The 57313-nt window shown below is 62.4% G+C and carries 48 protein-coding genes, 1 tRNA gene and 1 pseudogene (2 of these 50 running past the window's edge); 26 read left to right on the top strand and 24 right to left on the bottom strand.

Going from position 1 to position 57313, the window contains the following annotated elements; all coding sequences use genetic code 11:
- Together V1286_RS18410 and V1286_RS18405 are read left to right on the top strand one after the other, a co-directional pair.
- Window positions 1-940 carry the 3' end of a PAS domain S-box protein gene (locus tag V1286_RS18410; RefSeq protein WP_334481513.1) on the top strand. It extends 1340 nt beyond the left edge of the window, so only the last 940 of its 2280 coding nucleotides appear in the window; the start codon falls outside the window, past its left edge; the stop codon is at window positions 938-940.
- 136 nt (window positions 941-1076) lie between these two features.
- Window positions 1077-1715, top strand: a complete 639-nt coding sequence (locus V1286_RS18405) for a hypothetical protein (RefSeq protein WP_334481511.1) — start codon at window positions 1077-1079, stop codon at window positions 1713-1715.
- An 89-nt stretch (window positions 1716-1804) separates the two neighbouring features.
- On the opposite strand, the gene V1286_RS18400 is transcribed toward V1286_RS18405, so the two are convergent.
- From V1286_RS18400 to V1286_RS18385, 4 genes are all read right to left on the bottom strand, one after another.
- Window positions 1805-2422, bottom strand: a complete 618-nt coding sequence (locus V1286_RS18400; RefSeq protein ID WP_334481509.1) for a L,D-transpeptidase — start codon at window positions 2420-2422, stop codon at window positions 1805-1807.
- Window positions 2423-2566: 144 nt separating this feature from the next.
- Entirely contained in the window at window positions 2567-3592 is a 1026-nt protein-coding gene (locus V1286_RS18395; protein WP_334481508.1) for a hypothetical protein, read from the bottom strand.
- A gap of 4 nt (window positions 3593-3596) precedes the next feature.
- Window positions 3597-4817 (bottom strand): vanadium-dependent haloperoxidase, encoded by a 1221-nt coding sequence (locus V1286_RS18390; protein ID WP_334481506.1) that lies wholly within the window; start codon window positions 4815-4817, stop codon window positions 3597-3599.
- A 1110-nt stretch (window positions 4818-5927) separates the two neighbouring features.
- On the bottom strand, window positions 5928-7238 hold the full coding sequence (locus V1286_RS18385) for an adenylate/guanylate cyclase domain-containing protein (protein ID WP_334481504.1): 1311 nt from the start codon (window positions 7236-7238) through the stop codon (window positions 5928-5930).
- A gap of 422 nt (window positions 7239-7660) precedes the next feature.
- On the opposite strand from V1286_RS18385, the gene V1286_RS18380 reads away from it, so the two are divergent.
- Entirely contained in the window at window positions 7661-8632 is a 972-nt protein-coding gene (locus V1286_RS18380) for a Bug family tripartite tricarboxylate transporter substrate binding protein (protein WP_334481503.1), read from the top strand.
- 287 nt (window positions 8633-8919) lie between these two features.
- Here V1286_RS18380 and V1286_RS18375 read toward each other — a convergent pair whose 3' ends face one another.
- Complete coding sequence (locus V1286_RS18375) at window positions 8920-10566, bottom strand: serine hydrolase domain-containing protein (protein ID WP_334481502.1); 1647 nt, start codon at window positions 10564-10566, stop codon at window positions 8920-8922.
- A gap of 366 nt (window positions 10567-10932) precedes the next feature.
- Window positions 10933-13593, bottom strand: a complete 2661-nt coding sequence (locus tag V1286_RS18370) for an AMP-binding protein (RefSeq protein ID WP_334481500.1) — start codon at window positions 13591-13593, stop codon at window positions 10933-10935.
- 499 nt (window positions 13594-14092) lie between these two features.
- Between V1286_RS18370 and V1286_RS18365 the strand changes: the two genes are divergently transcribed.
- The 4 genes from V1286_RS18365 to V1286_RS18350 all read left to right on the top strand — a co-directional run bounded on the left by V1286_RS18365 (window position 14093) and on the right by V1286_RS18350 (window position 17326).
- Window positions 14093-14542 carry a GNAT family N-acetyltransferase gene (locus V1286_RS18365; protein WP_334489721.1) on the top strand — a complete coding sequence of 150 codons (450 nt, stop codon included), beginning with the start codon at window positions 14093-14095 and terminating at the stop codon, window positions 14540-14542.
- A 214-nt stretch (window positions 14543-14756) separates the two neighbouring features.
- On the top strand, window positions 14757-15035 hold the full coding sequence (locus tag V1286_RS18360; protein WP_244608244.1) for a rhodanese-like domain-containing protein: 279 nt from the start codon (window positions 14757-14759) through the stop codon (window positions 15033-15035).
- 8 nt (window positions 15036-15043) lie between these two features.
- Window positions 15044-16216, top strand: coding sequence for an aminotransferase (locus tag V1286_RS18355; RefSeq protein ID WP_334481499.1), 1173 nt, complete (start codon window positions 15044-15046; stop codon window positions 16214-16216).
- A 45-nt stretch (window positions 16217-16261) separates the two neighbouring features.
- Window positions 16262-17326: a polyamine ABC transporter substrate-binding protein gene (locus V1286_RS18350; protein WP_334489719.1), complete on the top strand. Its 1065-nt coding sequence runs from the start codon at window positions 16262-16264 to the stop codon at window positions 17324-17326.
- A 258-nt stretch (window positions 17327-17584) separates the two neighbouring features.
- On the opposite strand, the gene V1286_RS18345 is transcribed toward V1286_RS18350, so the two are convergent.
- The 6 genes from V1286_RS18345 to V1286_RS18320 all read right to left on the bottom strand — a co-directional run bounded on the left by V1286_RS18345 (window position 17585) and on the right by V1286_RS18320 (window position 22898).
- The gene (locus V1286_RS18345) at window positions 17585-18520 is read right to left on the bottom strand and encodes a lipid A biosynthesis lauroyl acyltransferase (protein ID WP_334481497.1); all 936 of its coding nucleotides are present in this window, start codon (window positions 18518-18520) and stop codon (window positions 17585-17587) included.
- A 21-nt stretch (window positions 18521-18541) separates the two neighbouring features.
- Window positions 18542-19819, bottom strand: a complete 1278-nt coding sequence (locus V1286_RS18340) for a beta-ketoacyl-ACP synthase (RefSeq protein WP_108513698.1) — start codon at window positions 19817-19819, stop codon at window positions 18542-18544.
- Window positions 19820-19911: 92 nt separating this feature from the next.
- Window positions 19912-21114, bottom strand: a complete 1203-nt coding sequence (locus tag V1286_RS18335; RefSeq protein WP_334481494.1) for a beta-ketoacyl-ACP synthase — start codon at window positions 21112-21114, stop codon at window positions 19912-19914.
- A complete protein-coding gene (locus tag V1286_RS18330; RefSeq protein ID WP_108513696.1) occupies window positions 21107-21580 on the bottom strand; it encodes a 3-hydroxyacyl-ACP dehydratase FabZ family protein in 474 nt (157 codons plus the stop codon). The genes V1286_RS18335 and V1286_RS18330 overlap by 8 nt, the downstream gene beginning before the upstream one ends.
- Before the next feature lie 113 nt (window positions 21581-21693).
- Window positions 21694-21987 carry an acyl carrier protein gene (locus tag V1286_RS18325; protein ID WP_028346689.1) on the bottom strand — a complete coding sequence of 98 codons (294 nt, stop codon included), beginning with the start codon at window positions 21985-21987 and terminating at the stop codon, window positions 21694-21696.
- 293 nt (window positions 21988-22280) lie between these two features.
- A complete protein-coding gene (locus V1286_RS18320; RefSeq protein ID WP_334481493.1) occupies window positions 22281-22898 on the bottom strand; it encodes a GyrI-like domain-containing protein in 618 nt (205 codons plus the stop codon).
- Between the two features lie 252 nt (window positions 22899-23150).
- On the opposite strand from V1286_RS18320, the gene V1286_RS18315 reads away from it, so the two are divergent.
- Window positions 23151-23756: a hypothetical protein gene (locus tag V1286_RS18315; protein WP_334481492.1), complete on the top strand. Its 606-nt coding sequence runs from the start codon at window positions 23151-23153 to the stop codon at window positions 23754-23756.
- Window positions 23757-24490: 734 nt separating this feature from the next.
- On the opposite strand, the gene V1286_RS18310 is transcribed toward V1286_RS18315, so the two are convergent.
- Window positions 24491-24859 carry a hypothetical protein gene (locus tag V1286_RS18310; RefSeq protein WP_334481490.1) on the bottom strand — a complete coding sequence of 123 codons (369 nt, stop codon included), beginning with the start codon at window positions 24857-24859 and terminating at the stop codon, window positions 24491-24493.
- A 301-nt stretch (window positions 24860-25160) separates the two neighbouring features.
- On the opposite strand from V1286_RS18310, the gene V1286_RS18305 reads away from it, so the two are divergent.
- Window positions 25161-25781: a ParB-like protein gene (locus V1286_RS18305; RefSeq protein WP_334481488.1), complete on the top strand. Its 621-nt coding sequence runs from the start codon at window positions 25161-25163 to the stop codon at window positions 25779-25781.
- Between the two features lie 8 nt (window positions 25782-25789).
- Here the strand turns inward: V1286_RS18305 and V1286_RS18300 are convergent, their stop codons facing one another.
- The 3 genes from V1286_RS18300 to V1286_RS18290 form a co-directional block, all read right to left on the bottom strand.
- A complete protein-coding gene (locus V1286_RS18300; protein ID WP_334481486.1) occupies window positions 25790-26281 on the bottom strand; it encodes an MgtC/SapB family protein in 492 nt (163 codons plus the stop codon).
- A 48-nt stretch (window positions 26282-26329) separates the two neighbouring features.
- Window positions 26330-26908 (bottom strand): peroxidase-related enzyme, encoded by a 579-nt coding sequence (locus V1286_RS18295; protein WP_334481485.1) that lies wholly within the window; start codon window positions 26906-26908, stop codon window positions 26330-26332.
- A 195-nt stretch (window positions 26909-27103) separates the two neighbouring features.
- Window positions 27104-28861, bottom strand: a complete 1758-nt coding sequence (locus V1286_RS18290) for an ATP-binding protein (protein WP_334481483.1) — start codon at window positions 28859-28861, stop codon at window positions 27104-27106.
- 561 nt (window positions 28862-29422) lie between these two features.
- Between V1286_RS18290 and V1286_RS18285 the strand changes: the two are divergent.
- A pseudogene (locus V1286_RS18285) lies at window positions 29423-31243 on the top strand (putative bifunctional diguanylate cyclase/phosphodiesterase); the annotation flags it as partial.
- Window positions 31244-31339: 96 nt separating this feature from the next.
- Complete coding sequence (locus V1286_RS18280; protein WP_334481482.1) at window positions 31340-32599, top strand: MFS transporter; 1260 nt, start codon at window positions 31340-31342, stop codon at window positions 32597-32599.
- A 24-nt stretch (window positions 32600-32623) separates the two neighbouring features.
- On the opposite strand, the gene V1286_RS18275 is transcribed toward V1286_RS18280, so the two are convergent.
- Both V1286_RS18275 and V1286_RS18270 read right to left on the bottom strand, forming a co-directional pair.
- Complete coding sequence (locus tag V1286_RS18275; RefSeq protein WP_334481481.1) at window positions 32624-33601, bottom strand: tripartite tricarboxylate transporter substrate binding protein; 978 nt, start codon at window positions 33599-33601, stop codon at window positions 32624-32626.
- Window positions 33602-33697: 96 nt separating this feature from the next.
- Entirely contained in the window at window positions 33698-34498 is an 801-nt protein-coding gene (locus tag V1286_RS18270) for an ABC transporter substrate-binding protein (protein WP_334481480.1), read from the bottom strand.
- A gap of 123 nt (window positions 34499-34621) precedes the next feature.
- On the opposite strand from V1286_RS18270, the gene V1286_RS18265 reads away from it, so the two are divergent.
- From V1286_RS18265 to V1286_RS18235, 7 genes are all read left to right on the top strand, one after another.
- Window positions 34622-35347 carry a TetR/AcrR family transcriptional regulator gene (locus tag V1286_RS18265; RefSeq protein ID WP_334481478.1) on the top strand — a complete coding sequence of 242 codons (726 nt, stop codon included), beginning with the start codon at window positions 34622-34624 and terminating at the stop codon, window positions 35345-35347.
- A 13-nt stretch (window positions 35348-35360) separates the two neighbouring features.
- Window positions 35361-36263, top strand: a complete 903-nt coding sequence (locus tag V1286_RS18260) for an amidohydrolase family protein (protein WP_334481477.1) — start codon at window positions 35361-35363, stop codon at window positions 36261-36263.
- A gap of 14 nt (window positions 36264-36277) precedes the next feature.
- Window positions 36278-37282, top strand: a complete 1005-nt coding sequence (locus V1286_RS18255; protein WP_334481476.1) for a Bug family tripartite tricarboxylate transporter substrate binding protein — start codon at window positions 36278-36280, stop codon at window positions 37280-37282.
- Window positions 37283-37337: 55 nt separating this feature from the next.
- Window positions 37338-38063, top strand: a complete 726-nt coding sequence (locus V1286_RS18250) for a PIG-L deacetylase family protein (protein WP_161853967.1) — start codon at window positions 37338-37340, stop codon at window positions 38061-38063.
- Complete coding sequence (locus V1286_RS18245; RefSeq protein WP_334481474.1) at window positions 38060-38752, top strand: 4-carboxy-4-hydroxy-2-oxoadipate aldolase/oxaloacetate decarboxylase; 693 nt, start codon at window positions 38060-38062, stop codon at window positions 38750-38752. The genes V1286_RS18250 and V1286_RS18245 overlap by 4 nt, the downstream gene beginning before the upstream one ends.
- Window positions 38753-38759: 7 nt before the next feature.
- Window positions 38760-39602, top strand: coding sequence for a substrate-binding domain-containing protein (locus V1286_RS18240; protein WP_334489717.1), 843 nt, complete (start codon window positions 38760-38762; stop codon window positions 39600-39602).
- Window positions 39603-39733: 131 nt separating this feature from the next.
- Window positions 39734-40693, top strand: a complete 960-nt coding sequence (locus V1286_RS18235; RefSeq protein ID WP_334481472.1) for a catechol 2,3-dioxygenase — start codon at window positions 39734-39736, stop codon at window positions 40691-40693.
- 42 nt (window positions 40694-40735) lie between these two features.
- On the opposite strand, the gene V1286_RS18230 is transcribed toward V1286_RS18235, so the two are convergent.
- Window positions 40736-42052, bottom strand: coding sequence for an acyltransferase family protein (locus tag V1286_RS18230; RefSeq protein WP_334481470.1), 1317 nt, complete (start codon window positions 42050-42052; stop codon window positions 40736-40738).
- 204 nt (window positions 42053-42256) lie between these two features.
- On the opposite strand from V1286_RS18230, the gene V1286_RS18225 reads away from it, so the two are divergent.
- On the top strand, window positions 42257-43465 hold the full coding sequence (locus V1286_RS18225; protein ID WP_334481468.1) for a cytochrome P450: 1209 nt from the start codon (window positions 42257-42259) through the stop codon (window positions 43463-43465).
- A 32-nt stretch (window positions 43466-43497) separates the two neighbouring features.
- On the opposite strand, the gene V1286_RS18220 is transcribed toward V1286_RS18225, so the two are convergent.
- Both V1286_RS18220 and V1286_RS18215 read right to left on the bottom strand, forming a co-directional pair.
- Window positions 43498-43571: transfer RNA gene (locus V1286_RS18220), tRNA-Gln, on the bottom strand.
- 192 nt (window positions 43572-43763) lie between these two features.
- Window positions 43764-44468 (bottom strand): TetR/AcrR family transcriptional regulator, encoded by a 705-nt coding sequence (locus V1286_RS18215; protein WP_334481466.1) that lies wholly within the window; start codon window positions 44466-44468, stop codon window positions 43764-43766.
- A gap of 143 nt (window positions 44469-44611) precedes the next feature.
- Between V1286_RS18215 and V1286_RS18210 the strand changes: the two genes are divergently transcribed.
- Window positions 44612-46900, top strand: a complete 2289-nt coding sequence (locus tag V1286_RS18210) for an arylsulfatase (RefSeq protein WP_334481465.1) — start codon at window positions 44612-44614, stop codon at window positions 46898-46900.
- Window positions 46901-47072: 172 nt separating this feature from the next.
- Here V1286_RS18210 and V1286_RS18205 read toward each other — a convergent pair whose 3' ends face one another.
- From V1286_RS18205 to V1286_RS18195, 3 genes are all read right to left on the bottom strand, one after another.
- The gene (locus V1286_RS18205) at window positions 47073-47630 is read right to left on the bottom strand and encodes an invasion associated locus B family protein (protein WP_334481464.1); all 558 of its coding nucleotides are present in this window, start codon (window positions 47628-47630) and stop codon (window positions 47073-47075) included.
- 69 nt (window positions 47631-47699) lie between these two features.
- Complete coding sequence (locus V1286_RS18200; protein WP_334481462.1) at window positions 47700-50846, bottom strand: multidrug efflux RND transporter permease subunit; 3147 nt, start codon at window positions 50844-50846, stop codon at window positions 47700-47702.
- Window positions 50843-52015 carry an efflux RND transporter periplasmic adaptor subunit gene (locus V1286_RS18195; protein ID WP_334481460.1) on the bottom strand — a complete coding sequence of 391 codons (1173 nt, stop codon included), beginning with the start codon at window positions 52013-52015 and terminating at the stop codon, window positions 50843-50845. The genes V1286_RS18200 and V1286_RS18195 overlap by 4 nt, the downstream gene beginning before the upstream one ends.
- 237 nt (window positions 52016-52252) lie before the next feature.
- Between V1286_RS18195 and V1286_RS18190 the strand changes: the two genes are divergently transcribed.
- The 6 genes from V1286_RS18190 to V1286_RS18165 all read left to right on the top strand — a co-directional run.
- Window positions 52253-52492: a hypothetical protein gene (locus V1286_RS18190; RefSeq protein ID WP_334481459.1), complete on the top strand. Its 240-nt coding sequence runs from the start codon at window positions 52253-52255 to the stop codon at window positions 52490-52492.
- Between the two features lie 246 nt (window positions 52493-52738).
- A complete protein-coding gene (locus V1286_RS18185; protein WP_334481457.1) occupies window positions 52739-55162 on the top strand; it encodes a TonB-dependent receptor in 2424 nt (807 codons plus the stop codon).
- A 2-nt stretch (window positions 55163-55164) separates the two neighbouring features.
- Complete coding sequence (locus tag V1286_RS18180) at window positions 55165-55854, top strand: Fe2+-dependent dioxygenase (protein ID WP_334481455.1); 690 nt, start codon at window positions 55165-55167, stop codon at window positions 55852-55854.
- A gap of 5 nt (window positions 55855-55859) precedes the next feature.
- Window positions 55860-56807 carry a tonB-system energizer ExbB gene (gene exbB / locus V1286_RS18175; protein ID WP_334481454.1) on the top strand — a complete coding sequence of 316 codons (948 nt, stop codon included), beginning with the start codon at window positions 55860-55862 and terminating at the stop codon, window positions 56805-56807.
- A 3-nt stretch (window positions 56808-56810) separates the two neighbouring features.
- The gene (gene exbD / locus V1286_RS18170) at window positions 56811-57278 is read left to right on the top strand and encodes a TonB system transport protein ExbD (protein WP_334481452.1); all 468 of its coding nucleotides are present in this window, start codon (window positions 56811-56813) and stop codon (window positions 57276-57278) included.
- Window positions 57275-57313: the beginning of an energy transducer TonB gene (locus V1286_RS18165; RefSeq protein WP_334481451.1), read on the top strand. It continues 753 nt past the right edge of the window; 39 of the gene's 792 nt are visible here — the first part of the coding sequence; it begins with the start codon at window positions 57275-57277; its stop codon lies beyond the right edge, outside the window. The genes exbD and V1286_RS18165 overlap by 4 nt, the downstream gene beginning before the upstream one ends.

Below are 57313 nucleotides of genomic sequence, written 5' to 3'. Positions count from 1 at the left end.
CGGGCTGCCGGTGTTTGACGGAAGGGGACGCTTCATCGGCTATCGCGGCGTCGGGCGGCACATCACCGAACGCCGGCGGGCCGAGGAAGCCTTGCGCGCCATGCAGGCGGAACTCGCGCACGTCAATCGCGTCACCACGATGGGACAGCTGGCGGCCTCGATCGCCCATGAGGTCAACCAGCCGATCGCCGCGACGGTTACCAACGCGCAGGCCGCCCTGCGCTGGCTGCGCGCCCAACCGCCCGATCTCGGCGAGGTTCGCGACTCCCTTGCCCGTATCGCCGAGGACGGCAAGCGCGCCGGCAACGTCATCGGCGGTATCAGGGCCCTCATCAACAAGGTGCCGTCGCGGAAAGATCGGTTCGACCTCAACGAAGCCATCCTCGAAATGGTCGCGCTGACCCGAAACGAAGTGCTCAATCAGGGCATCTTGCTGCAGACCGGGCTCGCGCCGGGATTGCCCAGGGTGGATGGCGATCGCACTCAACTGCAGCAGGTGATCCTGAACCTGATCCTCAATGCCATTGAAGCCATGGGCGGCATCGATAAGGGGATGCGCGAGCTACGGATCACCACCGAGAGGGAAGCCGCCGGCGGCGTGCTCGTCACGGTTCGCGATTCCGGCCCAGGCCTGGACCCGGCGGATGTGGAGCGCGTTTTCACGGCCTTTTACACGACGAAGCCCACGGGAATGGGCATGGGCCTCGCGATCTGCCGGTCGATGGTCGAGGCTCACGGGGGACGGATGTGGGCGAGCGCGAATGAACCTCGGGGCGCCGTCTTTCAGTTTACCCTGCCGCTGGAACGAGACGAGAGCGTTCCAGCCCGCGCTTCAGGCGATGGTGATAACGAGGTCCGTGGTGACCGCCCTCAAGCAGCAGAAGCAGAACCGTCGGCAACCGACGGCAGATCGGTTCACGCGCGAGACGGCTGCGAATAACCGACTATTAACCATATAAGCGCATGATTTACGCGCTGAATTTGGGGGGCAATCGCACGCGAGTCGTCGCTGCATCGTCCACGCGATGGCTATGCGAGGGAAATCTTGCGACGGGTCTGACACGTAGGGAACGCAGGTGGCCGAAACACCGGATAAGGAAACGCAACAAGACAATCAGCCTGCGACGGCACGGCAGGGGGCTTCGGGCCGGGTACCGGCGATACTGGTGTCTATATCCGCCTTGGCCATCATCGGTGCGGCCACCGCCAATTCTTTGCCGAGTTTCAATGCCTCCTCGTTGCCGAATTTCAATTACTTCTCTTTGCCGAATTTCGATCGCTTCTCTCTGCCAAATATCTCTCTGGCAGATTTCGATGGCTTCTCCTTGCCGAATTTCAATCGCTTCGCCGCACCTGCACATGAGACGGCTTTGGCCCCGTTACCAGATCCCGTCGTCCGCGCGGCACTGAACGATATTCAGTTGTCGCAGCAGCAAAACGCAGCAGTGTTGGTGTCGCTCACGCAGACCGCTGCAACTCAACAGGGGGACTTGAAAAAAATATCCCGTCAACTCTCCTCGCTGGCGGCGCAGACGGACGCTCTGCAGAGTGCTGTGACGCCGTTGACGACTTCCAGCATCTCGCATTCAAAACCTCGCGCTCGGGTCGTCCGCACGTCGCGAAAAACAGTCTCCCCACGGCCTAAACCTGTCGGCCCTGTTTCGGTCGGAGGCGCCCCGCTGAGTCCCGCGCCGGCACCGGGTTCGGGTGCATGACAGCTTTGCGGTCCCGGCCTCAAATCTGTGCCGCCGATCGGGCTAACGCAGAAGCGTATCCTGGGCGTTTCAGGATTTAAGAGTGCACGCTACGCACTTCGGCCCGGCGGGAGGACGACGACGATCGCGCCCAGCTTCACCCGGTCCACGAGATCGATGATGTCTTCGTTGGTCAAGCGGATGCAGCCGGACGAAATGGCCTGACCGATATATTCCGGCTGGTTGGTGCCGTGGATGCGGTACAGGGTGTCCTTGTTGCCCTCGTAAAGATATATCGCCCGCGCGCCCAGCGGATTGGCCGGACCTCCGGGAATGCGCTTCGGGTAGGGGCCGAGCCGAGCCTGGATCTCCGCCGTCGGGATCCAGTCCGGCCATTCGGCCGTACGGCCAACCGTGGCGACGCCGGACCAGGCCAGCGCTTCCTCTCCCACCGTCACGCCGTAGCGGATCGCCTTGCCCCCCGGCAGGACGTAATAGAGATAACGCGCGTTGGTATCGACCAGGATCGTGCCCGGCTGCTCTTTGCGCGTGTAGTCGACAATATGTCGGCGATACGTCTCCGGAATGCTCGCCTGCGCATAAGGCGGGTGGGCGAGCAACTGCCGGTCCCTTGGGGTCAAACTGGCGTTCGATGACGGCGCAAGCGTCGCTTGCATGCAGCCGCCGAGCAGCCCCACCAGTAACAACGCGAGCCCACGCCCCATCATCGCGTGTCCTCCAAAGAGTTACATGTTTGCAATTTGTTTGCTCGAAAAGTGCAGAAATCAAGGCGTCGTGCGATTATTGCGTGTCTCGAGACAAGAATATTCGGGGCAGGCGGCGGTTCGGCGACCGGATCAATCGAGTGCCATTCAATCCCGGTGTGCCGCTTCCCAGTCTTTTGCAGCCTTCACCAACTCTTCGAATGCTCCGCCGCTTTCGAGCAGCGCACGTTTGAGCGCGGGCTCGAGCGGCTGTTCGGCGCCGGTATCGTCGAGCGGCATCCTGTCCTCACGCACCGCCGTCATTAGCCGGCTGATCTCGCCTGCCGCGTGGGCCGGTGTGTGCATCAGCACCAGCCGGCGCATCGGCATGGGGTTGTTCGGCATGTGACAGTTATCGCATTGCGCATCGCGCATCCGCAGCGCCAGCGTCCTGTAGGTGAAGTCGAGCTTTGGCAGATAGGGATTGTCCTGCCGGAACAAGCCGTCGAAGAGCGTCACGCGTGGCTGGATGCGTCCCTCCTTGTCCATCCACATCCATTTGCCATCGAACTTGGGCCATATCGGTTGCGCGGAAACAATCCGGCTGTCGCTGCCTCGCTCGGTAAATTGCCCGATGACGATCTTCGCGGTCTTTCGATTGACCCAGAGCAGGACCGCATTCGCAGCCTGATAAACACCCCACTTCGCCTCTTCGTGCCAGAACGGATACGGAAACTGCCCGGGCGGCAACAGGTTGCGAAATCCTGCCCGTAGACGGATCAGGTACAATCGCTCGCGCTCGACGTACTCGGTGCTGTACTCGCCGCTGTACATGAACAGCGGGAGGTAAAGACCGGTAATCACATCGGGCGCAAACTGCGTGAGGTTGGTGTCACTGAGCGCTGCCGCGGCATCCTGGTTCCGGCGACCCCACAGCAGCCTCGGCGCGAGGCTGCGCCGCAGCGCGGAGTCGCCGAACAGGCTGCGCCGGCATCGGTCGAAGGCTGCCTGGTCCGACGGTGAAGCAGGCGGACAGATTTGCTGCAACTCGAATGCGACCTCGGAAGCCATCTGCGCGATCTTGTCAGTAAGGTCGGGCAGATCGTCGTCGATGTCAGCGGCGTCTGCGGCAAGGAAGGTGGCAAGCAGCAGCGCGCCGCCGGTCACCAAGCGCCTTGCGATGGCGCCGAACATGGGCCTACGGCGCCGGCTTCATGTACTTTGCCACGAGATGGTCGGCGATCCTCCGCCCCATCGCGTCTCCGACCTCCAGCGAATTGCGGAAATGAATGCCGCCCCAGATGCGCACTTCTTCGTGCTCCTTGGCCATCTGCGCAAAGCTGGTGAACTGGCGTGAAAGCCGCGCGTCGGAAGTATCGGTCGCCGTGAAGTTTTCCGTCCCGTTGCCGAAAACAGCTTCAAGAACGCCTCGCGCCGCACCCGCGTTGATCCCCGCCTGCGACGGGTATTCCGGGTGCATCGGCGTGGTGTTCAGAGGCTGCCAGCCGGCGTCGCGTTCAGTCGCATCGTTGCCGTCCTGGTCGCCGTTGCGGATCGCGGTGATCGGCCGCCAAAAATTGTACTGGAACTTGGCGTCCCAATCGACGATGAAGCAATTGGCGAGAGCCATGGACATCAGTGCGAACACGCGCGCGCTGTCTGCGACAGGGAGGTTGTGACGCGCGGAAGCCTGCCTGGCGGCCTGGAACCATGCCGGCCCAAGGTTGGCCTGCGTCCAGAAGCGCACGGCGTCAGACTGCGCGTCGGTCCGCTTCGTGCTTTTCACGCCACCCATTTCCTTGGTTTCGTTGTAATCGCGCGCGTAAAGCGCACTGTTGAGGGCCGGGGGCGGAGCCGGGCGGAACTGACTGGCGCTGTCCAGACCCCACGGCTTGGCCGTCGCATATTGAGGGAAGAGCGGCGGCGTGGTCGGCACCCATACGCCGGGCGTGGTGAGCGGGCGGTATGTGTCGGGCATGTTTGTCGCATCGCTCTGCCGTTCCGTAAAAACGGCGTCCGCAACGCTTTTGCCTAAATCAATACCTGCAGCCCGTGCGGGGTTGTCCGGAATGGTTTTCATCGTCTCCGCGAAGGCTGCATCAATCCGCTCCTTCTGACCGGGATACTGGCGCATGAGAATTTCGCGGGCAGCCGCCGCTGCCGCGGCCTCGGCTGAGGCGTTTGGGTTAGCTGGAAGCTCCGGTATGTAACGTGAATATCGGTTCTGCACCGAATTGACCGCGTCGGACATGGACACGTTCACCAGAGCCATGCTGCGCGTCCACGGATTACCGGCGACGTTGACCGCCTTCATCACGTCCATGGCGGTGTTGTTCCAGTCGCCGATGACGTCCGCGCGAACCGGTGTATGGGCTGAAATCAGGGCCAGGCCGACGATTGCAACTTTCAGCACGTTCATCGTTGCCTCCTTCGAAAAGTTGGATTTTGCCAATGTGATGTGACTGACAATGTGGTGTGAATGTACCTCCGTAATTATCTTGTCGTGCGCGCAGCCGCACCCACGCCTAGCCCGCGAAAGCGTCGCCCAACGATCAAGGGTCCATTACAATTTTCGCCAGCTAACCGATTGCGGCGGAGCGAAGGTCGAGCCTATCGCTCAGGCGTGTCCGTTTTCGAATCTGACATCGCGGACCAGCGCTCGTCAAAACTCGCAGGCGGGAACTGGTTCGCGTCAACCGTAGTCGCGCCGGTAGAGACCACAATGCCGTCTGTCGAAGTCGAGTGCGACCTCATGTTGGCGGCGGTTGCGGCAACAGCGAGCAGAGCGACAGCCACGAACCCGGTAATCGTTCGATGCCTCGTCATGCGGACCTCCTACTCTGGTCCAAACGCCCCTTAGTGTTGGGTCACGGGAACTTCGCGAAGGTTCAACAGCAAAGCGAGAAGTATGGATTGCGCAAATCCACACACGGACAACGAAGCTGTCCCAAATTCTGAAACCCGCGCACGAGACCGAATTGGATCTGGAAGTGCAAATTACGGCAAGGGCATAAGTTCAGTTGGTAGCGGTCTCTTACCCTGGGGGCAGCCCCGTTCGGCCCTTGAGGACTGAATCGAAGCTGGAGACTCGTTGGACTGGTTCGGATCAGATGCCGATGCCTCGGTCGCGCTTATAAATTCGGTCACGGCAGCGTTCGATGACCATTCCACGTAACTAACAACGGCGAACAAGGTGAGAAGCCCGACCGCCACCGTGTTGCCCATTCCCTGCCAATGGATTTGGCTATTGAACAATGGCATCGCTCGTCTCCGGGGCTAGTGACGGCCTTAAATCAACTCGCGATATTCAAATGTGAACTGCCTCACGTCTCACGGTCACTTGATGTCGAGACGGAACGACAACGTCTTTCTGCTTCGGGCCGTCGCAAACTGAGCAATCATTTGGACGGACAAGCTTAATGACAATGCGGATCGCTTGTGCGCCAGCCGGCTGATCGGACAGAGCAGGTTGGAAGGCTTTTTCCAAAGCAGCTGATAAACTCGTTTGCAGAACATCCGCTTTGCGCCACTAACGTTCGGCCGCGAACAATCTGACGCTCTCTGTGAGGCCCTTCAGGGAATGACTACCTTCGTCATGAAACCTGATGTTTGATCCTGCGACAAGATCACGGACTGTATTCGACACCAGAACCTGCCCGGGCTTTGCCATCGTCGCGACACGTGATGCAATGTGGACGGCGATCCCGCTCAGATCATCATCGGCCATTTCGACCTCGCCGGTATGAAGGCCGGCCCTCACCTGCAGCCCAAGAGCTTCAACGCCTTCGTTGATCGCCAGAGCGCACCGGATTGACCGAGCCGGCCCGTCAAAGGTTGCCAAGAAGCCGTCTCCCATTGTCCTCACCTCATGCCCTCTATGTCGCGAAATCTCCCGCCGCACGAGCGCGTTGTGCCGATCAAGCACATCGTGCCATGCACGATCTCCGATCGTCTCGGCACGCTTAGTCGAGTTCACAATGTCAGTGAACAGAACGGTGGCGAGCACGCGGTCAGATTCGATTGCGGACCGCGAGCCTGTCAGGAACTCTTCAACCTCATCCAATATCCGTTCTGTTTCGCCAGTCCACAACATGTGATCACTGCCGGGCAGTTCGAGATATTTCGCGTTTGGGATTTGCCGGGCCATGAACCGGCCGGCTTCAACGTTGACGCGAACGTCCGCTTGTCGATGAATAATGAACGTCGGCACCCGTATCGACGGAAGGATTGGACGAACATCGATTTCGCTGTTCATTCGCATAAGCGCGACAACTGCAGAGGGACTTGCCCCGAGACGTTCAAAACGGGCCCATGATAGCTTGAATGTCTCATCTGATGCCACACTGGGGGCGAACAAACGGAGGCTCTCGCCGGTCCCCCAATTTTTTTCCATGCGATCCAGGGCGGCTTCGAGCCTGTCCGGGGGCACAACCCACGAGCTGAAGTGGCCATAGGTGCCGTACAGGACCAACGCTCGGGTACGCTCTGGGTAGGTGGCCGCGAACAAGACTGACATCGCGCCGCCTTCGGAGATGCCGAACAGGGCGGCCTGTTGCGAGCCCACGGCATCCATGACCGCGCGAACATCGTCCATGCGCTCTTCCAGGGTTGGCGCACCAACCGTTCTGTCGGAAAGCCCGGTGCCGCGCTTGTCGAACATGATCAGGCGGGCGAAGGCCGCCAAGCGGGTCCAAACCCGCGCACGATAGGGCTCCTCCCAAGCGACGTCGAGGTTCGAAATGAAACCAGGAACGAACACGAGGTCGAACGGCCCTTCGCCGACGACCTGATAGGCGATGCGAACATCACCGCTCTTTGCGTACTGGGTTTTCGGAACCATTGCACATCACTTCACGTAAAGTGGCGTGATCGGCTTCGTCGACTTCCCGGTGAGCAGGTTCGATCTGAATCTTATCAGTTTGCCGCGGTACGCGGAAGCCAAAAACCGCGTAGCCCAGCCTCGGCATGCGGTAATCGGCTCTTTCTCAACCAGCTATCACACAAGCCAAAGCAGCCGACTTTTGCAACAAAATCTGCCAGACTCGTGCGGTGCATGGCTCTTAATTCTTGCCTTCCGCCGGTCGTGCAACTGATGTAGCCTGATCATGAGCTGCCGAGCGGGACGTGCCGAAGTCCCTTTTATCTAGCCGCAGCGCTCGTGCCGTCGGCAGGCGTGCATCGAAATTAAACCGACGTCTGCGTGTGCGGCCTCCCGTGCGGCTCCGCAGGGACTCCGCATGCCAGCAGTTTGGGGAGGCCGCAATGAAACTTCCGCGCCGTCAATTCCTGCATCTGGCAGCGGCCGCTGCCACGCTTCCGGCATTATCCCAATTCGCCAGCGCGCAGAATTACCCGACCCGGCCGGTGCACTTGCTCGAAGGCTTTGGCGCCGGCGGTGCACCTGACATCGTCGCGCGATTGATCGGTCAATCGCTGTCGGAGCGACTTGGACAGTCATTTGTTATCGAGAATCGCAGCGGCGCTACCGGCAACATCGCCACTGAGGCAGTCGTGCGGGCATCCCCGGACGGCTACACGCTGCTGTTGGTTGCCACGCCAAATGCGATAAATGCGACCCTGCTCAAGCTCGACTTCGACTTCATCCGTGATATCGCGCCGATCGCAGGTATTGTTCGTGTACCCTTGGTCATGGAGGTACACCCATCGGTTCCCGCCAAGACAGTCGCGGAGTTCATCGCCTACGCGAAAGCCAATCCCGGCAAGGTCAATATGGCGTCAGCCGGGATCGGATCTACGACCCATTTGGCCGGCGAAATGTTCAAAACGATGGCCGGCGTCGATCTCTTTCACGTGCCTTACCGGGGCGCGCAGGTATTTCCTGCCCTTCTCACCGGCGAAGCGCATGTCTACTTTGGCCCGCTACTCTCATCGATCGAATATGTCAGGGCCGGCAGTTTCCGCGCCTTGGCGGTAACAACGATGGCGCGCTCGCCAATATTGGCGGACGTTCCGGCTCTGGGCGAAACACTGCCCGGTTACGAGGTAAGTGCATGGTTCGGCATCGGCGGTCCAAGGCGCACGCCGGAAGAAGTCATCGAAAAGCTGAACAAGGAAGTCAACGTCAGCATCGCCGATCCGAAACTCCAAGCGAAGCTTGCCAATCTGGGCGGCACGGCTCTTGGCGGGTCGCCCGCCGACTTCGCCAAACTGATCGCCGACGAGGTCAGGAAGTGGAGCAGGGTGATTTTGGCGGCCAATATGAAACGGGAATGAGCAGCAGGGGAGCTGCCGCACTGCGGGATTTCGGCCGGCCTATGTCCGTTCTAGTCCCTTGGAGGTTTGCGGACGCCGGTCCCCCGTGTTCGCCGCGCCACCATCATGGCGCCGACATCCGAAAACCTTCACAAGAGGCGAAACCCCTGTCCATCTTGTCGATGTCTCTTATTCCATCGAAAGCGGACTGGTCGGCATGTTTCATTTCTCTACAGGTGGACCGATAGCCTCGTTGGCACGATTCTTATTTTTACTTTCCTCGCTCGGCCCCGTTGTGCCCTCTGTTGTCAAATTCGCGGGGCCCGGGCTTTTTGTGCTTTTGGTACCGCCTCGATCAACAGCGCGAGCGCCTTGCTGAAGCCTGAAGCGGCGTAGGATTCGCCCCGATAGTGTCCGAGACGCACGACGACGAGATCGTGCGAGGGAATGATCAGCGTGGTCTGCCAGCCAGCGCCCGCCATGTAATAGGCATCGCGCGGGACTGGATATTGCCCGTCGCCGTTGAGCCAGAAAAAAGCTCCATAGATCGGCCGATTGTCCGCGGCCCAGGCGGGCGCAAGCGTGCTGACGAATGTGGTGTAGCCCTCCGGGAGAATTCGCTCACCGTTCCAAACGCCCCCCTGAAGAAAGAGATTGCCAAGCCGGGCCCAATCGCGCCCGGAGCCCACCTCATAACCTTGCCCAAGAAAATTTCCAAACGGATCGGTTTCTATCACCATGGTACGGATGCCGAGCTTGTCGAACAGCACCCGCTGAGGAAATGAGAGATATTCGTCGCCGCTTTTTTCGACACCGAGCCGGATCAGATAGTTGATCAGGACCGGATCGGTGTTGCGATAGCGTCCGATCGTGTTGGGAGGCCATTGCAATGGCCGTGTTGCCGCGTAGTGAAAGGAATCGATGCCGCCGGTATAAAGATAGACGTGATCCGGGTAAGGCCCCGTTGGGTCATAATCCGGGTCTTGGGGCGCCCTGATCCGAAGCCCGCTCGACATGTGAAGGAGATCCGCAATGCGTATTTTGGCGCGCGGGTCGCCGGGCGTTTGCCATTCAGGGATCGGTGCCGGCTGGTCCAGATCATAGACACCGGCTTTGACCAGAACGCCAAGGAGCGCTGCCGTAATGCTCTTGCCCATAGACCAGCTTTCGAGCGGCGTCTGCGCCGTAACACCTTCCGCGTAGCGCTCGGCGATGAGGCGGCCTTTCCACGTCACGACGAACGCCGCGGTCAATGCTTCGGCCGGCTGGAACGCGGCGTTCACGGCAGCTCTGAGTTTCCCGGTGTCGATCTCTGCCGGCAACGGATCCTGCGGCAGCATGTCGCCCATGGGCCACAATTGGGTTGCGGGATCGGGCAATCGGCTCTTGACGGCGACCGGCTTGAAATTCATGGCGCTCTCGCCGATCGGGAACGTGACGCAACCCTGGCTCCCGAGTTGTTTGGCGGTCCGTGTCACGCCGTTAGGGAGCGTGACGTGGACTTCCTTGTTGGCGCGATCGATGACCGGCTTGCCGAGCTTCTCGCGCTGTCGGTAGGGCGCCGTGAAAAACCCGACATTTTCGGCCGCGAAATCGGGCGCAAGGCCGGTCATGAATACAGCTGAGCACATGACCTTCGCAAATCCGGCGGCATGATGCGTCAAGGGGTCGCCTGGCGGCGGCACATAGGGCGTATCGAGTTCGAATGATTTCGCGCGGGCGATGAGCGCGTCTGGAGCCTGCGCAGTCGCCGCCGTATCGGTGAGAACCACAAGAATCGTCGCCAGAAGACGCTTATTCATGATCGCTCCCGCGAAACGAACAGTAATCGTTTGGTTCAGTTGCTGCGCGTGCAACACATCAATATACCCTGACGCGTATCTGAGTATGGACCGGCCCTCGCGGCGCAGGATATCAGATCGGCGGCACAATCGCTCCCGAAGCGATCCGCCCATATTTCGGCAGTGTCCCGCACAGCGGGTCCAGCGTCACCTTGCCGGATTTTCCCTGGCCACCGCCGGCCTGGAATTGCCTCATCTGTGGTGCGAGACATCCGAGCGGGGCCTATCGACTTTGCCGCACGTTTGTTGCCAGAGGTGCCAATGGGCACATGGCACGGCTTAGTCTGATATGAAAGAGGCCGCCAACGGAGGTACTCCAAACTAGTTCGGAACGATCAACCGGGTTGCGATAATTTAACTGACCGTTGGCCGCTTGTTTCCGCGTTGCTAGCGGTTGGAATGGCGGCCTCAGCTCAGCCCCTAGCCCCCCGCTGGGGCCGCTTCTCTCCGGCCCCGCGAAATGAAAAAGGCCATCAACTGTCATCTCGCGGATTGAGTGTATCGACCCCGCGAGGCACGAGCGCCCTGATTATCGTCACACGCCAATCCAGCCGGGCGTTCGCGACGTGTGCGGCTCAAGGGCGGAGGCGCGCGATCGGCCAGAGCATCAATTCTTTGCCGCAGATGATCAACCAGGAGTTCGGCGCCGATAGTCAGGCAGCCACGATGTCCCCAAGGCACCTGGATCACTTCGAGTTGAGAGCTGAGATGCCGCCACGCGCGGCCGTCGTGTTCGGCCGCGTAAAATGTCACAGGGACCTCGAGTGGTGCCGGAAGATATTGCGCCATAGCGATTGAGTAAGCGTCCCACAACGGTCGCGGAATCTCGCTCTCGGCGATCGCAATCGGCCCGCTCGTCGACGCCTTGGAGTATCGCTCCAGCTGCGCCATTTGTTCATACGTCCAGCGCAGAAGGTAAGGCGAAACTATTGGCTTCATCAGCCCAATGATCGCCCGGTGCGCCGGACGGGCCGTGACGGTCGGCGGGTCTACCATCGCGACCATATCAACCTCGTGACCGGCTGCCATCAGCAGGCGGGCTGCTTCGAACGCCACCATGGCGCCGTTGCATTTGCCGCCCAAGAGGAAAGGCCCGCTGGTCTGCCTCTCCAAAATAAGCGGCAGGCGGTCAGCGGCCATCTGCTCGATCGACGGCGGAATCGGCTCCCCGTGCAGACCATGGGGATCGATGGAGACGATCGGGTAATCGGGCCCGAAAAGCTCTACCACCCGCCGCATACCGGTGTGGCCGCTGACGAGGTCTCCATTGAAGAAATACAGGGGAGGTCGATCGCCATTGGCACTGAACTGGAAGAACGGCGTCGCTGGCGTGCCCGTCTGCATGGCGATTTTTGGAGCAAGTTGCCGGATTGTTTCTGCCCCGAACAGGATCGTTTCCGGTACGGGATGGCCGATGAGCCGCTCGATCTCGATGAGCATTTCCATCGCTAGAAGGGAATCACCACCGCGGGCAAAAAAATCATCGTCGATCGTCACAGCCTCGGACTTGAGCAGCCTACGCCATAGGGTCAGCAATTCAGCTTTCAGATCCAATGGCCCTTTGTTCACAGCAGGCAGCGGCATCGCCCCCTGATGACCCAACAGCCCGTCGAGCTCCTCGCGCAGCCGTCGCCGTTGCACCTTTCCCGTTGCCCCCTTTGGCAGCTGGTCGAGGAACAGAATGTGCCGCGGAATCTTGAAGGAGGCCAACTCGCGTTGCAGGAACTGGCGAAGCTCCGCGGGTGTCGTCTGCGCGCCAGGATGGCGAATGATGGCGGCTGCGACGTCCTCGCCAAGGCGTGGATGTGCGATAGCGAAAGCAGCGGCTTCGGCTATGGCTGGATGGCGTAGTAGCGCGGATTCGATCTCAGCAGGCGCGATCTTCTCACCGCCGCGGTTGATCAGTTCACTCAGGCGGCCGTGCACGGACAGGAAGCCGTCTCCGTCGAGGCTGCCGATATCGCCCGTGCGAAACCAACCCTCTTTGAAAGCAGCTTGATTGAGTTCCGGCGCATCGAGATAGCCAGACGTCACGGTGGGACCACGAACCCAGATCTCACCCCGCTCGCTGGCTTGCAAGGGATGTCCATCCTCACCAACAATGGCCACGGTATCAGGCCAAGGTTGCCCGCAAGTCCCTGGCCTGTTCGGCCCGGGCGGCGGCAGGTTGGTGGCGATCTGCGCGGCTTCGCTGGAGCCGTAATGCTCCAGCACCGGCACACCCAAAATGCGCTGCAGGTCGTCCTGCACCTCTTTCAGCAGCGGCGCGCCACCCGATACAACGAACCGCAGAGTGTGCGCCGCTGGCGCATCCTCAAGGCTTTCTGCCTTGTCCAGCACTGCAGCGTGGAGCGTGGGACCTGCCGAGTACCAAGTCGGCCGCAGGACATCGAGCCACTCGTCCAGCGCCACGACGGCACAGTTCGCCGGGACGGCAATGCTGCCGCCCGTCAGCAGCGGTGTGAAGACCGTTACTTTGAGCCCATGGGAATAGTAAGGGGACGAAACGCTCAGGCAACGGTCCCAGTGTGTGAGGCCGAACCAGGCCTGAAGCCGTGCGGCCGCCGCCAGCATATTGCTATGACTGAACGGGATGAGCTTCGGCTGCGCGGTCGTGCCCGACGTCTGCAGGATGAAAGCGGGCGAGCCCGGATCAGGCTCAGCGTCGATGGCAGGGACGTTGGAGACCTGCACTGCGATATTGAGTCCAAGCTGACCGTGTCCGACCGGAGCGGCTTCGATGATGGCGAGCCTTCTCCGCTCGGCGGCCTGGCGAGCTTCAGAGGCACTGCCTTGCGGCACGAGAAGAGCGTTCAGGCGCAGCATGTCGAGACGCTGATCGATCTCCGCCTGGGACAGCCGCGGATCAAGAGGAACTGCGATGCTACAGCAGGCTACCGCAACGATGGTGAGAACCGCGTCCGCGCCGTTCGGCATGAGTATCCCGATCCGGGCGTTGCAATCGAACCCAGCCAAACGCAACTGTCGGCGGATGCCGTCCAACTGCCGCTGAAGACCGCGGTACGTCAGAGGCGCAAACGTGGCGGAGACGATCGCAGGCTGGTGTGGGAACGAACTTGCAGTCTGACCGATGACTTGGCCCAGTGTTAGTTTGGCTTCAGCCTCTGTGCCATCGCGCATTAGAATGTCCCCCTTTGACTGCTCCATCGGCGCGCAATCAATCTAGCGGGAAAGAGCGGCAAGTGGCGGGGGCAGGACGCCACTAATCCTTAATTTCCATGTCCATAACTGTTTGGCGAAGGCCAAGGAACAATCGGCATGGCTGAGGGTTGCTTCCAGTGCTTCCAGCCGAAAGGCGCCCCCCCGACTGCTGGAAGAAAACCCGTATCGTTCGGGTTGGCGGCCCCCGGTTTGGGGCCGTTTAAACGAATGGCTAGGGTTCCCGTACATCGAACGAACCGGCCTCTGCGTTGGGCCCAATGGTGACAGCCGCCGGGGCCGCCGTCACTGATAAGCCGCAGCAAAGATTACACCCGCTTTCCCATTGACCGGGCAATTTCCTCTTCGCTGGAAGGTCGCATCTGGATCATCTTCAGACATTGGCCTAGGCCGTTATAGTGCGCATCTCTCAATGGCGGACATTGGCTCGGCAGGTCCGTTTGAGGTGAGGCAGGTGACGATGGATGCCATTTACCGTCGCGCGATGCGCAAGGACGTGAGCCGTCTGCACGACGTGCGGCGGCGATCTATCCTTGAACTCGCGCTTCCAACGATGCCGGTCGCCGAAGCGCAGGCGTGGGCGGCGCAGCTCACGCTGTCCGGCATGGAGCGAAAGCTGCGGGAGCTGGAAGTGTGGGTTGCCGAGCTGGACGGCGTCGTCATCGGATGGGGAGCCATTCGCGGCGACATGCTGGAGGGCTTGTATGCGGCACCTGAATTTGCCGGGAAGGGCGTGGGCGCAGGATTGCTCGCCATGCTCGAGGGGCTGATGCGCGAGCGCCAGTTCCCTTCGGTGCGCCTGGAGGCAAGCTCAAACGCCCGCGGCTTCTACCTTCGTCGCGGCTACCGGGCGACCGGTCCTCAAACGGCGAAAGGCGCCTGGCCCATGGTGAAAGAACATCTCGCCTGAAAACGGCGGCGGGAGCAGAATAACTGCGTTGGCGGCGGCCTGGTTTTTGGCGGTCGTTTAAACCGTTCGCGGCGCTTGATTTTCGCCCCGCGAGGGGCGACTTTGGCGCCCGCTTGGCCGGGCTGATCGGAGCCCTCGCGGCGGGTTGTCAGGAGGATATTGCGTGGCGGACCATCAGGTGCACGATTTGACCGCGGAAGAGGTTTCCGAGGGGATGGCGGAAGGGCGCTATCTTCTGGTCGACGTCCGCGAACCCAACGAGGTCGCGGTGGAAGCCTATCCGGACGGTGTGGTCGTTCCTCTCCAGACCTTCGATCCGGCGGCCATTCCGGACCCGCAGGGAAAGCAGGTGGTTTTCGCCTGCCGTTCGGGCAAGCGCTCGGTGACGGCCTCGCTGGCGGCCCAGGCGGCGGGCCTTCCCTATGACAAGCATCTGGCCGGTGGCATCATCGGCTGGAAGGCCGCAGGCTTGCCGACCAGAACCGGCGGCTGATCTCCACCATGACATCCATGAACAAGGTCTTTGCCGACCTTCCGGTCACCGTGTTCGAGGCGATGTCGCAGGCCGCCCGCGACAACAACGCCATCAATCTCGGCCAGGGCTTTCCCGACGATCCCGGGCCGGAGGACATCCGCCGTGCCGCGGCCGACGCGACGGTGAACGGCTACAACCAATACCCGTCGATGATGGGCATTCCCGAACTGCGGCAGGCGATCGCGGCCCATTATGGACGCTGGCACAAGCTCTCACTCGATCCCATGACCGAGGTGATGGTGACCTCCGGCGGCACCGAGGCGCTGACGGCGTCCATCCTCGCCGTCGTCGAACCCGGCGACGAGGTCGTGGTGTTCCAGCCGGTCTATGACAGCTATTTGCCGATCATCCGCCAGGCCGGCGGTATTCCGCGCCTGTTGCGGCTCGAACCGCCGGGCTGGCGGCTGACGGAAGAGATGCTGGCCAGCGTCTTCAATTCCAAGACCAAGGCGGTGCTGTTCAACAACCCGCTCAACCCGGCTGCGGTGGTCTATCCCCGCGAAGACCTCGAATTGCTGGCGCGGTACTGCCAGCAGTTCGACACCATCGCGATCTGTGACGAGGTCTGGGAACACGTCGTCTTCGACGGCCGCGAGCATATCCCGCTGATCACGATCCCGGGCATGCGCGACCGCACCATCAAGGTCGGCAGCGCCGGCAAGATTTTTTCGCTGACGGGATGGAAGGTTGGCTTCGTCTGCGCCGCGCCGCCGCTGCTGCGCGTGGCTGCAAAAGTGCACCAGTTTCTGACCTTCACCACTGCGCCGAACCTGCAGGCCGCGGTCGCCTACGGCCTCGGCAAGCCAGATGAATATTTTTACGACATGCGCAAGGAGCTGGCGCGGAGCAGGGACCGCTTGACGAAGGGACTGGAGAGCATCGGCTTTCCCGTGCTGAAATCGCAGGGCACGTATTTTCTCACCGTCGACCTGTCGCCGCTCGGGCTCAACGAAACCGACGTCGAGTTCTGCAAGCGTATCGTGAGCGATTATAAAGTCGCCGCGATTCCGGTGTCGGCGTTCTACGAGCAGGACGCGGTGACCTCGGTGGTGCGGTTCTGTTTTTCCAAGAAAGACGAAACGCTGGATACCGCGCTGGAGCGCCTGTCGGATGCGGTGCGCGGCCGTCGCAAGAGGTAGCAGATGCGCGACCTTCTCCGAAGTTTGCTTCGCCTGATCGGCGTGATGACAGTCGCGCTGTCGCTCTCGCCCACCTGGGCGCAGGAGCGCACGGTCAACTTCTACAACTGGTCGAACTATATGGCCCCGGGGGTGCTGGAGGACTTTACCAAGGAGACCGGCATCAAGGTGGTCTACGACACGTTCGACGCCAACGAGACGCTGGAGACGCGGCTCCTGGCAGGGAAGTCGGGCTACGACGTCGTGGTTCCCACCGGCTATTTCCTGCAGCGCCAGATCACGGCAAAGGTTTTTCTCAAGCTCGACAAGTCCAGGCTGCCGAACCTCGCCAACGCCTGGCCTGTTGTGACCGGCCAGCTCGCGACCTACGATCCCGGCAACAATTACGCCGCCAACTACATGTGGGGCACCACGGGCATCGGCTACAACGTCAAGACGATGCAGAAAATCCTCGGGCCGGACGCCAGGATCGATAGCTGGGACATTGTCTTCAAGCCGGAGAACCTCGCCAAGTTCAAAGACTGCGGCATCCACATGCTGGATTCCGCTGACGACATTCTGCCCGCGGCGCTCGGCTATCTCGGGATCGACCCGAACTCGACCAGGCAGGCCGATCTGGAGAAGGCCGCCGAGCTCGTCAGCAAGATCCGGCCTAACGTGCGCAAGTTTCATTCCTCGGAATATCTGGGCGCGCTGGCATCAGGCGAAATCTGCTTCGTGGTGGGGTGGTCCGGCGACATCATGCAGGCGCGCAGCCGCGCGGCGGAAGCCAAGAACGGCATCGAGATCGGCTACACGATTCCAAAAGAGGGCGCGCAGATGTTCTTCGACAATCTCGCGATCCCGGCGGATGCGAAGAACGTCGCGGAGGCCTACGAGCTGATCAACTATCTCTACCGTCCGGACGTCGCGGCGAAGAATTCGGACTTTTTGTCGTATGCCAACGGCAATCTGGCGAGCCAGAAGCTGGTCGATCCAAAGATCCTCAACGACAAAAATATCTATCCGGACGAGGCGACGCAGAAAAAGCTGTTCGTCATCCAGGCCCGCGACCCCGCCACCCAGCGCGTGATCAACCGGCTGTGGACGAGGGTGAAGACGGGGAGGTGATGGGTCTACCGTCATTCCCGGTCTGGTGCTTACGCACCATCCCGGAATGACAGTGTTGATGCTTTTAGTATGTAGCCTTGCCGAAACCCGACGCAGAACCTATAGCTCCCTCCGGGAGCATCACATGACCAACATCCTCACGTTCTTTTCAACGCGCACGCTGCTGCAGATTATCTTTGTCCTGGCATCGACGGTCGCGATGAAGGCATGGAGCCTCGGCCTGCTGTTCGGCGGATAGGCGAGCTACAAAGAGAGCCGCTACCGCCACCTTCTGTGCAGCCAGAGCCACTGGTCCGGATATTCCCGCACCCAGCCTTCGATCACTGACGTCACCGCCTGCATCGTGCCCTGGATGTCGATCTGGCCCGAGGCGTCGCGCACCGGCTTGACCTCTTCGGACAGTTCGGCGCGGAAGCGGTGGTTGGGCAGGCGGATGATGCGCACGCCGTGCACGGGGCAATCGACCTGCCGCAACAGCCGCGCCAGTGTCGGGTTGGCCTTGGTCTTGCGGCCGAAGAACGTCACCTCGACGCCATTGCCCATGTATTGATCGACCAGCATCGCAACGTGCTGGCCTCGCTGCAGGGCCTCGGCGAGCTTGAGCGGCGCCTCGCGGCCGGCCGGCACCAGCGTGCCCATCTTGACGGCGCGGATCCGTTCGATGGCGCGGTCGGCGGACTCGATGTTGGGGCGGCGGAACAGGATCGCGCAGTCCAGCCCATGCGCGACCGCGCCGAGCGCCGGGATCTCCCAATTGCCGAGATGGCTCGCGAAGATGATCGCCGGCTTGCCGTCGTCGCGCAGGTGGTCGAAAATCTGCTTGGTCCGCGCGCCGAACTCGACGCGGCTCGGCTTGTCCGGATGCTCGACGTCGTAGTCCCAGATGTGATCGAGATGGGCGAACTCGGCGCCGATGCGGCCCAGATTGTCCCACACGCCGGCCAGAATGGTTTCGATCTCTTCGGGCGATTTCTCAGGGAAGGCGGCGTTAAGATTCTCACGCCCAATGCGGTCCTCACGCAGCCGTCGTCCGATGAAGCGGGTGGCGCGGCCGAAGAAATTCGCGGTCTTGTCCGGATCGAAAAAGCGCGTGGTGCGCAGCAGCACGATCGTCAGCGCGCCGACGGCTAATTCCGCCACAGGCTTTACGGCGTCGCGCAGGCGCGCCTTGGTGCGTAGGAACAGGCGGTTCATGTTTGCGAGGCAGCTAGCCTACTAGACCGGTTCGCGGGTCAGGATCAGCGAGGCGTTTTGCCCGCCGAAACCGAACGAGTTCGACATCACGGCGGTGACCTTGGCGTCGCGCGCGGTATTGCCGACCACATCGAACAGGATCGCCGGATCCGGAATCTCGTAATTGATGGTCGGCGGAATCCGCTGGTGCTCCAGCGTGAGCAGCGAGAACACCGCCTCGACTGCGCCGGCCGCCGAAATCGTATGCCCGACCATCGACTTGTTCGACGACACCGGGATCTTCGGCAGATGCTCGCCGAACACGACCGCGGTCGTGTTGTATTCCATCTTGTCGTTTTCCGGCGTCGCGGTGCCGTGCGCGTTGATGTGGTCGATCTGCTCCGGTTCGAGACCGGCATCCGCCAGCGTCTTGCGCATGCAGCCGATGATCGGCTTGCCGTCCGGGCTGGAGCGGGTGCGGTGGAACGAGTCGGTCAGCTCGCCGCAGCCGGCCACCACGCCGAGAATCTTCGCGCCGCGGGCGATAGCGGACTCGTAGCTTTCCAGCACCATCGCGCCGGCGCCTTCCGCCATGACAAAACCGTCGCGGTTCTTCGAGAACGGCTTTGAGGCGGCCTGCGGCGGATTGTTCTGCGTCGATAGCGCCGACAGCAGCGAGAACCGCACCATCGCTTCCGGGTTGACCGAGCCGTCGGTCGCCACGCACAGCGCCGCGTCAGCGTCGCCGCGGCGGATCGCCTCGACGCCGAGCTGGATTGCGGTCGCGCCGGAGGCGCAGGCCGTCGACAGCGAGATCGGCGAGCCCTTGGTGCCGAACGCTTCGGCCAGATGGCTCGCCACCGAGCCGAACATGAAACGGTGATGGTAGGCTGTGAACCGGCCGCCGCCGCTGAGGCGCAGCATGTCGTCATAGCCGAATTCGGTCTTGCCGATCGCGCGTCCGAGTTCGAGCCGCTGCGGCCATTCGACCTCGACCGGCGCTACCGCGAGAAACAGCGGTCCGGGAAAATCGGCCTTGGCGCCGATCGCGGCCTGTTCGAGCGCTTCCTCGGTGGCCATTTCGGCCAGCCGCTCGGTCAATCCCGTCGAGGTGACGGGATCGACGGTGACGAAATCGACCGTGCCCGCCATGGTCGATTTCAACCCGTCGATCGGGAACCGCGTCACGGTGCGGATGCCGGATTCGCCCGCGGTTAGCTTGCGCCAATTGTCCGTCTTGCCGGCGCCGAGCGACGTCACCACACCCATGCCGGTGACGACGACGATCGGCCTGCCGAATTTATCTGATGGTGCTGACATGGTTCCCCCGATGTTGCGCCGTAACTGAAAGCGCTCTCGCGCTAGTTTCTGCTCTCGGCTGTGCTCCCGCCGAAAGCGTTCCCGATCGCGCTCTACTTGACGGCCTCGACCAGGGCCATGCCTTCGCCCTGCCAGTGACCGGCCCCCACCACCACAATCTGGTCCGGGGCATCAGCCTTTTCAACCTCAAGCCCGGTCGGATCGTGAGGCGGAAACAGCGCGCCGCGGGAGAGCGAAAGCGCGGCGAGCGCCAGGCCCAGCGGAAACTGGGTCTCCAGCGTGTGGCCGAACATCGTTCCGGTGGCGCGCACCGCGAATCCCGGATGCTGGCGCAGAAACGCCTTTTCTTCCGAGGTCACCGGCTCGGCGCCAGTCGCGCCAGTGATCAGATTTCCGCTGTCGCCGGCGATGCCGAGCTTCGGCCACAGCGCTTCCAGCGATTTGGTCACCGCGCCGGGCTGCTTGCGCTGCGCGAGGTCGGCGACCACCTTGGTCAGTTTTGCATAGGGCTTGGCGCCGCGCGCTTCGGCGTGCTCGCGGGATTCCAGCACCAGGAAACAGCCGGCGGAACCGAGCGCAAAACCGCTTCCGCCTTCGCGCTGCCAGACGGGGGCGTACTTCTCTTTCAGATTGAAGTCGCCGAATTCATAGAGGACCAGCAGATCGGACCGCTCGCCGTTATGCGCGGCGCCGACCAGGGCAATCTCGCTCTGTCCGGATTCGATGCGGGCAAGCGCGATCCGCGCCGCGTCGATGGAGGCGGCTTCCTCGCCCATGAAGGTGCGCGACGTTCCGCACACGCCGTGCACGATGGCGATGTTGCCGGCGAGCAGGTTGGAGAGCTGGGCGAGAAACAGTGTCGGCCGCAAATCGTTCATCAGCCGTTCGTTGAGAAAGCCGGGGCTGGAATTGCCCTTGGCGTCGGCGGTCATGATCGCGAGGTCGACCGCAAGGTCGCGCTCGCCGCCGCCGGCGGCGACGATCATGTCCGTCCGCCCCAGGATTTCCTTGTCGCCTTTGATGCCGGCCGAATCCAGCGCCAGCCCTGCGGCATAGGTGCCGATGCGCTGCCACGCTTCCATCTGGCGCTGATCGCCCTTTTTCGGGATCTGGGCGTCAAACGTCACCGGCGCCAGCGGATGCACGATGTAGGGCGCAAACCGCTTGTCGTCGACGTTGATCTTCCTGGCGTTCAGCGCATCCCAATGCGCGTCCAGTCCCTCGCCGAGCGAGGAGACGATGCCGATGCCGGTGATCCAGACTTCCTTGGCGCCTGCGGATTTTGGTTCAGTCATGCGTTATCGCCTGCAGTGGGAAGCCGATCTCGTTGGCCTTTGCGTCCATGTGCACGCGCAGGGCCGGGTCGGGGAAGGGGGTAAGACCGAAGGTTAGTTCAGCGCTGCACTTGAGTTCTTTGCCGACGCGTCCCTTGACTTTCGTGACGGCGAAACCGGAACCTTCGTGCTCGAGCTTCGCCTCGATCGTCAGCAACTGACCGGGACTGACGAAACCCCGCATCTTGGCTTCCTTCACGATGGCCAGGAACGGCATGCGCTCGAACTTCAGGACGCCGAGTATCAGCCAGCCGGAGCTCTGCGCCATCGCTTCGGTCAGCAGCACGCCGGGCATGATCGGGAAACCCGGAAAATGCCCTTCGAAGATGGTGTGAACAGCCGGAACCTGGGCCTCGACCGTGATTTTCTTCTCGTCGAGATTGAGGTCGACGATGCGGTCGATGAGCTGAAAGTAATCAAGGTTCATGGCGGGCGACTAAAGCGTTTTCCAGCGAAGTGGAAGGCCGGTTCGCGTCAAGAAAACGCGTCAAAACCAAGAATCTAGAGCCCCGTTCCGATTCAATCGGAACGGAAATGGCTCTAGGCGCCCGGGGCTGCATTCTTGGCGGCGACCAGTTCGTCGATGCGATCGGCGAGATTTTGCAGCACGAAATACTGCTCGGTCGTGGCCTTGCCGTCATTGACCTCCTGGGTCCATTTTTCGAGCGGCATCTTGATCCCGAACGCCTTGTCGATGGCAAAGGCGATGTCGAGGAAGTCCAGGCTGTCGATTCCCAGATCGTCGATGGCGTGGCTCTCCGGCTTGATCGTGTCGCGCGGAATGTCGCAGGTCTCCGCGATAATGTTGGCGATCTGATCGAATGTGGAAGACATCATTAAGCCTTTGATATATTGGAGATAATCCGGAACGGCTTGGAGGAGGCGGGGCGCGGCGCCGCGGAGGGCCCAATTTCCTCGGCCGGAGTCGAGTGCCCGTATATCGGAGCGGGGGCCCGAGTTCAATGGAAAGGGGCCGATCGGGCGGGGACGGATTTGGGGGCAAAAATGGCGGTTTTTGGTCCCGGGATCAGTGCTGGCGCGGCGTCGTTGTGGTCGGGCCGCAATTGATTGACATCGCTGCGCGCAACCCATCGCTGCGAGCTACGCTATCGCAAAGGGCGCGGCCCTCAGCCGGCGCTTCTGACTGGTTGCCGCAGAATCGTCTTGAGCTTGTCCGGTGGCGTCCTGCGTGCATCGCTCAGATAGATCTCGTGATGTGGGCCTGCAAACGTCACCCCCTTCGCAGGCATAATCTCGTTGTGAAGCCTGGCGAGCGTCGGGCCTTCGTCGTCATAGCTGCCGATATGCAGCGTCTGCAGGCATCGCCCTTCGTCCAATGGCTCAAGGCGCAGCGAGACCGGGGGCTCCCCGAGCTTGTCTCGCGACCTTGCCAGGGCAGCCTCGTACAGGGACCGCTCAACGAAGTCGGGCACCATGATCATCATCGTCCATCGCCACAGATGCTTCCGGCGCCCGACGAAATCGTCGGGATTGTCAGCCCACCAAAGGCCTTCGAGGGGCGGAACGACGTAGTCTTTTCCCGATTTGGCCTTGCTGGCAAATTTCATCGCGTAGCTCACGGAGTACAGCCACTCGATGGCACGCGTGTAGGCTGGATCACGATTGGGATCGCCTTTGCCGTCGATCTTGACGAATTTCATGACCGGCACGTCGACGGTAGCAAAACTGCTATTAGGCGCGCTGTAGAGCGCTGAGAGCTTCTTCTTGAAATCGATCTTGTCCATGCTCGTCTTTAGTACGTAGGATGGATAGAGCGTAGTAAACCATCGCCGTCTCTGGCCGCAAGTGATTGACATCGCTGCGCTCCACGTGTCGAAAGCGCATCATTAGATCATACAACTGTAGCTTGCGCATCGTGATTTTCCTGTTATGTTGAGTTGAAACCGATGCGCGCACACGCGCTGAGACGGGCAGGGGCTTTTTTGCGATGCAGCCGGTTGCTGCGGCCGATCCGACGATTCGAACAGCGCATGTAAGTGCCGTGGCGTATCGCCATGCCGATACAGGCCCTTTGCATGCTTGCCCTTTCAGCCTCGGAGCAGCGCTTCGCGGCATTGGAGTTTGGCTGGACCGCCACACGCGCACAGGGCTGGGCGTGTGATCAAGCTACCGTGCGGTTCGATATCATCGAAATTTGCCGCGTCCTGCGGAGTAACCAGGATGCGCCGGATGAAGTCCCTTGGGGTAGTTGGCGCGATTATTGCCGCGATCAGGTCGCACGAGCGAGCCCAGAGGCTCGCATCGTGAAGGGCTTTCTGGTCGCGTTCAGCGGTGCACTGTTGCTGGTGTCGGGATGGATGCTCCAGCGAGCAGACGCGGATGCGCGCAAATACTATCCGCTTCAATTCGCCGATGAGCTTTCGTCGCGATATTACATGATGTACGTGCTGTTCAATCGGTCGATACCCCTGGAAATCCGGCGGCGGTTCGCGGTTTCCTCGGCGCTATCGATGTTGGCTTTCGCGGGCTTCGCCGCGGTGGCCTACCTCGCCGACAATCCCGTCATCGCTGTGCTGTTGCTGCTGATCTGCGGCTTCGGGGTCGCGAACGTCGTTTGGCAGTGGCGCAGCGCGAGGCGGTAGCGGATCTGCGAACCAGATTGGTCAGTTCGGCGGATCAGCCGATGGCGTAATCCGCCACGCCACTGCTGCGCCGACGTCGTGAATTCACACCTTTGTCGAAACGGCGGATTACGCTGTCGCTAACGTCCTGAAGAAGAGGGGCGTTGGCCATCGTCACGAACGTTGGGGCGGGATGTGGTGGACGCAGCAGCGTCAGGCGCGAAAAGTGTTCGCAGGGCGGTTATCCGTGAGCGAATACAGCGCGCAGGACGTACGGCGCTGAAGCGTACGGCAAAACCGTGTGGTCCTGACACCCGTGGCTGGTGTCAAGCTGCCGGTGGCGAATTTGATCCAACCGGATCGATCAGCCATCAAGCCGGCAGCGATGGAGGCAAGACGAATTCGTCTCCAGGGAGAGCGCGGCATAAGCCGTCAACCCATTGCGCAGGGAATGCCGGAGTGCTCCGGCTGTACCTGTATGCTCGTGTGCGCACTTCCTCGTGCACATTGCACACGAGACCGCGGGTGCAGCAAGCACCCGGCATTCCCTGCTCCCTCTCAGGAGGGACAACGTCATGCAAACCTCGGGCGCTGTGCGCCGCGAGATCGCGAACGCACATTCAGGTGTCGTCACCCGCGAAGGCGGGTGACCCAGTATTCCAGAGACAGTAGTGATTGAATCGAGAGGCCGCGGCGTACTGGATACCCGCCTTCGCGGGTATGACGATCTGATTTGGTGCGACGATCGTGACCAACTACCCCAGCGGCGTCACCGAAATCCGGGCGCAGTCGCGGCGGCCCATTAGCACGCAATCCTGGGTCTTGCGCAGATCGGCGATGCTGACCGCAAGCCAGATGCCGATGGCGGTCAGCGCCACGGTGAAGGCGAGCGCGGCGACATTGGCGAGCATGCGATGACGGAAATCATCGCCCTCGTCGCGCGGCCGCTCGTAGCGGGACAGATCGTTCGCCGCGGGCGATGTGTTGGTGTTGGGCGTCTTGGTGTTGGGTATCTTGGCCGGATCGGGTTCTTCCCGTCCGCCCGGCGGGTGGGCGGAGGTGCGCGGCCGGAACTTGAGCACGACGTGCTCATCGTCCGAGATAATGGGCCGCTGGGTTTTCACTGCCGCCGATCCGCGAAAAATCCTGCGCCTTTCTTAGCACAGCGGCAGCGCTTCCAACATCAAATCTTGCAGCATGAAATCGTGCCGGACGCGGAGCAGCCATCCATCCGCGCAACGTCAGATGGAACCGGCTGCCGCCGATCGGAAGCCCGTGGCCTTTGGCTTCCGCCAAACCCTGGCATGCCTGCCGCAAACCTCGGGTCGCAGCCATTTGAGGGCCCGCACCATCATGCCATGATAAAAGTTTGCCACAGCGCAGTTTTGCGGGTTCGGGCACGAGGATTGAAGCAGAGGGGCAACCATGGCCAATACGCGCGACCCGATCCTCAAGCCGATCCCGATCCTGTCACTGCGTCCGACCCAGATGACGGTCGGCCTGCGAGAGGTGAAGGAGAAGCGCGAGCGCTGGCGCGAGCACAAGTCGGAAAAGAAACGCGCCGAGCTGCTCGGCAAGCACATGATCCCGGTCGTGCTCGGGCCGGACGAGCACCATTACGTCGTCGACCATCATCATCTGGCGCGTGCACTGCATGATGAGGGCGTCGAGCATGTTCTGGTCACGGTCATCGGCGATCTCACCATGGTCGAGCGCGAGGCGTTCTGGACCGTGATGGATCACAAGCGATGGGCCTATCCCTACGACGCCAAGGGCGAACGGCGGCTCTTCAAGGACCTGCCGAAGTCGGTCACGGGCCTGGCAGACGATCCGTTCCGCAGCCTCGCCGGAGAATTGCGCCGCGTCGGCGGCTTTGCAAAGGACATCACTCCGTTCAGCGAATTTCTGTGGGCGGATTTTCTGCGCCGCAAAATCTCGCGCAAAAGCGTCGAGGCGAATTTCGACAAGGCGATGGAGAAGGCGCTCGGCTTTGCCAGGAGCAAGGACGCGGTCTATCTGCCGGGTTGGTGCGGACCCGCCGATTGAACCGGCAGCTATTTCGATTTGTCCGGCGAAGAGGCCGGAGGCGGTTCCTGTTCGGCCTCGTCCTCGCCGCCAAGCCTCTTGTGCAGCCAGCGTTCCATTCGGCCGCCAACGGTCAGGACCGCGAAGGTGATGACCAATGCGATGAATACCAACCGCCATTGTCCGAGACCGCAGACAATTCCGATGCAGGCAGCCAACCAGGTGCAGGCGGCGCTGGTGAGCCCGCGAACCCCGAATTGACCTCCTGCGTGGACAATGACGCCGGCGCCGAGAAAGCCGATCCCGGTCAGGATTCCCTGTATCACCCGGCTGCCGGCGTCCGAGACGATTTTAGCCTCGTCCGAATGGGCCATCACCAGCAGCATGGCCGTTGCAAGGCTGACCAGCCCCAGCGTCTTCAATCCGATCGGCTTGCCGTGCAGATCGCGGTTGAGACCGATCAGCCCGCCCGCGAACGTGGCGATGCCGAGACGCAGTATGATTTCGCTCCAGTCCAGCAACGCGGGAAACCTCCGGGGCCCAGGCTAATCCTTGGGCTAATTCTCAGGTCATTTCGGCAGCCGTCCCATCATGTAGAACTCGTCATTCGGGCGCATTGCGGTGACGTTGGCAAGCCTGTTCGACAGCGCAAAGAAGGCCGCGATCGCGGCGATATCCCAGATGTCGTCGTCGGAAAAGCCGTGGCCGGCAACTTCCGCAAAATCCCTCTCCGAAACCGTGTTGGCCTGCTGGCTCACCTTCATGGCGAAGTCGAGCATGGCGCGCTGCCGTGGCGTGATGTCGGCCTTGCGGAAGTTGACGGCGATCTGGTCGGCGATGATAGGATTCTTCGCCCGGATGCGCAGGATCGCGCCATGGGCGATCACGCAGTAATGGCACTGGTTGGCGGCGGAGGTCGCCACCACGATCATCTCGCGCTCGGCCTTGGAAAGCCCGCTGTCCTTTTCCATCAACGCGTCGTGATAGGCAAAGAAGGCGCGAAATTCGTCCGGACGATAAGCCAGCGTCAGGAAAACGTTCGGGACGAAGCCGGATTTCTCCTGCACCGCGAGGATCCGGGTGCGAATGTCCTCCGGCAGCTTGTCGATGGCGGGAGCTTGAAATCGTGTGGTGGCGGGCTTGCTCATGAAAGGGTTCCGACTGAGGCCGCAAGGCGGCGTTGCCGGAACCATATAGCTTTTTGCGGTGAGGTGGATACCGGCCCGCGCGAAGAATCCGCGCGAACGCTGATTCTACTATTTGAGCATGATCTCCGCGCAAACGCGTTCCGCGTTTGTCGCGAGGGAAAACCGGTATCCACTTTTCCGGATCATGCTCTGGCCTCAGCGCAGCGGCTTCTTGAGCAGCGAGAAGCGGTCGGGGTCCAGCCCCATCGAGGGCTGCAGCATCGGCGCTTCCACCGGCGTCATGACGCGGGCGGCGGGCCGGTCGTTGATGCCGGGATCGTTCGGCACGTCGCGGTTCGAGGTGGCGCCGCGCCAGCGGTCCAGCACGGCGGAGACGAAATGCATGTCATGGCCGGCGGAGACCGACGGCACCGACGCGATGGTGGCTTCGCTGCGCGGCAACTGATGGACCGGAACCTCCTTGAAGCGCAGGCGCGTCGGCAGCGCCACGCCTTCGCCGAAGGCCAGCACTTCGCGGGTGCCGAGCGAGGGTACGAACGACAACAGGTTCGCGGCGGCGTCCGAGACCGCCGAGCGCAACAGCGCCTGGTCGCGGTCGTTGGCAAGCCGCATCGCAAACAGCGTGTTGCACTGGGAGATGATGGTGGCGTCGAGTTCTGCCGGACGCTGGGTGACGAGGCCGAGAAAGACGCCGTATTTGCGGCCCTCCTTGGCGATGCGCGAAACGGCTTTCCGGGTCGGGCCGAAACCGATGTTGCGGTCGGCCGAGGCGTAGCGGTGCGCCTCTTCGCAAACGAACAGCAGCGGCGACACGCCGTCGCTCCACAGACCGAAATCGAACGCCATGCGGCACAGCACCGACACGACGGAATCGACGACTTCGGCAGGGAAGCCGGCGAGCTGCATGATGGTCATCGGCCGGCCATTGGCGGGCAGGCGGAACAGATGGCTGATCACCTCCGCCATGGTGTCGCCGCCGACATTGGCGTTGTCGAACATGAAGGTGTAGCGCGGATCGTTGCGCACGGTGTCGATGCGCGACATCAGCTTGTGATAGATGATGCGCGAGGAGCGGTTCTCCAGCTTGCCCATCCGTTCATCGATCAGCGAGATCAGATCGGTCAGCCGGTAGGGCACCGGCGTATCGACGGTGTAGCCGCCGGACTTCGGGTCCAAGCGCTTGAGCCCGAGCCGGTCGGAGTTCTGGTACTGGGTGTAGAGACCCTTCGCCATCGGGATGACCTCGGCGAGGACGTCGAGCTCTTCGGGCACGCCCGGGCGGCCGCCGAACAGGACGTCCACAATCTCTTCGAAATTGAACAGCCAGAACGGCAGTTTCAGGTTGCGCGGGTTGAGCACCAGCGCACGGTCACCGAAGCAGCGGCCATACTCGTTGTGGACGTCGAGCAGGAATACCCGCAGGTTCGGCCGGGCTTTAAGAATCTCGTTGAGCAGCAGCGAAACGCTGGTCGATTTGCCGACGCCGGTGGAGCCGAGCACCGCGAAGTGCTTGGAAAGCATCTCCTCGACGTCGACATAGGCGATGACGGAGCGGTCCTGCTGCAGGGTGCCGACATTGATCTGATCCGCCCCGCTCGGCGCATAGACGGTGCGGAGGTCCTCTGCGGTGACGAGGTCGACGGCATCGCCGATGGTCGGATAGTTGGTCACGCCGCGCTGAAACTTGGGACGCTCCCCGCCGGAAATCTCGCCGAGCAGGTCGACCGACGCGGTCGCCATGTATTCATCGGAGCTCGGCTGGTTCTCGCACGACACCTCGGTGATCATTGCAATGATGGTGGTGGCCGTCGCACAGCGAATACTGATGAAGCGGCCGACGGTGGCGCGCGCTTCGGAGACGGGCACCTGGCCCGACGCCAGAAGTCCGACCCGGGCGAGGGAGCCACGCACGGAAATCACACGTCCGAAGGATGTCACGGTGTTGGATCTCATGAATTGGGGTCTGACCCCCATTATGGGCAGCGCCGGCTAGCGAAACGGTTAAACAGGCGGGGTTTCGTGTCGGCTAAATCTGCGGCATCTCGGTCAGGATTCGTTTTTGCGGCACCGTCCCGCCATCGTCGTCGGGTATCAGTTGCGCTGGAAAATAAGGGCTTTCTTGCATTTCCGGCCGCGCGCGACGCAGGCTTCGGATTAATCATTCGTTTACTACCCCGCACGAGAGCAGCCGCCCGCCGGTCACGTCTCGGTAACCTCCGATGCCGGATCGCGGATTGGAGCCAGCGCGTGTGCAAGGTAACCGATTGCTAACCGCAAGTTGTAACGCGCCTTCCATCTGTGCTGCGTAACAGTATCGCAGGGGCGTCGTAGCAGCGTCCGATCGCACGCTAACTTTTCATCTGACGCAGGACCCGTCGCCAAACCGGGACATCTTGGCGGGGGATGCGCGGGGAGCCATTTCGGGTGGACATCGACAGCGGCCAGCAAATGTTGAGCGATTCTGCCGGCCCTGCGGAAAGGGCCGCGACGATCACGCGGCTTGCGGCATGCTGCGTGCTGCTCGCGGCGGCGGTTGTCGGCGGCATTGCGACCTCGGGATGGAGTCTTCGCGAACGCCTGCTACTGGCGCTCGTCGCCGTTCTGGCCGTGGCCGCCGGACTGCTGCTGCGGCGTGACCGGTTGACCGACCGGCGGCTGGCGGCCGAGCGGCGCCAGCTCTCGATTGCCGTGAACAACATCCCGCAAGGCCTTGTTCTCTATGATGCATCCGCGCGGATCATCATTTGCAACCAGCCCTATCTCGACATGTTCGGACTGTCGCCTGACGTGGCCAAGCCCGGCTGCACCATGCAGCGGCTGATCGCCCACCGGAAGGAAACCGGATCATTCGACGGCGACGTCGACGAGTTCTGCAACGCAATCATCAAGACAGTGTCGCTCGGCAAGGCGACGCGTCAGTTGACGGAAGCGCCGGGTGGCCGGGCGATCGAGATCATCAACCGGCCGCTGAAGGGCGGCGGATGGGTCGCGACCATCGAGGACGTCACTTCGCGACGGCGCGCAGAGGAGAAGATCGCGCATCTGGCGCACTACGACGGATTGACCGATCTGCCGAACCGGATCCTGTTCCGCGAACGGTTGGAACAGTCGCTCAAGGCGATGCGGCCCGGCGAGCAACTGGCGGTGCTCTATATCGACATCGACGAGTTCAAGAGCGTCAACGACGCGCTCGGCCATCCGATCGGCGATGAACTGCTCAAAGGCGTCGCCGAGCGCCTGCGCGGATGCCTCAAGGAAACCGATGTGGCGGCCCGGCTCGGCGGCGACGAGTTCGCCGTGATTCAGACCGCCATCAAGGACCGGCCGGAAACCACTCAGCTCGTTGATGTAATCCATTCGGCGATCAGGCGGCCGCTGGAATGTTTGGGACATCTGATCACGACCGATGCCAGCATTGGCATAGCGGTGGCCCCCGGCGACGGGGTGGACCTCGACCAGTTGTTGAAGAATGCGGACCTCGCGCTCTACGGCGCCAAGGGCGACGGACGGCGGACCTACCGCTTCTTCGAGACCGGCATGGATCAGCGCGCCAAAGCGCGGCGCAGCCTGGAGCTCGAGCTGCGTCAGGCGATCAACAATGGCGGCCTGGAGACCTACTATCAGCCGGTGGTCAACATCGAGGACGGCAAGATCAGTTCCTGCGAGGCGCTGTTGCGGTGGCGGCATCCCGAGCGCGGCATGATCTCGCCGGCGGAATTCATCCCGATCGCGGAAGACAGCGGCCTGATCAATCAGCTCGGCCTGTGGGTGCTCAATACCGCCTGCGCCGAGGCGGCCACCTGGCCGGATCATGTTCGCGTCGCGGTCAACGTCTCGCCGGTGCAGTTCAGGAGCCAGTCGCTGGCGTTGAACGTGGCAGCGGCACTCGCGGCTTGCGGCCTTCCCGCCAGCAGGCTGGAACTCGAGATCACGGAGGCCGTGCTCATTCGCGACGACGAGGCGGCGCTCGACATGCTGCATCAGTTGCGCAAGCTGGGCGTTCGGATCGCGCTGGACGATTTCGGCACCGGCTATTCCTCGCTCAGCTACCTGCAGCGTTTCCCGTTCGACAAGATCAAGATCGATCGCTCTTTCATCAAGGATATCGCCGGTCCCGGCGCGTCCTCCTCCATCGTCCAGGCGGTGGTGAACATCGCGGCCGCCAGCGACATGACGACGACGGCGGAGGGTGTCGAAACCGAGCAGCAGCGGAATCTGCTGTACATCCTCGGCTGCGACGAAATGCAGGGCTATCTGTTCAGTCCCGCGATACCGGCCATCGACGTGAGGCGGCTGTTGCTCACGCACCGCGGCAGGGCCATGTCGGCTGCTTGAAGTCGGCGGCTTGAAACGCCGGGCGCGGCTTGCTATCCAGTTCTGCATAACAAGAAACAGAGCAGGGTGGACCGCGATGAACCGCGACAACGCATCTTGAGCGAGCCCGCGCGGCCTTCAGCGCTCGCACCATTCCGTATCAGGAATTATCGTTTTCAGTGGCCGGCCGATCTGCTCACCTCGTGGGCGTTCGAGATGGAGACGCTGATTCTCGGCTGGTACGTGCTGGTCGAGACCGGTTCGGTGCTGTTGCTCACTCTGTTCGCCTCGCTCGGCTATATAGGGACACTGGTAGCGCCGATGTTCGGTGTCGTCGGCGACCGGATCGGTCACCGCGATCTCCTGGCGATGATGCGCGCGACCTACGCGGTGCTGGCGGCCGTGCTGACGACGCTGGTGTTGTCCGGCCAGCTCGCGCCGCTCTATGTCTTCATGGTCGCGGCCGTGATGGGCATCGTCCGCCCATCGGACCTCGGTGTGCGCGGCGCTTTGGTGGCGACCATCATGCCGCATGGCCAGTTGATCGGGGCGATCAGCATCTCGCGCACGACGATGGATACCGCGCGGATTGCCGGCGCGCTGAGCGGCGCCGGATTGTTTGCCGCGCTCGGCATGGGCCCGGCCTATGTGGCGATCGTCTGCCTTTATATTACTGCTACCGCGCTGACGCTGTGCATCGTGGCTCCGGCAAAGCCGCAACTCGCGGGCGCGGCTGCCAGCGAGGCGTTGCAGCGTTCGCCGCTGCGCGACCTCAAGGAGGGAGTGGCCTATGTCTGGACCACACCGCGGATGCAGGCCGCGCTGTGGGTGGCGTTCCTCGCCAACCTGACGGCCTATCCGCTCTCCAACGGCCTGCTGCCCTACATCGCCAGGGCGATCTACGGCACCAACCAGACCGGGCTTGGCTATCTGTCGGCGAGTTTTGCAATCGGCTCGCTGGCCGGTTCGATCGTGTTGAGTTTGATCCGCGATCTCCGGGTGGCGCGGCTGATGATCGGCGCCACCGTCGTCTGGTACGCGACCTTGCTGATCTTCGTGCAGATGCAGACCGTGCCGACCGCGATTGCGTGCCTGGTGGTGGCCGGCTTTTCGCAAAGCCTCGCCATGATCTCGATCGCCGTCATCCTAATGCGGACGGCGAGCGAGAATTTCCGCGGCCGGGTGATGGGCGTGCGCATGATGGTGATCTATGGCCTGCCGATCGGCCTATTGGCCGCCGGCAGCCTGATCGACGAGATCGGATTTGCGGCGACTGGAACACTCTATGCGGCGGCCGGCCTCGCCTTGATGCTGGCGGTCATGCTGCACTGGCGCGCCGATCTGTGGCACGTGCATGCGCCGGCGAATGCGCGGTGACCGCGCAAAGCCGGCTCGATGACCTCACTGCATCTTGATGTTCGCCTCTTTCAGCACCGGCTCCCATTTCGCGGCCTCGGCGCGCATGAAGGCGTCGAAATCCTTTGGCGAGTTGCCGACCGGCGTGGCGCCCATCTTTTCCAGCGCGGTCAGAACCACCGGATCTTTCAGCGCGGCGGCAAGGTCGGCGTGGATCCTGGCGACCAGGTCAGGCGCCATGCCGGCGGGGCCGAGAAAACCCCACCAGACCGAGGCGTCATAGCCGGGGATGCCTGCCTCCGCGATCGTGGGAACGTCAGGCAATGCCTTCGAGCGCTGCGCCGTCGTCACCGCAAGCGCGCGCACTGCATTGCCTTCGAGTTGGCCGACGACCTCGGGCAGCGGATTGACGCTCATCGGAATCTCGCCTGATATCACGGCGGTGAGGGCAGGGGCGCCGCCCTTGTAGGGGATCGCCTGGATCTTGACCTTGGCCATGTAGTTGAGAAGCTCGCCGGCGAGATGGGCCGAGGTGCCGTTGCCGGACATGCCGTACGATAATGACTCCGGCTTTTCGCGTGCGGTCGCCAGCAACTCCTGCAAATTCTTCACCGGGCTGTTTTTGGACACCACGATCGCCAGCGGCGAATAGGCGATCTCGCTGATGGCGGTAAAATCCTTGAAGGTGTCGTAGGGCAGTTTTGGATAGAAGAACTGGTTCAGCGGATGGCCGCTTGCCACCAGGATCAGCGTGTAACCGTCCGGCGCCGATTGCGTGAGCGCCTGCGACGCGATAGTCCCGCCGGCGCCCGGACGATTTTCGATGACCGGCTGCTGTCCCCAGGTCTTCGACAGCGATTGCCCGAGCGTGCGCGCCAGCACGTCGACGGCGCCGCCGGCGGCGTAGGGCACCAGGATGCGCACGGGCTTGGTCGGGAACGGCTCCGCATAAACACTGGTGCCGGCCAGTGAAAGCAGGGCGGCGGCGACGACACTGCGGATGACTGTTCTGCGTGATGGCATGAGAAAAGGTCCTTTTTGGCTGGGCGTATCATTTGAGAGTTTCATGCGTGCACCTCATTCGTGCGCGCCAGTTCGTGAAGCTGCAGCGTGGCATCGCTACTCCGCGGCCGAAATCATGGCGCCGCGCAACCCGGCGCGCGCGATCGCGGCTCCGACCACGCCTTCCGACTTCACCTCGTTGGTGAACTGGCGGATGAAAGCCATTGCCTGCTCGCGTCCCCTGGGAATGGCGATGGCGTGCCGCTCGATCCCCCAGCGGCCTTCGAGCACTTTCGACCCCGGCAGTTTCTCCGCCATTTCGAACAGCGTGGCCTTGTTGGTCGCGTAGGCATTGATCGCGCCGGCCGACATCATCTCGATCGCGATGTCGAAGGTGGCGGCGCGAACGATCTGGGCATGCTTGAAGTCGCGCGAAAGGGTGGCGTCGGAAGAACTGCCTGCGGTCACGCCAACGCGTAGTCCCGGCGCGTCTACCTCCACCGGCGTCGTCAGCGCGGACCCGCGCGGGACGAGGTAGCCGAGCTCGATTTCGAGATAGGGCGGGCCAAAGTCCATATCCCGCGCCCGTGCCGGCGTCGCATTGGTGAAGGCGACGTCGACCTCTCCGCTTTTGACAGCGGCGAGCACTTCGGCGTTCTTGGCGAACACGACCGGCTCATAGGGGACGCCAAGCCGGCGCGCGAGTTCCTTGCAGAGATCGTAGCCGACGCCGCGCGGCTCACCCGATCCGGCATCCGGCAGGATCGAGGTCGGCGTGCCCGGATAGAGTCCGGCCCGCAATACGCCTGATGGCGCCAGTATCAGGCGTGGATCCGGATCGGCCGCGATGGCCGGGCCGACGCCACGCCAGGCCAGTGCGCCGGCAACGATCAAGAACGCAACGATGATCCGGCGCATCCGGCGGTTCTCCCTTGTTATCCCCGGGGCCAGTCGCGGTGGCTGCTCGCCACCCGGATGTTTGTTGACTAGACCTGATATTTTGTACAAACGTACAAAACTCGAGAACGGAAAGCAAATGCCATGACGCGAAATCCGAACATGCGAGAAGCCATCCTGAGCGCGGCCGAGCTGCTGTTCTCGACCAAGGGCTTCAATGCCGTGTCGATCCGCGACATCGCGCTGGAGGCGGGCGCCAATCCGGGCAGCATCACCTATCACTTCAAGAGCAAGGACGGCTTGCTGCTCGAAATTTACAAGCGCCATTGCGGGCCGATGAACAAGCGCCGCATCGAGTTGCTGGTGGCGGCACGGCGCGTGCGCGACGTCCAGGACCGGCTGGAAGCGATCGTGCGCGCCTATGTGCAGCCGGCGTTTTCATCGAGCAGCGACCTTGCCGGCGGCGGGGCGCGGTTCACGCGGCTGCGCGCCGTAATGTCGGCCGAAGGCAACGCCGTGGTGGGGCGCATCATCGCCGAGATCTTCGACGACACCACCAACGCGTTCATCGAGGCGATCGAGGAAAGCCTGCCGCATCTGCCGCGGACGACGATCGTGTGGCGGTCGCAGTTCCTGCTCGGCGCACTCTATTATACCCTCGTCAGTCCGGAGCGGGTCACGCGGCTGTCGCGCGGCGAAGCCGATGGCGCTGATATGGCGGAAGCGATCGAGCAACTCGTCGCGTCGACGGTCGCCTCGTTGCAGGCGTCAGATGTAGATCATCTCGACACAGCCTCACACCAGACGAAGTCCACCCAGCCGCCTGCAAAGGGCGCTGCTGGAAAGCGGAAAGAAAATTCGACTTCATGAGTATCGAGACGCCATGAAGCGCGACCAAGAAACTGCAGAAGGCACCATGCACAAGCCGACGATTCCCGGACCCGATCCCGATACACGAACGCCGAAGTTCAAGCTCCCGGCGCTGGCGTGTGACGCGCATACCCACATCTTCGGCCCCGGTGATAAATACCCCTATGCGCCGGGACGGCCCTATACGCCGCCCGATGCGCCGCTGGAGGATTTCCGGGCGCTGCACAGGAAGATCGGGATCGGCCGCGCGGTCATCGTCAATGCCAGCGTGCACGGCACCGACAACCGGGTGGCGCTGGATGCCATCGCCGTGAGCGATGGAACCTTTCGCGCCGTCGCCAATATCGACGATAGCATTACCGAGCGTGGCCTTCGCGAACTGCATGAAGGCGGGTTTCGCGGCTGCCGCTTCAACTTCGTGCGCCATCTCGGCGGGGTGCCTGACATGAGGGTGTTCCATCGCATTGTCGCGATGGTGGCGCCGCTCGGCTGGCACATCGACCTGCATTTCGATGCGATCGACCTGCCTGAATATGCCGAGATGCTGGCAAAATTGCCGGTGCGCTACACCATCGATCACATGGGACGCGTCAAGGCGGCCGACGGTCTCGACCAACTTCCGTTTCGGACGCTGACTGACCTGATGACGCGGGACGAGAAATGCTGGGTCAAGGTGTGCGGCTGCGAGCGCGTGTCCTCCGGCGGCCCGCCTTTCCACGACGCAGTTCCGTTCGCGCGGCGTATTATCGAGACCGCGCCCGATCGCGTGATCTGGGGGACCGACTGGCCGCACCCGAACGTCAAGGTGATGCCCAACGACGGTGATCTGGTCGACCTCATTCCCTTGTTTGCGCCGGAGGCCGAGCTGCAGCAGAAGATCCTGGTCGATAATCCGGCGCGGCTGTTCGAGTTTTGAAGGAGGGTTGTGCGATGGCGGACAAGCGCGAGCGATACGCCCTGAGCCGGCGCCGCGCGTCGTTCGCCGGGATGGCTGCGCTGGTCGCGACATTGTTGCTGCCGCAAATCGCCGACGCGCAAAACTATCCGAACCGGCCGGTGCGGCTGATCCTGCCATTCGGCGCGGGCGGCGTTGCCGACGTCACGGCGCGGCTCGTTACCGAAAAACTCGGCGAAAAGCTCGGCCAGCGCTTCGTCATCGAGAACATGCCGGGCGCCGGCGGCATCAACGCCGCGCGCGCAGTGCTGTCCGCGCCTCCAGACGGCTACACGCTGGCGCTGCTGAGCAACGGCACCGCCATCTCGGTATCGTTGTTCAAGAGCCTTGGCTTCAATCCGGTGACTGACTTCGTTCCGGTGTCGAGCATGGGTTATTTTGACTTCATCTTCGTCACCCAGGCCGGCACGCCTTATCCGACGCTGGCTGAATTCATCCAGGCGGCCAAGGCAAAACCCGGCACGCTCAATGTCGGCACCATCAACGTCGGGTCGACCCAGAACCTCGCCGCGCAATTGTTCAAATCGACCGCCGGTGTCGATGTCACCATCGTGCCGTTCCGCAGTTCGCCGGATGTGCTGATCGCGCTTCTGCGCGGCGATATCCAGATGGCGATCGAGAACTACAGCGCGGTGCAGTCGCATGTTGCCGACAGGGCGGCCATTGCCGTGTCGTCTTCGGGTACGATCCGCACCGCATTCCTGCCTGATGTTCCGACCGTGAAGGAAGCAGGCGGCGGCGATTTCGAGGCGCGGTCCTGGAACGCGATTTTTGCGCCCAGGGGCACGCCGCCGGAGGTGATCGCGACGCTGAACGCCGCGTTGCGCGAGGTGCTCGAAATGCCGGAGTTAAAGAAGCGCGCGCTCGATCTCGGCATCGAGGCCAAGGCCAGCTCACCCGAGGAAATCCTCGACCGGCTCAAGGCCGATATCGACAAATGGGCAGTAGTGATCGAGCGGGCAGGAATTGCCAAACAATAGTCTCGCGGCCGGTGCGGCCGGCGACGTGTACAAATCGAAGGAGGAAATCCCGATCATGAGCAATGCCGGCAAAACGGGCCTGGTGGTCACGGCGCATCCCGGCGATTTCGTCTGGCGCGCGGGCGGCGCGATCGCGCTGCATGTGAAGAAAGGTTATCGCGTCAAGATTGCCTGCCTGTCGTTCGGCGAGCGCGGCGAAAGCCAGTTCGCCTGGAAGGAGGCGGGCGCGACGATGGAGAAGGTCAAGGCCGGACGGCGCGACGAGGCGCAGCGCGCGGCGGAGATGCTGGGTGCGGAGATCGAATTCTTCGACGCTGGCGACTATCCGCTGCGGCTGACGGATAAGCATTTCGACCGCATGGTCGACATCTACCGCGAGCTCAATCCGTCCTTCGTGCTGACGCATGCGCTGGAGGATCCCTATAATTTCGATCATCCAAACGCGGCGCACTTCGCGCAGGAAACCCGCGTGGTCGCGCAGGCGATGGGTCACAAGCCCGGCGCCAAATACACTTATTCCGCGCCGCCGGTGTTTTTGTTCGAACCGCATCAGCCGGAGATGTGCAATTTCAAGCCGCAGGTGATCCTCAACATCGACGAGGTCTGGGAGATCAAGCGCAAGACGTTCGAAATTCTCGCCGCGCAAAAGCACCTGTGGGCCTATTACGAGCGGGTGGCGCTGCAGCGGGGCGTGCAGGGCGGCCGCAATACGGGCAAGCCGATGACCTATGGCGAGGCCTATCAGCGGCTGTTCCCGATGGCGATGGAGGAGCTGGCATGAAGACGGTCGTCGTCCGCAACATCAAGCGAACCGATGCCGAACTCGTGAAACGACTCGGCGCGCTCGGCGTCGCCACCGCGCACGAGGCCTATGGCCGCTTCGGGCTGATGAAGCCCTATCTGCGCCCGGTCTGGAGCGGGGCCGAGACATCGGGCACCGCCGTGACCGTGCTGGCGCAGCCCGGCGACAACTGGATGATCCATGTTGCGGTCGAGCAGTGCCAGCCCGGCGACATCCTGGTGGTCGGCTGCACCACCGACAACACCGACGGCATGTTCGGCGATCTGCTCGCGACCTCGCTGATGGCGCGCGGCGTCAAGGGGCTCGTTATCGACGCCGGCGTTCGCGACGCCAAATCGCTTCGTGAAATGGGCTTTCCGGTGTGGTCGAAGGCGATCTCGGCCAAGGGCACGGTCAAGGCGACGCTCGGCGCGGTCAACGTGCCGGTGGTCTGCGCCGGCATCAATGTGGTGCCGGGCGATGCTGTGGTCGCCGATGATGACGGCGTGGTGGTGATCGGGCGCAAGGACGCCGCCGATGTAGTCGCCAAGGGCGAGAAGCGCGTCGCCGACGAAGACGGCAAGCGCAGGCAGCTCGCTTCGGGCGTGCTCGGGCTCGACATGTACAATATGCGCGAGCCGCTGGCGAAGGCCGGCCTCGTCTATGTCGACGAGCTGGAGGAGGACTGAGGTGGCGATGCGCCTGCGCACTTTGCTCGGCGACCATCCAGGTACGTCGGCGCTGAAGAGTGGATCGATCGGATCGGATCTGGTCGAGCTCGATTTCGCAGAGTATTCGCCGACCAACAAGGGCTTCAAGCCGATGGTCCGCGAAGGGGCGTTCGACGTCTCGGAGATGGCGATCGTCACTTACCTGATGGCGAAATCGTTCGGCAAGCCGATGGTGCTGCTGCCGGATGTCGTGCTGGCGCGGTTTCAGCACGGGCATGCGCTCTACAATGCAAGAGCGGGAAAGCTCGCGCCGCGTGACCTCAATGGCAAACGCGTCGGCATTCGCTCCTTCACCACCACGACCGGCGCATGGCTGCGCGGCATTCTTGCCAATGATTGTGGCGTCGATCTGGATTCGATCGACTGGGTGACGTTCGAGGACGCCCATGTCGCTGAGTTCGTAGACACGACCAAGCGGGCGGGCGCGGGCAAGCAGATCTTGCAGATGCTGATCGACGGCGAGCTTGATGCTGTGCTGGGCGAAAAATCGGATCATCCCGATTTGAAGCCGCTGTTCGCCGATGTTGCCGCCGAAGAGAAGGCGTGGTTTGGGAAGCACAAGGTGGTGCCGATCAATCACATGTTGGTGGTGAGCCGGACCGTGTCTGATCAGCACCCGGACGTGGTGCGGGAGGTCCATCGGCTGCTCGCCGAATCTGCCGCCGCTTCATCCGGGGTGCCGCGTTTTGGCCGAGACGAGATGCGGCGTTCGCTGGAATTGATTATCGATTACTCCGCGCAGCAAAAGCTCATTCCGCGCGCGTTCGCGGTGGATGAACTGTTCGACGACGTGACGCGAGCGCTGTAATTGTAGGGTGGGCAAAGGCGCATTGCGCCGTGCCCACCATGTGGTTTGAACTGGTGGCCACGCGGAGCCTGTCATCGGGCGCGCATTCGCGCGACCCGGTGGCTTTGCCCACCCTACGAGAGAGACCGCCAATGACCCCCGAGCCGATTTTCGACCTCGCTCATCTCGGCCACATGGAGCTGCTGACGCCGAAGCCGGACGAAAGCCTGAAATTCTTCGTCGACGTCATGGGCATGACCGTCAGCGGCCGGAAGGGCGAGTCGGTCTATCTGCGCGGCTGGGATGATTACGAGCGCTATTCGCTCAAGCTGACGGCCTCGAAGACATCAGGCATGGAGCACATGGCGTTGCGTGCCCGCAGCCCGCAGGCGCTGGAGCGCCGCGTCGCCGCGCTGAAGGGCTCGGGCTTCGACATCGGCTGGGTTGACGGCGACATGGGGCAGGGGCCGGCGTTTCGCTGCCGCGATCCCGATGGCCATATCGTCGAGCTCTATTACGAGACCGAGTGGTATCAGCCGCCGCCCGAGCTCAAGCCAGCGCTGAAGAACCAGGCGCAGCGGTTTCCGGCGCGCGGCGTCAATGTCCGCCGGCTCGATCATCTCAATTGCCTCGCTGTGGACATCAAGGCCAACCGGCTGTTCTTCGAAAACTATCTGGGCCTCCGCACCACCGAGCAGATCGTGCTCAACGACGGCACGGAAGCAGCGATGTGGATGACGATGTCGAACAAGAGCTACGACTTCGCCTATACCCGCGATCATTACGGCAAGGCCGGACGCTTCCACCACGTCACCTACGCGCTCGACAGCCGCGAGGAAATTTTGCGCGCCGCCGACATCTTTCTCGAAAACGGCATCCACATCGAGACCGGCCCGCACAAGCACGCGATCCAGCAGACCTTCTTCCTCTACGTCTATGAGCCCGGCGGCAACCGCATCGAGGTCGCCAACGCCGGCGCGCGCCTCATCCTCGCGCCCGACTGGAAGCCGATCGTCTGGACCGAGGAAGAACGGAAGAAGGGCCAGGCGTGGGGGCTGAAGACGATCGAGTCGTTTCACACCCACGGTACGCCGCCGGTCACGATCGGCTGAGCCCGATCGGACCGCGTAGTTCTGCGGCCTGATCGATCCGGGTCACATGCCAGCGGTGCCACGCCTGGACATGGCGCGCAACCGGTCGAGGCCTGTCTCGATCGAATTCCGCGTCGGGCGGGGGAATAACCTTGCGCTCAACCACGATATCCGGCCGGCGAATGCTGTCGCGATAATTCCGGACGTCGTTGCCGGCTTGGTGACGGCCGTCTTCGCCAGATGAATCGGCGAAAGCAGATCTCGGGCCGCATCCATCGCCGGCTTCTCGATCCAGCGATAGGTCAGCGCGGCGACGGGGATGACGAGCAGGGTCAGGATGAGCGCCGGCAATACCGCCTGTTCCGGCGTTCCCAGCAGCATCAGCTTCTCCTCATTGTGCCAGCCCACCAGGTTGAGATGGGCCTTTTGCCCGACGAAGGAGACCCCCATCTTCATCACCTGAAACAGGAAGGTGTGGATCATGTAGATCGAATAAGACCACAAGCCGAGCTTTTGCAGAATGGACGAACGCAACACTTTCGAAACGGCGCCCTGATCGTATGAAAAGACGTAAAGCACGATGATCGCAAGCAGCGGAAACGCGTAGTGCGACGGGCCCCATGGTCTGGACGCAGCAAACGCAATGACCAGCACCACGCAGCAGGCCTCCCATAAATTCGGCGCCGTCAGCTTCTCATCCGAACGCGCCCGCAGATGATACGCCAGGCAGCCCGCGAAGAAGCCGAACATGGCGCGCAGGATGCCCCAGTCGGACGAGACAAACAGCGCTTCTGGCGAAACCTGGTAGAGCAGCGCTCCGGCCGCCAGACAGAGCGCAAGGAAGATCGCATAGCGCTGGCGCGGGAAAAGCATGACGACCGTCGCGAACAGGATCGACACGTAGAACTCGACGGCCGCACTCCAGGCGGGACCATTCCATGACAATCCAGCGTGCAGATTGAAAGACTGCAGAAACAGGATGTTCGTGGCGATCTCCCAGAGCGAGCGACCCGGACCAAAGGCCTGGGAATCCAGCGCGAACGCGGTATCGGCGCGGCTGAAGATGAACTTGCCGGTCTCAAGTCCGACGAACAGGGTCAACATCACGATGTGCAACGGCCAAAGGCGGGCAAACCTCATCGCCACGAAACGAATGCTCTCAGCGCGATCGTTGAGACGTTGGCCATAGGCATGACAGAGCACGAAGCCGGACAGGGCGAAGAACATGTCCACGCAAAACTGCAGATTGGCGAATGAGCCGATGTCTTTAAGAGCATGGTAAACGGGGACGTGGAACAAGACCACGAGCAGCGCGCAGACGCCGCGCAGCGCATCGAGTGCCTCGAAACGAGCCGCAATCGCAGATTTTGTTCCCAGCATGATACATCTCGTCCATGGTTCTTTCAGGTTGTATCTCCGTCAGCAAGAGCGGGGCCACAAACCCGGCAAGATCGGGATCGAGCCCGAATGTTCCGTACCCATGGCAGGGTGCCGGTGAGAGACGTCGTATCCCCCGGCCATTGCGCCGATCGTGTTGCGCACCACCTTGATGCATGGGCGTGAAAGACGCCGTGAGGTGTGCCGATGGCAGAGTTCGTGGATTTCACCAGCGAGGCATTTTTTCGTGATCCGCAGGCAGGGGTCGCGAGTTTGCGCGCCGTTGGTCCCGTCGTCGCGACAAAATTTCCGATCGTGGGCCGCGTCTGGGTCACCACGACCTACGAGGCGGCGGCGCGGGTGCTGAAGGACAGCGCGCTCTTCACGCTGCGCAGGGAGGGCGGGGTTCTCGTGGGCCTGCCCTGGTGGATGCCGAAATTCATCGCGACATTCGCCAACAACATGCTCACGATGGACGAGCCGGACCACACGCGGCTGCGAAGTATCGTCGACGAGGCGTTCCGCCGCCGCGCGGTCCTCGACATGGAGCCGCACATCCGCGCCATCGCCGATCGCCTCGCCGATGAGTTGTTTGCTGCGGGCAGCCGCGCCGATCTGGTGCAGCGTTATGCGCGGATGCTGCCGCTTGCGGTGATTTGCGAACTGCTGGGCCTGCCGCCGGCGGACCGGCCGAAATTCATTGCCTGGGCCAATTCGATCGCGAATCTCACCAGCGCGTTGGGCTTTCTGCGGTTGATCAGCGGAATGATGAGGATGCGGCGCTATCTGAAAGCACGTCTGCAGGTCGCCCGGGAACAGGGCGGCGAAGGATTGATTGCCGAGCTTGTGCGGGTCGAGAAGGAAGGTGGGCGCATCACACCGGACGAAATGATCTCGATGGTGTTTCTCTTGCTGGGGGCGGGCTCCGAGACCACCACCCATCTGATCAGCGGATCGGTGTTCGAACTGCTGAAGGATCCGGTTCGTCGCGATTGGCTCGCGGCGGACTGGAGCCGTGCCGGGTTGGCAGTCGAAGAATTTTTGCGCTTCGTCTCGCCGGTGCAATTCTCAAAGCCGCGCTATGTGCGCCAGGATGTCGATCTCGAGGGCGTCAAATTGAAGAAGGGCGATCGGGTCATGGCGATGATCGTCGCCGCCAACCTGGACAAGGAAGCCAATGAGTGCCCCGAACAGCTCGATCTGGAGCGGCGGCCGAACCGGCATCTATCGTTCGGAACAGGAATTCATTTTTGCCTCGGCCACCAGCTCGCTCGCATAGAAGGAATTTGCGCCCTGCAGGCGCTGTTCACGCGCTGGCCCGCACTCAAGCTGGCGGTTGAGCCGTCGCAAATTCATTGGAGAAGAAGGCCCGGCATTCGCATGATCGCAGAGCTACCGGTTGTAGCCGGCGTGTGATGAGGCGGCTAAGGGGGAAGGGCCGACAAGTCTGGCTGGGGAACTAGGATTCGAACCTAGACAAACAGAGTCAGAGTCTGTTGTGCTACCGTTACACCATTCCCCAAGAATTGCTCAATGACATCAATGTCTTATATGGATGTCCGGGCAATCGGCTGGAGCGGGATTTTGCAAATCACCGCTTTCGCTGGTGCGTCGTTCTACTCGCTCGGTCCGGGCCTTGGCAAGCGCGGAAGGAGGGGCATTTTCGGGGCGAATTGCAGGGGGCGCTGCGGGCGGCAGTTGCCGCGGTCCCGGGTCAGCTCCGCGAACGCCGTACCTGTTTTTTGCGCCCGCGCGAACGGCGAACGGTCGGCGCCGTCATCTCCGCCTGCAGCAATAGCAGCAGGCAATTCGCCAGCCGCTCTTCCATTTCGCGGTCGTGAATGGATAGCGGACCGGGATCGTTGAGGATGGCGTTGACCAGCGTTCCCAGCACGACCTGGAAGCCGAACGCGATCGCGCGTGTTTTTGCCGCCTTGTTGGCCCGGCCCATGGCGCCAAGCAGGATTGGCGTGGCGTCCGCCACGTTCGCGCGCGCCAACGCCTTGAAGGTCGACCAGCGGTCCGGCCTGGTGTCGTCGTGCTGAAGTGCTGCGCGCAGCACGCCTTCGTGATTTCGGATCCAGCCGATGGTCCCTCGGACGAGGAGGCGGCTGAGCTCGGCGAGATTCGCATCGGCCAGCCGCTCGTCTTCCTTCATCCGGGACAACCTGCTTTCGCCGTCACGCGCAGCAAGCGCCATGAGGGCATTGAAATAGGCCTCCTTGCTCTCGAACCGGCTGTAGAAGGTGCCGACGGTGGCCCCGACCTGCCGGCACAGCGCCTCGATCGACAATTCCGCGAGGCTGTGCGTGCGCAACATCTCCGCGCCGGCCTGGAGCAGCGCGGCCGTGGTCTCGCGGCTGCGCTTCTGCCGCGACGGGGTCACGCCGGGAAGGTCGAGTTCGGCCGATCGCTGCATCCGGACCTTGCGTCTCCGTTCGAAGTAACCATAATGATAACTCGGATTATGGTTTTTGGCAATGCGCGCAGGGCGGCGTGTTGCCGCGAGCCTCGGCGAACCGGCGGATCAACCGCGATCACATCCAAAAAGCGGGGGAAAGCATGGCGGCAGGCAGCGCAAAACCGTTCGGCGGCACGATCGGGAAGACGGTGGCTGAATCGAAGCCGTGGTGGCCGTCTGCGCTGAAGCCGCCGCAGGGCGCGCCGAACATTCTGGTCGTGCTGTTCGACGATGTCGGATTCTCCGATTTCGGCTGCTACGGCTCGGCCATCAAAACGCCGACCATCGACAAGCTCGCCGCCGAAGGCCTGCGCTATTCGGGCTTCCACACCACCGCGATGTGTTCGACGACGCGCGCGGCGCTGCTCACCGGGCGCAACCATCATTCGGTCGGTGTCGGCTGCCTCGCCAATTTCGACAGCGGCTACCCCGGATATCGCGGCAAGATCGCGCGCGAGGCGGGCACGCTGGCGGAAATGCTGCGGTCGCACGGCTATCGCAATTACATGGTCGGCAAATGGCACGTCACCCCATTGACCGAAAGCGGCGCCACCGGGCCATTCGACGGCTGGCCGTTGGGGCGCGGTTTTGATCGCTTCTATGGTTTTCTCGATGCCGAAACTGATCAATTCGCACCGGAGCTTGTCTCGGACAACACCCACATCGATGCACCGGGGACGTATGCGGACGGCTATCACCTCACGTCCGACCTGATCGACCAGTCGATCCGCTTCATCGCCGATCACACCGCCGATCGGCCCGATGTCCCATGGCTGACCTGGGTGGCGCTCGGCGCCTGTCACGCGCCGCACCAGGCGCCGATGGACATCATCAAGAGCTATGACGCGATGTTCGCCCATGGTTGGGACGCCGAGCGCGAGCAGCGGATGGCGCGGCAGAAGGTGATGGGGATCGTGCCGCCGGAAACCCGGTTGCCCGCACGCAATGACGGCGTGAAGGCATGGGATGAGCACACCGTCGACGAACAGCGCGTCTTCACGCGGCTGCAGGCAGCTTTCGCCGGCATGCTCGATCACGCCGACCAGCATCTCGCGCGGCTGATCGGCTTTCTCGACACGGCCGGCATTCGCGACAACACGCTGATCCTGGTTTTGTCCGATAATGGCGCAAGCCAGGAGGGCGGTCCGCTTGGCTTCGTCAACGCGATGGGGCCGTACAATTTCCGTCCCGAACCGATCGCGGAAAAGCTGCGCCGGATCGACGACATCGGCGGGCCGGATTCGCACAGCAACTTTCCCCACGGCTGGGCGATGGCGTCGAACACGCCGCTGCGCCGCTACAAGCAGAACACCCATGGCGGCGGCATCCGCGATCCCTTCGTCATGACCTGGCCGAAGAAGATCGCCGCCAAAGGCGAGGTGCGCCATCAATTCGTTTACGCCTGCGACCTGACGCCGACCTTGCTCGACCTGATCGGCATCGCGCCGCCGGCCGAAATCGGCGGCGTCGCCCAGATGCCGATCGAAGGCGAGAGTTTTGCGCGCTCGATCGCCGATCCAGCCGCGCCGTCAAAGTCTTCGCCGCAATATTTCGAAATGTTCGGTCATCGCGGGATCTGGCAGGACGGCTGGAAGGCGGTTTCCTTCCATCCCTCGGGCACGCCGTTCGAGAACGACAAATGGGAGCTGTTTCATCTGGCGCGGGATTTTTCGGAAACCAGCGATCTGGCGGCGCAAGAGCCCGAGCGGCTTGAAGCGATGATCAAGCTGTGGTGGCTCGAGGCCGAGAAGCACAATGTGCTGCCGCTCGACGACCGGTTCGGCCCGCGTTTTGCGGAAAACGCCGCGCGCTTTCACGGTGCACGCAACAAGTTCACCTTTCACGCCGGCATGGGCCACGTGCCGACCGACGTCGCGCCGGACGTGCGCAGCCGCAGCTACACCATCGAAGCGCATGTGGAGATTGCCGAGGAAGGCGCCGAGGGCGTGCTGATCGCCCACGGCGATGCGACGTCAGGCTACAGCCTCTACATCAAGGACGGCGTGCTGGTGCACGATCTCAATATTGGCGGTGGCCATGAGATCGTGGCTTCGAACCGCAAGGTGCCGTCAGGCGTGCGCCGGCTCGGCGTGCATGTCGAGCGTCTGTTGCGCAAGGAGCCGCCGGCCAGGGGCTCCCGCACCGGCGTGACGGCCTATACGCTCCTCATCGACGGCGAGGCGGCAGGCTCGATCCAGACCCAGTCTGCCTTCAACAATTTCATCTCGTGGTCCGGCCTCGACATCGGCCGCGATCGTTCCAGCCCGGTCTCGCATTACGCGGCGCCGTTCGAATTCACCGGGCAGTTGTTGCGGGTGACGGTCGACATGCACGACGACCAGAAGCTCGACGGCGAGGGGGTGGGGGCCGCGGAGATGGCAAGGCAGTAGGCCTCCGGCAGCAGCCCCGTCATTGCGAGCCACCCGGTCGGCGCGAAGCGCCGCCGGATGACAGGCTCCGCGAAGCAATCCATTCTTTCTTCGGCGGAGATATGGATTGCTTCGTCGCTTCGCTCCCTTGCGCAAACGCTTCGCGTTTGTCGCAGGCAATGACGATCGAGGTCTACTTGATCTTCTCATACGCCGCGGAGAAATCCGCCAGCGGCATCGGGATCGTGATCGTCTCCTTGGCCATGTTCTGGAACGAGACCTTCACCTGCTTGCCGGATTTCAACATGGCCAGCACGTCAGGCGAGATCTGCAGGTTGGCGTAGCAGCCGCGCGCCTCGCAGGTCTGGATCTGCAGCTCGGACGTCTTGCCGTCGTCGACCTGGAATTTGGCGCCGGCCGGCAGGTTGAGCCCGAGCGGCAACTGCACAAGCGCGATCGGCGCGCGGGTTTCGGCTGATACGCGGATATTGATCAGCACGATCAGCTGGCCGGTCTTGGTCAGGACCGCACTCTGCTCGATCGCGCATTCGAGCGGCGCGCCGCGGCTTGCGCTGCTGCACCGCGCAATCCAGCCGGGGGGCGCTGGCGTATTCGCTCCCTCGGTCGCAGCGGCGGTAGGGCCCGGCGTCGCCTGCGCCACAGGCGCGGCGTTGTTTTTGGCTTTGGGGGTCTGGGCGTGGCTGTGGCCGCACAAACCTGATATCGCCGCGGCAGCGACCGCAAACTTCATTGAAATTTTCACTGAACCGGCTCCGAAATGAACTACCTTCGGTAGTGCCGGTTGCCGCGCAAAGTCAAGTCATTCGGCCGCTTGCTTGACCGAGCCGTCAGCGTCCAGATGCGCATCATGGTTAGGATTGGACGAATTGCCCCATCGCGCAAACGCGTTCGAAAGCCGGTCGAGATAGAGATAGACCACCGGCGTCGTGAACAGCGTCAGCGCCTGGCTGACGATCAGGCCGCCGACCATCGCATAGCCCAGCGGCTGGCGGATTTCCGATCCCGTCCCGGTACCGAGCATCAGCGGCACGCCGCCGAGCAATGCCGCCATCGTCGTCATCATGATCGGGCGGAAGCGCAATAGCGCCGCCTTGCGGATCGCGGCCTCGGGCTCGAGCTGCTCGTCGCGTTCGGCCGTGATCGCGAAGTCGACCATCATGATGCCGTTCTTCTTCACGATGCCGATCAGCAGCACGATGCCGATCAGGGCGATCAGGCTGAAGTCGAACCCGAACAGCATCAGGATCGCGAGCGCACCGACGCCGGCGGACGGCAGCGTCGACAGGATCGTGATCGGGTGGATGTAGCTTTCGTAGAGAATGCCGAGGATCAGATACACCACGACGAGGGCAGCGAGGATCAACAGCGGCACGGTGCCGAGTGACTGCTGAAACGCCTGCGCGGTGCCCTGGAAGCTCGAATTGAGCGTCGTCGGCGCGCCGAGTTCGACCATCGCCTTCTGCACCGCGTCGGTCGCCTGGCCCAGCGCCACGCCCTGCGCGAGATTGAAGCTGATCGTGATCGCGGGAAACTGGCCCTGATGGCTGATCGACAACGGCCGCACCGGCACGCTGGTCCAGGTGGCAAAGGCCGACAGCGGCACCTGGTCGCCGGTGGCCGGCGATTTCACGTAAATCTTGTTGAGCGTGTCGAGACTGCCCTGCAATTCCGGCAGCACTTCGAGCACCACCTTGTAGGTGTTGAGTTGGGTAAAGAACTGCGTCACCTGGCGCTGGCCGAACGCATCATAGAGCGTATCGTCGATCAATTGCGGCTGGATGCCGTAGCGCGAGGCGGTATCGCGGTTGATCTTGAGCTCCAGCGTGGTGCCGTTGGTCTGCTGGTCGGTGGCGACATCGCGCAGTTCGGGCAGCGTCTGCATCTTCGTCAGGATCTTCGGCGCCCATTCGTTCAGTTCGGCGAGGTCGGCGTCCTGCAGCGTGAACTCGAACTGGGTTCGCGTCGGCCGCCCGCCGAGCCGCACGTCCTGCGCCGCCTGCATGTAGAGACGGGAGCCCTCGACCTTCTCGAGCTGGGGTCGCAGGCGGGCGATGATCTGCTGGGCAGACGCCTTGCGCTCGTCGCGCGGCTTCAACGTGATGAACAGATTGCCATTGTTGCCGGCGCGGCCGCTGCCGCCGATCACCATCGCGACCGAGGCCACATCGGGGTCGGCCTGCACGATCTTGCCGAGCTCCTCCTGGCGCCGCTTCATGTCGGCGAAGGAGATGTCCTGGCCGGCCTCCGAAGTAGCCGTGATCAGGCCGTTGTCCTGCTGCGGAAAGAAGCCTTTGGGAATGACGACGAACAGATAGATCGACAGACCGAGCGTTGCGAAGAAAATCATCAGCGTCGTGAACTTCCAGCGCAGCGCGAGGTCGAGACCGCGCGCGTAAGCGCGCAGCATCGCGTCGAAGGCGCGCTCGCTCCATTGATAGAACCGGCCGTGCGTGACCTCGCGATGTGCGCGCAGGAAGCGCGAGGCCATCATCGGCGTCAGCGTCAGCGACACGATCATCGACACGAAGATGGTCATCGCCAGCGTCACCGCGAACTCGCGGAACAGCCGGCCGATGATGCCGCCCATCAGCAACAGCGGGATCAGCACCGCGACCAGCGAGACGCTGATCGACACGATGGTGAAGCCGATTTCACGGGCGCCCCTGAAGGCGGCGGCGAGCGGCTTCTCGCCTTCCTCGATGTAGCGCGTGATGTTCTCCAGCATCACGATGGCGTCGTCGACAACGAAGCCGACGGCGATGGTAAGCGCCATCAGCGACAGATTGTCGAGCGAATAGTCGAATACCCACATCAGCGCGCAGGCGCCGAGCAGCGCCAGCGGCACCGTCACGGCCGGAATCACGGTCGCCCAGAAACTGCGCAGGAAGATGAAGATCACCATGACGACCAGCGCGATGGTGAGCAGCAGGGTGAACTGCACGTCTTCCACCGCAGCGCGGATGGTCTGGGTGCGGTCGCTGATGACTTCGATCTTGATCGCCGATGGGATCGCAGCGACCAGCCGCGGCAACTCCGCCTTGATCTTGTCGACGGTGTCGATGACGTTGGCGCCGGGCTGCTTGTACACGATCAGGAACACGCCGCGCTTGCCATTGGCCCAGGCCGCCTGCTTGGCGTCTTCCGGCCCGGTAACGGCCTGGCCGATATCGCGGATTCGTAAGGGACCGCCGTTGCGAAAGGCGATAACGACGTCGTTCCAGTCCTTTGAGTCCGGCAACTGATCGTTGGCGTAAATAGTGTAGGCGCGGCGTTCGCCGTCGATATTGCCTTTGGGACTGTTCACGGTCGTGATTGCGATCTGGTTGCGCACGTCCTCCAGCGACAGGCCCTTGGCGACGAGCTTGGCGGGGTCGATCTGAATGCGGATCGCCGGCTTCTGCTGCCCGCCGATGATGACCTGGGCGACGCCGGAGATCTGGCTGATCTGCTGCGCGAGCTGGGCATCGACGGCGTCGCTGACTGATGTCAGCGGCAGCGTGTCCGACGTCGCTGACAGCAGGAGGATGGGCGAGTCGGCCGGGTTGACCTTGCGATAGGTCGGCGGCGAGGGCAGGTTCTTCGGCAATTGGCCGCTGGCCGCATTGATCGCGGCCTGCACGTCGTTGGCGGCGGCGTCGATCGAGCGGTTGAGATCGAATTGGATATTGATCGCCGCGGTTCCGAGATAGCTGGTCGACGTCATCTGCGCGACGCCCGGAATTTGCGCGAACTGACGTTCCAGCGGCTGCGCCACTGACGAGGCCATGGTTTCCGGACTGCCGCCGGGCAGAGAGGCCGAGACCTGGATGGTCGGAAAGTCGACTTGCGGCAGGGGCGCAACCGGCAGCAAGGGATAGGCGACGAGGCCGACGAACATGATCCCCGCCATCATCAGCGAGGTGCCGATCGGGTAGCGAATGAAGGGGGCGGAGATTCCCCCGCTCATTGGTCGGTCACCTTGGCCTGCGCCTGATCCGAGCTGGCGACGGCCGTCGTCACCAGCGTGCCCGGCTGAACCTTGAACTGGCCCGCCGTGATCACCTGCTCGCCGGGCGACAGCCCTTCGTCGACCACGGAGCGGCCGTCGATCGAGCGCGTCGCCCTGATCTTGCGAAGTTCGGCTTTGTTCTCCTTGTTGACCGTGTAGGCGTAAAGACCATTGGGGCCATGCTGAACGGCATCGTCGGGAACAACGGTAGCGTCTTTCAGCGTCGCTACCAGCAGCCGGGTTGAAACCGACTGGCCCGGCCACAGCGCATGATCCTTGTTGTCGAACACGGCCTTGAGCCTGACGGTGCCGCTCGATGTGTCGACCTGGTTGTTGATCAGCGAAAGCGCGCCCGTGGACAGCACCCGCTTGCCGTCGGTGGAGAGCGCGATCGTCTTGGGAGAACCGGCGGCGAGTGCGGCCTTGATATCCGGCAACTGGTCTTCCGGCGCGGTGAAGATCACCGCGATCGGCTCGATCTGGGCGATGCTGACGATGCCGGTCTGCGTCGCGGCATTGACGATGTTGCCGACGTCGACCTGGCGCAGGCCGGCAATGCCCGAGAACGGCGCCTTGACGGTCGCGTAGTCGAGCTGCGTCTGTGCATTGGCGATTGCTGCATCGTCGCCGGCCACTTGCGCCGTCAGTTGCGCGACCAAAGCCCGCTGGGTGTCCGTTTGCTGGCGGGTCGCGAACTCACCGAGCCGGGTGGAGCGCTGCAGGTCGAGGTTGGCATTGGCGAGATTGGCTTGGTCCTGCGCCTTCTTGGCCTTGGCCTGATCGAGGGCTGCCTGGAACGGTCGCGGATCGATCTCGACCAGCGTGTCGCCTTCACGAACGAACTGGCCTTCCTGAAACGCGATCCGGTTGATCTGGCCGTCGACACGGGTGCGGACCAGCACCGTGTTGAAGCCTTGCACGGTGCCGAGGCCGGTCAGGTAGACCGGGAAATCGGCCTTTTCGACCGAGGCAATCCGTACGGGAACCGCAACCCGGGCGGTGGCGTGCTTCCGGGTTTCAGCTTGCGCCTGATGATCTTCGCCCTGGAATCGCTGCCAGCCCAGATAACCCAGCGCAGCGATCGCCACGATCAGTAAAGCCCAACGGATGGTGCGCGGCCCCGACATGTTTGCTCATCGATTTAACGAAGTCCCCAATCCTGCCGATATAATGTCCGTGAGCTCACGCTGTACAAACACTAAGGCTTGAGAATCCTAAACAATTGGAAAGGTTTGACGCCGCGATGGGCGCGGTTCGGCGTCGCCGCCAAATCTCTCGCGACCTCCGGCGTGAATTTCGCGCAGGGTTGAATGCGCGATCGATGTCGTCCATATCGCGCGCGTGCAAGCAATCGGGGGTGCAGGATGGATGAACTGAACGGACGCATGATGGCGTGCCAGATTCTGATCACGGGACTGATTGCGCGCGTCGCGAACGATTCGCCCGACCCGTTGCGATTCCTCAGCGACTTTCGCGACGAGATCAAAGCTGTCGTGAAGGGCGTCAACATATCAGGCATGGACAACACCGATCGCGTCCGTCAGGTCGCGCAATCGACAGTCGACGAATTGTTTTCGCTGATGAAGCCGCCGAGCGTTGATTGATGGTGAGAAAGCGGTGATGCAACTAATGCCTGATTTTACGACGTTTCTTGCATCTCTTTAGACCGCTTACAAAGTTCTTTTAGAACGATTTCAAACTGCAGATTAGAATCGTTGTGAACTGGATGGATTCAACCGCAGTGTTGCCCCGATCGCGTTGACCCCAAAATTTCCGCTCGGTACTGACCGCGCGGGACCATTCGCTGCATGTCGATTTGCCGCGAATTGAAATTGATCAGGGGCACGTGAATGAATGTTGTGAAGGCACCGAGGTCGCTTCGCCTTGAAGCGGCGGTCTACTCACTCGGTCAGACGGTTGAAAACAATTCCGGCAAGAAGGTTTCCGCGGTCGCGGGCCTCATTGCGGTGGCGTCATTTTCCGGCGCAGAAGCGCAGCAATCCAACCTCCCGCCGGTGACGGTCGATGCCCCGGTCGCTCGCCCGCGTCCTGCTGCGTCAAAACCTTCGCCGGATCAGGTCCGCGCCCGCAGCGCGCTGCGTCGCGCCGCGCGCCGCACGCAGCCGGCGCAGGTCGCCGCCGTGCCGTTTCCCAATGCGGGCGGCCTGGCCGCCGATCGCGATCCCTACGCGGACCCTGCCGCGCCCTACAAGGCTGATCGCGTGCAGGCGTCCGGCAAATTTCCGGAGCCGCTGTTGAACACGCCGAAGACCATCACGGTGCTCACAAGGGAGGTGCTCCAGGACAAGAACATCACCTCGCTGCGCGAGATCGGTCGCTCCACCGCCGGCGTGACGCTGGGGTCGGGCGAGGGCGGCAACGCCTTCGGCGATCGCTTCTTCATCCGCGGTTTTGACGCGCGCAACGACGTGTTCATCGACGGCATCCGCGATCCCGCCGTCTCGATCCGCGAAAACTTCTTCACCGAGCAGATCGAAATCCTCCGCGGCCCGGCTTCGTCCTATGCCGGCCGCGGCACCGCCGGCGGCGCCATCAACATCGTCACCAAGCAGGCCGCTGACGGCAACTTCTACAATGCCGAGAACACGTTGGGCACCGACCGCACCAAGCGTGTCACGCTCGACGTCAACCAGGTGATCAGCCCGACCTTCTCGATTCGCACGGGCGGCATGTTCCAGGATGCCAACGTCGCCGGTCGCAACTATGTGACCGATGATCGCTGGGGCGGTTTCATCTCGACCAAATGGACGCCGACGAACGACATCAAGATCACGACAAACTACGTCCACACCGACCTCAGCGGTCTGCCGGACTTCGGCGTGCCCTACTACAAGCAAGGTAATGGGCCGGTCACCGAGTTCGGCATCCCGCGACAGAATTGGTACGGTTTTGTCAATCGAGACTTCCAGACCGCGCGACAGGACTTCGGCACGCTGACGGGTGAGTATAAGGTCACCGACAGCATCACGCTGACCAGCCGGACCCGCGCAGAGCACTCGCTGCTGGCCTACATCGGCACGCTGCCGAACTCGCCGCAGACGGTGCTTCCCAACCCTGGGGATTGGAGGTTCACCGCCAGCCCGCAGAGCCGCAACCAGTGGGTCGATATTCTGGCGAACCAGGAAGAGGCGACGTTCAAGTTCAACACCGGATCGGTCAAGCACACGGCGGTGGCCGGGCTGGAAGTCTCCAACGAGCGCATCGGGATCGATCGCTACACGGGCCTTTCTTCGGAAGCGTTTGGACCGGGGGCTCCTGGGAGCGGCGCCTTGGCGAACCAGTCGATCTATGCGCCGAGCTACACGTTCCTTCCGTTCCCGACCCTTCCGTCACTGATCGGAAATCCGACCCGCTATAATGTCGACAGCAAGGCCCTCTATGTCATGGACACTGCCAACTGGCAGGACACCATCATTCTGAACGGCGGCGTGCGTTACGATGGCTACGACCTGCGATCGTCGAACAACACGGCATCCGCCAAGGTCAACTCGGATTTCATCAACTATAACGTCGGCGCCGTCTTCAAGCCGCTGCCGATCGGAAGCCTCTACGCGGCCTATGCGACCTCGACCAATCCGTTCGGCTCCGAACTCGATGGTACCGCCACGGACTACGGCGGGGTTCCGCCAAACGCGACCACGATCCTTGGTCCCGAGCGCAACAAGGCTGCTGAAATCGGCACCAAGTGGGAGCTGTTCGACCGCCACCTGCTGGTGACCGGCGCGCTGTTCCATACCGAGAAGGACAATGCGCGCGAGACGGTGAACCGGAACGGCGTCAACACGCTGGAGTCGGGAGCAGCCTACCAGGTTGAGGGTATCGACCTCGAGGTCAGCGGAAAAATCACCGACCGCTGGAGCGTGTTCGGTGGTCTGGTGCTGATGAGGTCGAAGGTGTTGCAGAGCGGGAATCCGGCCAACATCGGACTGCAGATGGCTAACATCGCCCATGAATCCTTCAGTATGTTGAGCAAGTACCAGTTCGACGGCGGCTGGGAGCTTGGCGGGCAGGCGGTCTATCGCTCGAAGATCTATGGCGGCACCTTCGGCGCCAACACCGGCACCGAGCTTCCGAGCTACTGGCGCTTCGATGCCTTCGTCGAGAAGAAGATCGACAAGAACTGGACCATGAAGCTCTACGCGCAGAACCTGACCAACAAGCTCTATTACGACACGCTCTACCGCAGTGCGACGCCGTTCGTCGCGGTGGCGCCAGGGCGGGCGTTCTACCTCGTTACGTCAGCGAAGTTCTGATCGTGCTGATATGCGTCCCCGAGGTGCTGAGCAAAGATGACGTGGCGGATTTCCGCCGCATCATGGATGCCTCCGACTGGGAGGATGGCCGCTCCACCGCGGGGGCGCAATCGGCCATGGTCAAGCGCAACGAGCAGCTTCCGCCGGACGGCGAGGTTGCGCGAACGCTCGGCAATCGCGTGCTGTCGGCGCTATCAGCCAGTCCGCGATTCATCTCGGCGGCGATCCCGCTGCAGATCTTCCCGCCGCTATTTAATCGCTACGTGGCCTCCGGCGGGCACCATTTCGGCCTCCATGTCGACAACGCGGTGAGGGGAGATCGCCTCACCGGCATGCGGATCCGGACCGACCTGTCGGTGACGCTGTTTCTGTCGGAGCCAGACGAGTATGATGGGGGCGAACTGGTGGTCGAGGATCTCTATGGTTCCCACGAGATCAAGCTCGCGGCCGGGGACCTCGTGCTTTATCCTGCGTCTAGTTTGCATCTGGTCACCCCGGTCACACGAGGTATGCGTGTGGCATCTTTTTTCTGGCTCCAGTCCATGGTACGGGATGCCCACGCCCGCAGCCTGATCTTCGATCTCGATACCTCGATCCAGGCCCTGGTGGAGCGGCTTGGGCGAGACGACCCTGAAACGGTCAAATTGACCGGCATCTATCACAACCTGATCCGCTACTGGGCCGAAGTATGAAGAACATGTTTCTTTCTCGCGTAACGACATTTGCGGTGATCTCGGCGCTGGCGATGCTGTCGCTGGCGGGGCCGTCGTCGGCCCAGCAGGGCACAACCCCTGCGGCGCCGCTAGCACCTCTGGCCCAGCAGGCGCCCGCGGTATCGCAGCCTCCGGCTGCGCTGCCACAGCCGGCGGCTGCGCCGGCCGCAGCTTCTGACGCGGCTGCCACGCCGGCGGAGCGCGAGGGCAAATTGCTGAAGGCGGCAGCTGCAGAACTCAAGGAATTGTCGCCGTGGACGATGTTCAAGTCGGCCGACGTGGTGGTCAAGGCGGTCATGATCGGCCTCGCCTTCGCGTCGCTGGTGACCTGGACCATCTTCATCGCCAAGATGATTGAACTGACCGTGGTTCAGCGCAAGGTGCGCTCGGCGCTGGCCAAGATCGCCGACGCACGGTCGCTGGCGGAAGCGCAATTCACGCTCGGTGCCAAGGGCAGCGTGCTGGCGTCCTTCCTTGCGGCGGCGATGCGCGAGGCGCGGCTGTCGGCCGGCATATCGAGCGATGCCGGCATCAAGGAGCGTGCCGCGTCGAGCTTTGGCGAAATCGTGCGCGCCGAGGCACGGCGCATCCGGCTCGGCATGGGCCTTCTGGCAACCATCGGCGCAACGTCGCCCTTCGTCGGACTGTTCGGTACCGTCTGGGGCATCATGAACAGCTTCATCGGCATTTCGAAATCGCAGACCACGAATCTTGCCGTGGTGGCGCCCGGCATCGCCGAGGCGCTGCTCGCCACCGCGATCGGCCTGGTCGCTGCGATCCCCGCCGTCATCATCTACAATCACTTTTCGCGCGTGACCAAGGGCTACATGGAACTGGTCAGCCGTGCATCAGGCGCAGCGGGGCGGCTGTTGTCGCGCGATCTCGACCGCACCCATGTCAGCGGCTCGCATTCGCGCACGGCGGCGGAGTAGGCGATGGGCGCCTCGATTGCAGAACACGACCACGATGACGACAGCGATTTCGCGGAATCGCATGAGATCAACGTCACGCCGTTCATCGACGTCATTCTCGTTCTCCTGATCATCTTCATGGTCGCGGCGCCGCTGTCGACCGTCGACCTGCCGATCGATCTGCCGACGTCAACCGCGACGCCGCAGAAGAAGCCGGACAAGCCGACTTATGTGAGCATCAAGCCGGATCTCTCGGTTGCGATCGGTGAGAACATGGTTAAGCGCGTCGATCTGGTGCGCTCGCTCGATACGATGCCGGATGCCAGCAAGGAGCGCTACATCTTCCTGCGCGCCGATCGCGCCGTGCCCTATGGCGAATTGATGGACGTGCTCGAAATCCTGCGCGCCGGCGGCTATTCCAAGCTCAAGCTGGTGGCGCTCGAAGGCGTTCCCGATGCAGCGGCGGCGCAAGCTGCGCCGGCAAAACCTTGACCGGCCTCGACCAGCAAAAGCCTTCCCGGCGGCTC

The sequence above is a fragment of the Bradyrhizobium algeriense genome, assembly GCF_036924595.1.
Taxonomy (GTDB): Bacteria; Pseudomonadota; Alphaproteobacteria; order Rhizobiales; family Xanthobacteraceae; genus Bradyrhizobium; species Bradyrhizobium algeriense.
This window is presented reverse-complemented; position numbering and strand designations above follow the sequence as displayed.

What these genes read in the sequence shown, in the direction of transcription:
- V1286_RS18400 (WP_334481509.1), bottom strand. Translation starts at nt 2,422, where the DNA reads ATGATGGGGCGTGGGCTCGCGTTGTTACTGGTGGGGCTGCTCGGCGGC.
- V1286_RS18395 (WP_334481508.1), bottom strand. Translation starts at nt 3,592, where the DNA reads ATGTTCGGCGCCATCGCAAGGCGCTTGGTGACCGGCGGCGCGCTGCTG.
- V1286_RS18390 (WP_334481506.1), bottom strand. Translation starts at nt 4,817, where the DNA reads ATGAACGTGCTGAAAGTTGCAATCGTCGGCCTGGCCCTGATTTCAGCC.
- V1286_RS18385 (WP_334481504.1), bottom strand. Translation starts at nt 7,238, where the DNA reads ATGGTTCCGAAAACCCAGTACGCAAAGAGCGGTGATGTTCGCATCGCC.
- V1286_RS18380 (WP_334481503.1), top strand. Translation starts at nt 7,661, where the DNA reads ATGAAACTTCCGCGCCGTCAATTCCTGCATCTGGCAGCGGCCGCTGCC.
- V1286_RS18375 (WP_334481502.1), bottom strand. Translation starts at nt 10,566, where the DNA reads ATGGGCGGATCGCTTCGGGAGCGATTGTGCCGCCGATCTGATATCCTG.
- V1286_RS18370 (WP_334481500.1), bottom strand. Translation starts at nt 13,593, where the DNA reads ATGCGCGATGGCACAGAGGCTGAAGCCAAACTAACACTGGGCCAAGTC.
- V1286_RS18365 (WP_334489721.1), top strand. Translation starts at nt 14,093, where the DNA reads ATGGATGCCATTTACCGTCGCGCGATGCGCAAGGACGTGAGCCGTCTG.
- V1286_RS18360 (WP_244608244.1), top strand. Translation starts at nt 14,757, where the DNA reads ATGGCGGAAGGGCGCTATCTTCTGGTCGACGTCCGCGAACCCAACGAG.
- V1286_RS18355 (WP_334481499.1), top strand. Translation starts at nt 15,044, where the DNA reads ATGACATCCATGAACAAGGTCTTTGCCGACCTTCCGGTCACCGTGTTC.
- V1286_RS18350 (WP_334489719.1), top strand. Translation starts at nt 16,262, where the DNA reads ATGACAGTCGCGCTGTCGCTCTCGCCCACCTGGGCGCAGGAGCGCACG.
- V1286_RS18345 (WP_334481497.1), bottom strand. Translation starts at nt 18,520, where the DNA reads ATGAACCGCCTGTTCCTACGCACCAAGGCGCGCCTGCGCGACGCCGTA.
- V1286_RS18340 (WP_108513698.1), bottom strand. Translation starts at nt 19,819, where the DNA reads ATGTCAGCACCATCAGATAAATTCGGCAGGCCGATCGTCGTCGTCACC.
- V1286_RS18335 (WP_334481494.1), bottom strand. Translation starts at nt 21,114, where the DNA reads ATGACTGAACCAAAATCCGCAGGCGCCAAGGAAGTCTGGATCACCGGC.
- V1286_RS18330 (WP_108513696.1), bottom strand. Translation starts at nt 21,580, where the DNA reads ATGAACCTTGATTACTTTCAGCTCATCGACCGCATCGTCGACCTCAAT.
- V1286_RS18325 (WP_028346689.1), bottom strand. Translation starts at nt 21,987, where the DNA reads ATGTCTTCCACATTCGATCAGATCGCCAACATTATCGCGGAGACCTGC.
- V1286_RS18320 (WP_334481493.1), bottom strand. Translation starts at nt 22,898, where the DNA reads ATGGACAAGATCGATTTCAAGAAGAAGCTCTCAGCGCTCTACAGCGCG.
- V1286_RS18305 (WP_334481488.1), top strand. Translation starts at nt 25,161, where the DNA reads ATGGCCAATACGCGCGACCCGATCCTCAAGCCGATCCCGATCCTGTCA.
- V1286_RS18295 (WP_334481485.1), bottom strand. Translation starts at nt 26,908, where the DNA reads ATGAGCAAGCCCGCCACCACACGATTTCAAGCTCCCGCCATCGACAAG.
- V1286_RS18290 (WP_334481483.1), bottom strand. Translation starts at nt 28,861, where the DNA reads ATGAGATCCAACACCGTGACATCCTTCGGACGTGTGATTTCCGTGCGT.
- V1286_RS18275 (WP_334481481.1), bottom strand. Translation starts at nt 33,601, where the DNA reads ATGCCATCACGCAGAACAGTCATCCGCAGTGTCGTCGCCGCCGCCCTG.
- V1286_RS18270 (WP_334481480.1), bottom strand. Translation starts at nt 34,498, where the DNA reads ATGCGCCGGATCATCGTTGCGTTCTTGATCGTTGCCGGCGCACTGGCC.
- V1286_RS18265 (WP_334481478.1), top strand. Translation starts at nt 34,622, where the DNA reads ATGACGCGAAATCCGAACATGCGAGAAGCCATCCTGAGCGCGGCCGAG.
- V1286_RS18260 (WP_334481477.1), top strand. Translation starts at nt 35,361, where the DNA reads ATGAAGCGCGACCAAGAAACTGCAGAAGGCACCATGCACAAGCCGACG.
- V1286_RS18255 (WP_334481476.1), top strand. Translation starts at nt 36,278, where the DNA reads ATGGCGGACAAGCGCGAGCGATACGCCCTGAGCCGGCGCCGCGCGTCG.
- V1286_RS18250 (WP_161853967.1), top strand. Translation starts at nt 37,338, where the DNA reads ATGAGCAATGCCGGCAAAACGGGCCTGGTGGTCACGGCGCATCCCGGC.
- V1286_RS18245 (WP_334481474.1), top strand. Translation starts at nt 38,060, where the DNA reads ATGAAGACGGTCGTCGTCCGCAACATCAAGCGAACCGATGCCGAACTC.
- V1286_RS18240 (WP_334489717.1), top strand. Translation starts at nt 38,760, where the DNA reads ATGCGCCTGCGCACTTTGCTCGGCGACCATCCAGGTACGTCGGCGCTG.
- V1286_RS18235 (WP_334481472.1), top strand. Translation starts at nt 39,734, where the DNA reads ATGACCCCCGAGCCGATTTTCGACCTCGCTCATCTCGGCCACATGGAG.
- V1286_RS18230 (WP_334481470.1), bottom strand. Translation starts at nt 42,052, where the DNA reads ATGCTGGGAACAAAATCTGCGATTGCGGCTCGTTTCGAGGCACTCGAT.
- V1286_RS18225 (WP_334481468.1), top strand. Translation starts at nt 42,257, where the DNA reads ATGGCAGAGTTCGTGGATTTCACCAGCGAGGCATTTTTTCGTGATCCG.
- V1286_RS18215 (WP_334481466.1), bottom strand. Translation starts at nt 44,468, where the DNA reads ATGCAGCGATCGGCCGAACTCGACCTTCCCGGCGTGACCCCGTCGCGG.
- V1286_RS18210 (WP_334481465.1), top strand. Translation starts at nt 44,612, where the DNA reads ATGGCGGCAGGCAGCGCAAAACCGTTCGGCGGCACGATCGGGAAGACG.
- V1286_RS18205 (WP_334481464.1), bottom strand. Translation starts at nt 47,630, where the DNA reads ATGAAGTTTGCGGTCGCTGCCGCGGCGATATCAGGTTTGTGCGGCCAC.
- V1286_RS18200 (WP_334481462.1), bottom strand. Translation starts at nt 50,846, where the DNA reads ATGAGCGGGGGAATCTCCGCCCCCTTCATTCGCTACCCGATCGGCACC.
- V1286_RS18195 (WP_334481460.1), bottom strand. Translation starts at nt 52,015, where the DNA reads ATGTCGGGGCCGCGCACCATCCGTTGGGCTTTACTGATCGTGGCGATC.
- V1286_RS18190 (WP_334481459.1), top strand. Translation starts at nt 52,253, where the DNA reads ATGGATGAACTGAACGGACGCATGATGGCGTGCCAGATTCTGATCACG.
- V1286_RS18185 (WP_334481457.1), top strand. Translation starts at nt 52,739, where the DNA reads ATGAATGTTGTGAAGGCACCGAGGTCGCTTCGCCTTGAAGCGGCGGTC.
- exbB (WP_334481454.1), top strand. Translation starts at nt 55,860, where the DNA reads ATGTTTCTTTCTCGCGTAACGACATTTGCGGTGATCTCGGCGCTGGCG.
- exbD (WP_334481452.1), top strand. Translation starts at nt 56,811, where the DNA reads ATGGGCGCCTCGATTGCAGAACACGACCACGATGACGACAGCGATTTC.